Annotated in this window: 47 protein-coding genes, 1 tRNA gene and 6 pseudogenes; 29 read left to right on the top strand and 25 right to left on the bottom strand. The window is 67.8% G+C overall.

Annotated elements, in window-relative coordinates:
- On the top strand, positions 1 to 207 hold a 207-nt coding region (locus tag ABZ876_RS37465; RefSeq protein ID WP_361790337.1), incomplete at its 5' end, for a hypothetical protein.
- A 321-nt stretch (positions 208 to 528) separates the two neighbouring features.
- Here ABZ876_RS37465 and ABZ876_RS37460 read toward each other — a convergent pair.
- Entirely contained in the window at positions 529 to 906 is a 378-nt protein-coding gene (locus tag ABZ876_RS37460) for a hypothetical protein (RefSeq protein WP_361790334.1), read from the bottom strand.
- Between the two features lie 84 nt (positions 907 to 990).
- Here ABZ876_RS37460 and ABZ876_RS37455 point away from each other — a divergent pair, with 84 nt between their 5' ends.
- The 4 genes from ABZ876_RS37455 to ABZ876_RS37440 all read left to right on the top strand — a co-directional run bounded on the left by ABZ876_RS37455 (position 991) and on the right by ABZ876_RS37440 (position 3,169).
- Positions 991 to 1,878, top strand: coding sequence for an SAM-dependent methyltransferase (locus ABZ876_RS37455; protein ID WP_361790331.1), 888 nt, complete (start codon positions 991 to 993; stop codon positions 1,876 to 1,878).
- A 5-nt stretch (positions 1,879 to 1,883) separates the two neighbouring features.
- Complete coding sequence (locus ABZ876_RS37450; RefSeq protein ID WP_361790328.1) at positions 1,884 to 2,126, top strand: hypothetical protein; 243 nt, start codon at positions 1,884 to 1,886, stop codon at positions 2,124 to 2,126.
- Positions 2,127 to 2,183: 57 nt separating this feature from the next.
- Positions 2,184 to 2,426, top strand: a complete 243-nt coding sequence (locus tag ABZ876_RS37445) for a hypothetical protein (protein WP_361790325.1) — start codon at positions 2,184 to 2,186, stop codon at positions 2,424 to 2,426.
- Positions 2,427 to 2,635: 209 nt separating this feature from the next.
- Positions 2,636 to 3,169 (top strand): GNAT family N-acetyltransferase, encoded by a 534-nt coding sequence (locus tag ABZ876_RS37440; protein ID WP_361790322.1) that lies wholly within the window; start codon positions 2,636 to 2,638, stop codon positions 3,167 to 3,169.
- 669 nt (positions 3,170 to 3,838) lie between these two features.
- On the opposite strand, the pseudogene ABZ876_RS37435 reads toward ABZ876_RS37440, so the two are convergent.
- From ABZ876_RS37435 to ABZ876_RS37405, 7 genes and pseudogenes are all read right to left on the bottom strand, one after another.
- Positions 3,839 to 3,937, bottom strand: a pseudogene (locus ABZ876_RS37435) (endonuclease domain-containing protein); the annotation flags it as partial.
- Positions 3,938 to 4,166: 229 nt separating this feature from the next.
- Entirely contained in the window at positions 4,167 to 5,228 is a 1,062-nt protein-coding gene (locus ABZ876_RS37430; RefSeq protein WP_361790319.1) for a carbohydrate kinase, read from the bottom strand.
- The gene (locus ABZ876_RS37425) at positions 5,225 to 6,214 is read right to left on the bottom strand and encodes a zinc-dependent alcohol dehydrogenase family protein (protein WP_361790316.1); all 990 of its coding nucleotides are present in this window, start codon (positions 6,212 to 6,214) and stop codon (positions 5,225 to 5,227) included. Before ABZ876_RS37425 ends, ABZ876_RS37430 begins: the two co-directional genes overlap by 4 nt.
- Positions 6,211 to 7,068, bottom strand: coding sequence for a carbohydrate ABC transporter permease (locus tag ABZ876_RS37420; protein ID WP_361790313.1), 858 nt, complete (start codon positions 7,066 to 7,068; stop codon positions 6,211 to 6,213). Before ABZ876_RS37420 ends, ABZ876_RS37425 begins: the two co-directional genes overlap by 4 nt.
- Positions 7,068 to 8,030: a sugar ABC transporter permease gene (locus ABZ876_RS37415; protein WP_361790310.1), complete on the bottom strand. Its 963-nt coding sequence runs from the start codon at positions 8,028 to 8,030 to the stop codon at positions 7,068 to 7,070. The genes ABZ876_RS37420 and ABZ876_RS37415 overlap by 1 nt, the downstream gene beginning before the upstream one ends.
- Before the next feature lie 85 nt (positions 8,031 to 8,115).
- Entirely contained in the window at positions 8,116 to 9,447 is a 1,332-nt protein-coding gene (locus ABZ876_RS37410) for a sugar ABC transporter substrate-binding protein (protein WP_361790346.1), read from the bottom strand.
- A 190-nt stretch (positions 9,448 to 9,637) separates the two neighbouring features.
- Positions 9,638 to 10,399 carry a DeoR/GlpR family DNA-binding transcription regulator gene (locus ABZ876_RS37405; RefSeq protein WP_361790307.1) on the bottom strand — a complete coding sequence of 254 codons (762 nt, stop codon included), beginning with the start codon at positions 10,397 to 10,399 and terminating at the stop codon, positions 9,638 to 9,640.
- 824 nt (positions 10,400 to 11,223) lie between these two features.
- On the opposite strand from ABZ876_RS37405, the gene ABZ876_RS37400 reads away from it, so the two are divergent.
- The 4 genes and pseudogenes from ABZ876_RS37400 to ABZ876_RS37385 all read left to right on the top strand — a co-directional run bounded on the left by ABZ876_RS37400 (position 11,224) and on the right by ABZ876_RS37385 (position 15,228).
- A complete protein-coding gene (locus ABZ876_RS37400; RefSeq protein WP_361790304.1) occupies positions 11,224 to 11,538 on the top strand; it encodes a hypothetical protein in 315 nt (104 codons plus the stop codon).
- A gap of 83 nt (positions 11,539 to 11,621) precedes the next feature.
- A pseudogene (locus tag ABZ876_RS37395) lies at positions 11,622 to 12,745 on the top strand (IS630 family transposase).
- A gap of 92 nt (positions 12,746 to 12,837) precedes the next feature.
- On the top strand, positions 12,838 to 13,800 hold the full coding sequence (locus ABZ876_RS37390; protein WP_361790301.1) for a WGR domain-containing protein: 963 nt from the start codon (positions 12,838 to 12,840) through the stop codon (positions 13,798 to 13,800).
- 141 nt (positions 13,801 to 13,941) lie between these two features.
- Positions 13,942 to 15,228, top strand: a pseudogene (locus tag ABZ876_RS37385) (IS701 family transposase).
- A gap of 432 nt (positions 15,229 to 15,660) precedes the next feature.
- Here the strand turns inward: ABZ876_RS37385 and ABZ876_RS37380 are convergent.
- Positions 15,661 to 16,671 carry an L-dopachrome tautomerase-related protein gene (locus tag ABZ876_RS37380; protein ID WP_361790298.1) on the bottom strand — a complete coding sequence of 337 codons (1,011 nt, stop codon included), beginning with the start codon at positions 16,669 to 16,671 and terminating at the stop codon, positions 15,661 to 15,663.
- Positions 16,672 to 17,410: 739 nt separating this feature from the next.
- Here ABZ876_RS37380 and ABZ876_RS37375 point away from each other — a divergent pair.
- The 4 genes from ABZ876_RS37375 to ABZ876_RS37360 all read left to right on the top strand — a co-directional run bounded on the left by ABZ876_RS37375 (position 17,411) and on the right by ABZ876_RS37360 (position 20,479).
- Positions 17,411 to 17,692, top strand: a complete 282-nt coding sequence (locus ABZ876_RS37375) for a hypothetical protein (RefSeq protein WP_361790295.1) — start codon at positions 17,411 to 17,413, stop codon at positions 17,690 to 17,692.
- Positions 17,693 to 17,723: 31 nt separating this feature from the next.
- Complete coding sequence (locus tag ABZ876_RS37370) at positions 17,724 to 17,960, top strand: hypothetical protein (RefSeq protein WP_361790292.1); 237 nt, start codon at positions 17,724 to 17,726, stop codon at positions 17,958 to 17,960.
- Positions 17,961 to 19,608: 1,648 nt separating this feature from the next.
- Positions 19,609 to 19,995 carry a peptidase inhibitor family I36 protein gene (locus tag ABZ876_RS37365; RefSeq protein WP_361790289.1) on the top strand — a complete coding sequence of 129 codons (387 nt, stop codon included), beginning with the start codon at positions 19,609 to 19,611 and terminating at the stop codon, positions 19,993 to 19,995.
- A 127-nt stretch (positions 19,996 to 20,122) separates the two neighbouring features.
- Complete coding sequence (locus tag ABZ876_RS37360; RefSeq protein ID WP_361790286.1) at positions 20,123 to 20,479, top strand: hypothetical protein; 357 nt, start codon at positions 20,123 to 20,125, stop codon at positions 20,477 to 20,479.
- Between the two features lie 479 nt (positions 20,480 to 20,958).
- Here ABZ876_RS37360 and ABZ876_RS37355 read toward each other — a convergent pair whose 3' ends face one another.
- From ABZ876_RS37355 to ABZ876_RS37345, 3 genes are all read right to left on the bottom strand, one after another.
- Positions 20,959 to 22,497 (bottom strand): sulfatase, encoded by a 1,539-nt coding sequence (locus ABZ876_RS37355; protein WP_361790283.1) that lies wholly within the window; start codon positions 22,495 to 22,497, stop codon positions 20,959 to 20,961.
- Between the two features lie 746 nt (positions 22,498 to 23,243).
- The gene (locus ABZ876_RS37350; protein ID WP_361790280.1) at positions 23,244 to 23,618 is read right to left on the bottom strand and encodes a PIN domain-containing protein; all 375 of its coding nucleotides are present in this window, start codon (positions 23,616 to 23,618) and stop codon (positions 23,244 to 23,246) included.
- Complete coding sequence (locus tag ABZ876_RS37345) at positions 23,615 to 23,866, bottom strand: hypothetical protein (RefSeq protein WP_361790277.1); 252 nt, start codon at positions 23,864 to 23,866, stop codon at positions 23,615 to 23,617. Before ABZ876_RS37345 ends, ABZ876_RS37350 begins: the two co-directional genes overlap by 4 nt.
- Before the next feature lie 153 nt (positions 23,867 to 24,019).
- On the opposite strand from ABZ876_RS37345, the pseudogene ABZ876_RS37340 reads away from it, so the two are divergent.
- Positions 24,020 to 24,267, top strand: a pseudogene (locus ABZ876_RS37340) (phosphotyrosine protein phosphatase); the annotation flags it as partial.
- Positions 24,268 to 24,436: 169 nt separating this feature from the next.
- Here the strand turns inward: ABZ876_RS37340 and ABZ876_RS37335 are convergent.
- Entirely contained in the window at positions 24,437 to 25,729 is a 1,293-nt protein-coding gene (locus ABZ876_RS37335; protein ID WP_361790274.1) for a hypothetical protein, read from the bottom strand.
- 54 nt (positions 25,730 to 25,783) lie between these two features.
- Positions 25,784 to 26,440, bottom strand: a complete 657-nt coding sequence (locus ABZ876_RS37330; RefSeq protein ID WP_361790271.1) for a TetR family transcriptional regulator — start codon at positions 26,438 to 26,440, stop codon at positions 25,784 to 25,786.
- Positions 26,441 to 26,580: 140 nt separating this feature from the next.
- Here ABZ876_RS37330 and ABZ876_RS37325 point away from each other — a divergent pair, with 140 nt between their 5' ends.
- Complete coding sequence (locus ABZ876_RS37325; RefSeq protein WP_361790268.1) at positions 26,581 to 27,420, top strand: patatin-like phospholipase family protein; 840 nt, start codon at positions 26,581 to 26,583, stop codon at positions 27,418 to 27,420.
- A gap of 588 nt (positions 27,421 to 28,008) precedes the next feature.
- Here ABZ876_RS37325 and ABZ876_RS37320 read toward each other — a convergent pair.
- Positions 28,009 to 28,263: pseudogene (locus tag ABZ876_RS37320) on the bottom strand (TniQ family protein); the annotation flags it as partial.
- Between the two features lie 365 nt (positions 28,264 to 28,628).
- Between ABZ876_RS37320 and ABZ876_RS37315 the strand changes: the two are divergent.
- From ABZ876_RS37315 to ABZ876_RS37285, 7 genes and pseudogenes are all read left to right on the top strand, one after another.
- Positions 28,629 to 29,741, top strand: a complete 1,113-nt coding sequence (locus ABZ876_RS37315) for a catalase family protein (protein WP_361790265.1) — start codon at positions 28,629 to 28,631, stop codon at positions 29,739 to 29,741.
- Between the two features lie 503 nt (positions 29,742 to 30,244).
- Positions 30,245 to 30,598, top strand: coding sequence for a hypothetical protein (locus ABZ876_RS37310; RefSeq protein ID WP_361790263.1), 354 nt, complete (start codon positions 30,245 to 30,247; stop codon positions 30,596 to 30,598).
- A 14-nt stretch (positions 30,599 to 30,612) separates the two neighbouring features.
- On the top strand, positions 30,613 to 33,195 hold the full coding sequence (locus ABZ876_RS37305) for an SCO5717 family growth-regulating ATPase (protein WP_361790260.1): 2,583 nt from the start codon (positions 30,613 to 30,615) through the stop codon (positions 33,193 to 33,195).
- Positions 33,196 to 33,207: 12 nt separating this feature from the next.
- Positions 33,208 to 34,404 (top strand): hypothetical protein, encoded by a 1,197-nt coding sequence (locus ABZ876_RS37300; protein WP_361790257.1) that lies wholly within the window; start codon positions 33,208 to 33,210, stop codon positions 34,402 to 34,404.
- Between the two features lie 134 nt (positions 34,405 to 34,538).
- Positions 34,539 to 34,637 (top strand): annotated as a pseudogene (locus ABZ876_RS37295) (IS5/IS1182 family transposase); the annotation flags it as partial.
- Positions 34,638 to 35,538: 901 nt separating this feature from the next.
- Positions 35,539 to 35,691 (top strand): hypothetical protein, encoded by a 153-nt coding sequence (locus ABZ876_RS37290; protein WP_361790254.1) that lies wholly within the window; start codon positions 35,539 to 35,541, stop codon positions 35,689 to 35,691.
- A gap of 145 nt (positions 35,692 to 35,836) precedes the next feature.
- Positions 35,837 to 36,232, top strand: coding sequence for a nuclear transport factor 2 family protein (locus ABZ876_RS37285; protein WP_361790251.1), 396 nt, complete (start codon positions 35,837 to 35,839; stop codon positions 36,230 to 36,232).
- A gap of 1,207 nt (positions 36,233 to 37,439) precedes the next feature.
- Here ABZ876_RS37285 and ABZ876_RS37280 read toward each other — a convergent pair.
- The 6 genes from ABZ876_RS37280 to ABZ876_RS37255 form a co-directional block, all read right to left on the bottom strand.
- Positions 37,440 to 38,138, bottom strand: coding sequence for a Clp protease N-terminal domain-containing protein (locus tag ABZ876_RS37280; protein ID WP_361790248.1), 699 nt, complete (start codon positions 38,136 to 38,138; stop codon positions 37,440 to 37,442).
- A 60-nt stretch (positions 38,139 to 38,198) separates the two neighbouring features.
- The gene (locus ABZ876_RS37275; RefSeq protein WP_361790245.1) at positions 38,199 to 39,110 is read right to left on the bottom strand and encodes a hypothetical protein; all 912 of its coding nucleotides are present in this window, start codon (positions 39,108 to 39,110) and stop codon (positions 38,199 to 38,201) included.
- Complete coding sequence (locus tag ABZ876_RS37270) at positions 39,107 to 39,616, bottom strand: hypothetical protein (protein ID WP_361790242.1); 510 nt, start codon at positions 39,614 to 39,616, stop codon at positions 39,107 to 39,109. The genes ABZ876_RS37275 and ABZ876_RS37270 overlap by 4 nt, the downstream gene beginning before the upstream one ends.
- Positions 39,617 to 39,861: 245 nt before the next feature.
- Positions 39,862 to 40,404, bottom strand: coding sequence for a DUF5709 domain-containing protein (locus ABZ876_RS37265; protein WP_361790239.1), 543 nt, complete (start codon positions 40,402 to 40,404; stop codon positions 39,862 to 39,864).
- A gap of 796 nt (positions 40,405 to 41,200) precedes the next feature.
- The gene (locus tag ABZ876_RS37260) at positions 41,201 to 41,398 is read right to left on the bottom strand and encodes a helicase associated domain-containing protein (protein WP_361790343.1); all 198 of its coding nucleotides are present in this window, start codon (positions 41,396 to 41,398) and stop codon (positions 41,201 to 41,203) included.
- Between the two features lie 120 nt (positions 41,399 to 41,518).
- A complete protein-coding gene (locus ABZ876_RS37255; RefSeq protein ID WP_361790236.1) occupies positions 41,519 to 42,727 on the bottom strand; it encodes an Ig-like domain-containing protein in 1,209 nt (402 codons plus the stop codon).
- A gap of 186 nt (positions 42,728 to 42,913) precedes the next feature.
- On the opposite strand from ABZ876_RS37255, the gene ABZ876_RS37250 reads away from it, so the two are divergent.
- The 4 genes from ABZ876_RS37250 to ABZ876_RS37235 all read left to right on the top strand — a co-directional run bounded on the left by ABZ876_RS37250 (position 42,914) and on the right by ABZ876_RS37235 (position 45,876).
- Entirely contained in the window at positions 42,914 to 43,318 is a 405-nt protein-coding gene (locus ABZ876_RS37250; protein ID WP_361790233.1) for a DUF4259 domain-containing protein, read from the top strand.
- A 119-nt stretch (positions 43,319 to 43,437) separates the two neighbouring features.
- On the top strand, positions 43,438 to 44,028 hold the full coding sequence (locus ABZ876_RS37245; protein WP_361790230.1) for a hypothetical protein: 591 nt from the start codon (positions 43,438 to 43,440) through the stop codon (positions 44,026 to 44,028).
- Positions 44,029 to 44,443: 415 nt separating this feature from the next.
- Positions 44,444 to 45,160 (top strand): hypothetical protein, encoded by a 717-nt coding sequence (locus ABZ876_RS37240; RefSeq protein ID WP_361790227.1) that lies wholly within the window; start codon positions 44,444 to 44,446, stop codon positions 45,158 to 45,160.
- 281 nt (positions 45,161 to 45,441) lie between these two features.
- On the top strand, positions 45,442 to 45,876 hold the full coding sequence (locus ABZ876_RS37235) for a GNAT family N-acetyltransferase (protein WP_361790224.1): 435 nt from the start codon (positions 45,442 to 45,444) through the stop codon (positions 45,874 to 45,876).
- On the opposite strand, the gene ABZ876_RS37230 is transcribed toward ABZ876_RS37235, so the two are convergent.
- The 3 genes from ABZ876_RS37230 to ABZ876_RS37220 all read right to left on the bottom strand — a co-directional run bounded on the left by ABZ876_RS37230 (position 45,851) and on the right by ABZ876_RS37220 (position 47,947).
- A protein-coding gene (locus ABZ876_RS37230; protein WP_361790340.1) for an IS5 family transposase occupies positions 45,851 to 46,650 on the bottom strand; the annotation gives its coding sequence in 2 pieces (ribosomal slippage) (positions 45,851 to 46,338 and positions 46,338 to 46,650; 801 coding nt in all). The genes ABZ876_RS37235 and ABZ876_RS37230 overlap by 26 nt on opposite strands.
- Before the next feature lie 70 nt (positions 46,651 to 46,720).
- Complete coding sequence (locus ABZ876_RS37225; protein ID WP_310771220.1) at positions 46,721 to 47,035, bottom strand: hypothetical protein; 315 nt, start codon at positions 47,033 to 47,035, stop codon at positions 46,721 to 46,723.
- A 351-nt stretch (positions 47,036 to 47,386) separates the two neighbouring features.
- On the bottom strand, positions 47,387 to 47,947 hold the full coding sequence (locus tag ABZ876_RS37220; protein WP_361790221.1) for an SMI1/KNR4 family protein: 561 nt from the start codon (positions 47,945 to 47,947) through the stop codon (positions 47,387 to 47,389).
- 35 nt (positions 47,948 to 47,982) lie between these two features.
- Here ABZ876_RS37220 and ABZ876_RS37215 point away from each other — a divergent pair, with 35 nt between their 5' ends.
- The 3 genes from ABZ876_RS37215 (at position 47,983) to ABZ876_RS37205 (ending at position 49,242) form a co-directional block, all read left to right on the top strand.
- On the top strand, positions 47,983 to 48,246 hold the full coding sequence (locus tag ABZ876_RS37215; protein WP_361790218.1) for a hypothetical protein: 264 nt from the start codon (positions 47,983 to 47,985) through the stop codon (positions 48,244 to 48,246).
- Positions 48,247 to 48,300: 54 nt separating this feature from the next.
- Positions 48,301 to 48,375, top strand: a tRNA-Trp gene (locus ABZ876_RS37210).
- Between the two features lie 219 nt (positions 48,376 to 48,594).
- Positions 48,595 to 49,242 (top strand): hypothetical protein, encoded by a 648-nt coding sequence (locus ABZ876_RS37205; RefSeq protein WP_361790215.1) that lies wholly within the window; start codon positions 48,595 to 48,597, stop codon positions 49,240 to 49,242.
- A 290-nt stretch (positions 49,243 to 49,532) separates the two neighbouring features.
- Here the strand turns inward: ABZ876_RS37205 and ABZ876_RS37200 are convergent, their stop codons facing one another.
- Positions 49,533 to 49,679, bottom strand: a complete 147-nt coding sequence (locus tag ABZ876_RS37200) for a hypothetical protein (protein WP_361790212.1) — start codon at positions 49,677 to 49,679, stop codon at positions 49,533 to 49,535.
- Between the last annotated feature and the right edge of the window lie 266 nt (positions 49,680 to 49,945).

The following is a 49,945-nucleotide window of genomic DNA, read 5'->3' as shown; positions in this document are numbered from 1 at the left end:
GCCCTGACGGCGATTGGTCTTTCCTTGCCCTGCTCCGCAGGGGTCCGATTCCTCCCCGGCCTGAAGGCCGGGGCATCCTCGGAGGTATCAGGTGAGGCCCTGCGACAGCGGGGCGTGTTGGGGGCGCTGTCGTTTCTCATGAACATCGAACACGACGCGCCGCCGGCGCCTTCCAAACTCGTGTACAGGTGCTGTCGGTACTCGTGAACGAAGCCACGGGTCCGTGGACGACTTCAGCCAGCCGTTGTCGAAGTAACCTGCAGGTGGTGTCGTTGCGGACCGTCTCACCGTCCGACGGCGGCAGGGAGGTCTGTCTTGGTGACCCGGCCCACCTTGTCGTACGTCGTCTCCGTGTAGACGTTCGGGTCGTTGTAGCGGGAGTCCGCCGGGTCGTACGGCTGGAACCGCTTGACCGGACGGTTCAGCTCATCTACGGCGTGCGGACCGTGAAGGCGTCGGCGGAGCCGGCCGCCGTCGCCCGCGGAGTGAGCAGTTTGCTGGTATTGCCGACCTGGTCGTACTCGAACTTCATCGACCGCGTCGTGGTGCCTCGTGAGGGACCTTGACCTTGGTCCGCTCGCCTCTCTCGTCATACGTGATGAGAGTGGTGTTGTTCTCGGCATCCGTGGACGACATGACCAGCGGGTCCTTGTCGTAGCCCTTCCTAGTGGTCTTGCCGGCCGCGTCGGTGACGGCCGTGACCCGGTGGTCCAGGTCGTAGTCGGTCTTGGAGGTGTAGTCGGTCGTGTCGGCCGTTGCGTTCTTCTTCGGATCGATGACCTGGCTGACGTTGTCGTACTCGTACGAGAGCTTGTGGCCCTGCGCGTTGACCACTGAGGTGAGCTGGTAGACCTTGTCGTAGTAGTTGCCAACGCCGTGGGACGGGCGAGCGCACCAGGATGCCAAGAAGCAACGTGCGGATCGGATACGGCCGCATACCCTACGCATGACCGCACCAGTCGCCATCACCTGTCTGTGAGGAGGACACCGATGCCCACCGATGGCCCAGACCCGCAGACGCCCGGCTGCGCGGCCGAGCAGGTCGACACCGGCCGGCCGCATCCCGCCCGCATGTACGACTACTACCTCGGCGGCACCCACTACTGTGCGATCGACGCCGAGACCGCCGAGGAGGTCCTGCGACGTGCCCCGCACGTGCTGGACAGCACCCGCGGCGCCCGGGCGTGGATGCACCGGGCGGTGCGCCACCTGGCGGCAGCCTACGGCGTGCGGCAGTTTCTCGACCTGGGCGCGGGCCTGCCCGTCGCACCGAATCTGCACCAGGTCGCGCAGGAGGTGCATCCGGCCTGCCGGGTGCTGTACGTGGACAACGATCCCTTGGTGGGGGCCAGCGCCAGTGCCCTGCTCGGCTCCGGCCCGGCCGGGCAGGTTGTCTACCGGCACGGGGATCTGCGCCGGCCCGCCACGGTGATCAGCGAGGCCCGGGCGGCGGGCCTGTTCGACTGGGGCCGGCCCATCGCACTGGTGCTCTCCGGTGTCCTGCATTTCGTCCCCGACGAGGACGACCCCGCCGGTCTGCTGCGCGCGTACTGCGACGCGCTGCCCGACGACAGTTATTTGGCGCTGTCGCACGGCACCGGTGACTTTTCCCCCACCACGGCCGACGGCGCCGCTGTCTATGCCGAGCGCAAGGTTGCCGCCCCCATGGTGCTGCGCAGCCACGCCGAGGTCGTCCGGCTGTTCGACGGCACGGCCCTGCTGGAGCCGGGAGTGGTGCGGCTGCCCGAGTGGCATCCGGAGCTGGGTTCCACACCGCACCCCGAGGAGACGCTGGGCTACGATCCGGACCAGGTCCACAGCTACGGCGGCGTCGCCCGGATCCGGCCCCCGCACACCACCGAGTCCGGTGGTTCATGACATCCATGCCCATCGTCATGCGACGCAGACTGGCCCGCGCCAACGCGCGCACGGCCGGTATGGTGGGCGGCGCTGCCAAGCGCGAGCAGCGGCCGGTGGCTGACGCAGTGCCGAGGAGGCCGGTCATGAGCCTCATCACCGAGACGCTGCCGCACATTGTCGGCGGTCTGGTCGTCACCGCCTGCTCGCCCTGGTTTCCTGCGTGGCTGTCAGTTACCTCCATAGTTGCCACAGTGCTGGATCTCTGACCTTGGGCGCGGTAGTTGTATCGGCAGGAACGAACCCCCTGTGTGACCTGCCGTTGTGTGGGCATCTCTGACTTGATCATGCTGCTGACCTGGGATGCAGCAGTTCAAGCGGGAAGTGTTGCAACCCCACTGGTAAATCCTTTGGAATCAGGTGATGTGATCGAGCTGATCAAACATGTCATGGCCATGCCATTACCGAAAGGCTCCCCTGGCCTGTCGTCCCGCCCACCTGCTGACTCGCAGCTCCGTTCGGGAACTGCGGCCAGAGCCCTGAATCCGGCGCTGACCGCGATTCCGTGAATGATCTTGGTGCTGCGGCAGGCTGCGCAGAATCGGTTTCACCTCTCGACCGCGCTGCCGAAGTGGCACGTCGTACGCCTGGCCGTCGGCCCAATGTTTGCCTCGCCACGGTGTGGGGTGCAGGCGCTTGACGCCTTGGGGTTGCGCGGCGGCAGCGTGGGGGAGCGCCGGATTACCGTTGAGGCGCTTGCCTTGGGCAGGATGGGCGCATGACCGAGATCCGCACACCCCGTCTCCTCCTCCGTAGCTGGCACGACGACGACCTCGCGCCGATGGCGGACATCAATGCAGACCCACGGGTTATGCACTGGATCGACGACGGCTCGGTGCGCGACCTGGACCACACGGCCGAGGACATCGAGCGGTGGGAGGAGGAGTGGGACGAGGAGGGCTTCGGGCTCTTCGCCGTCGAGCTGCTGGCCTCGGGCGAACTGATCGGCTTCACCGGACTGTCCGTGCCCGAGTTCCTGCCGGAGGTGATGCCCGCCGTGGCGATCAGCTGGCGGATCGGCTCACAGTTCTGGGACCAGGGCTATGCGTCCGAAGCCGCCCACGCCGCGCTCGAGTTCGCGCTCCAGGACCGCGGCCTGGACCGCGTCATCGGCATCAACCGGGTGGGGGACGACGCCTCCGAGAACGTCATCCGTAAGCTCGGCATGGTGCCCGAGCGGGAGACGGCACACCCGGTGTACGGCTACCCACTGCGCGTTCACGCCATCGATCTCACCGAGTTCCAGGCGTGAACCGACCGAGCCGTCGATCATCACAAGACAGCCGACCACTGTCCCTACGTCCCTGAGCGCATTGATCGCGACGGTACGGACACCAAGGGACGGATTGGTGTCTTCGAGTCGCTGACCTGCGCTTTCGCGGAGCTGCGGCCAGAGCCAGATTCAGATAGCGCCATCACCATCTCGCGCCTTCGGGCCCGACTGCGGTTGCTGGTCGATCAGCTTCCAGGTCACCTCGTTGATGTCCCGGTCGTGATGCCAGTAGGCCAGTGTGCGTGTGGCGACCAGCCGGTCGAGCAGTTCGGCGGTCTGGTGGGGTGAGTGAACCGTTCCGGGTTCGATAGGGACTCGATCATTTGAGAGGATCGAGTCATGGCACGTCCTTCCCCCTACCCCGTTGAGCTGCGTAAACGAGCGGTCCGCATGGTCGCCGAGGTACGTCCGGAGTAGGACACAGAGTGGGCCGCGATGAAAGCGGTCGCGGCCAAGCTGGGCATCGGGACGACCGCAGGCTATGTGGGCGGTCCATGCGGCGAGGTGCGGCAGGGGCAGGGTGGTGCGTGCGCGGCAGCCGGGGCAGCGGAGCCAGTCGTCGGTGTCGGTGTGGAAGAGGCGTGTGTAGCGGTTCGCCACGCGGATGTCGTTGCTGTACAGGTGGTCGGGGCGTTCCTGTGTGTTGCAGGACTGGCAGACGGGGGCGCGGACGTAGCCGTGTTCGTGGCAGTGGTCGAGCAAGGTGGCGGGCGCAGTGCGGCAGACGGCGCACGCCCATCCAGCCACCTTGCGGGAGGTACCGGGCTTCCTGCTGAGCACCGAGTACAGCCGGCCTTCCAGCTGAAACCGCCACCCCCTGGAACTGATCCCGCAGCCGCTCCGGGTACGGCCCGTACTCGCCTATCGGCAGGAACGGCTCGATCAACTTCCACTGCGCGTCGGAGAGTTGCCTGCGTGTCACGATCGTCTTCCTACCGGATCCCCCTTCCCGAAAGACCCGGATCGGCAAGATTGATCACGACATCACACAGGCCCTTAGTTCTGCTGCTGTGGGTGGGCCCGCTCCCTGACGGGCGCACGTGAGCGCGGCCGTTCGGGCGGCGACCGTCAGCGCGTCGCCGAGAACCGCGGGCAGTCGGTCGGTGCCCGTAGCCGTGCGCAGTGCCGCGCGTGCCGTTGCTGCCTCGGCTCCGGGGCCGCCTGCCAGTAGGCCGGCATGCAGCAGTCGGCTGGTCAGGCCTGCCATGAACGCGTCGCCCGCCCCCACGGTGTCCATGACCTGGACGGATACCGGCGCTATGTCCTGGCAGCCGTGTCGCCACCAGGCCCGGGCGCCGTTCGCTCCCAGGGTGAGGACGACCAGCGACGGGCCGTTTCGTGCCCAGCGGGCTGCCGTCTTGTCGGGGTTCTCGCCCGGGTGGAGCCAGGCCAGGTCCTCTTCGCTTGCCTTCACCACGTCGCTGATGACGACGAGTTGTTCCACCCGTTCACGCTCTTGCTCCGCGGGGCGGAGCAGTGCGGGTCTGAGGTTGGGGTCGTAGGAGAGGGTGGCTGAGGTCCGCAGGGCGTGCAGGGTGCTGTAGACCTGGTCGGCTCCCGGGCTCAGGGCGGTGGCGATGGATCCGGTGTGGACATGTGCCGGGGGGCCGTCGCGCAGTGCTTCCTCGACGGCCGCCGAGAGCGCCCAGGTGATGTCGAAGGTGTAGTTCGCGGCGCCCTTGGCATCGAGTACGGCGGTCGCCGTGGAGGTGGGGGAGTTGACCACGGATCCCGGTGCCAAGTCGACCCCACTGCCCTCCAGGTGCTTTCGCACCAGCCTGCCGAGGTGGTCGTGTCCCACGCGGGTGGCGAGTCGGACGGGGTGGCCGAGTCTGCCCAGGCTTAGGGCGACGTTGGCGGGGCTGCCGCCGGGGTGGCTCCGGCGCGAGCCGTCGGGGGCAGCGATGACGTCCACCAGTGCTTCGCCGATGACGAGCGCCGGGAGCCCGGGGCCTGCTGTGTCCCCGCTGCCGACCAGGACTCCCGGCGCCAGCTCGGAGCGGGCCTGGCCGTGTCCGTGTTCGGTACTTCTGGTCACGGCAGCACCTGGATCTTGCGGCCCTTCCCGGCCTGGAACTGCCGCAGGGCTTCGGCGTAGTCCGTCAGCGGCAGCCGGTCGCTGATGAAGATGTCCGGGTCGAGGACGCCGCCGGCGAACAGCTCGGCGGCGCGCTCGTAGCTGTGCAGGACCGCCATCGAGCCGGTGATCGTGATCTCCTGGTTGTAGATCCGGTACGGGTCGATGGTGGCCCGGGTCGCGTAGTCGGCGACGCCGAACTGCAGGTAGGTGCCTCCCTTGCCGACCCGGCCGAGGGCGTCTTGGATGGCGTGGGCGTTGCCGGTGGCATCGATGACCACGTCCCAGCCGCGCGGGCGCTCGATTTCGTCGGCGGTGGTCACCGCGTTGCTGCAGCCGAGGGTGCGGGCGGTGGCGAGCCGGTCCTCGTTGATGTCCACCATGTCGACGGTGGCTGCTCCGGTGCGCTTGGCGAGTTCCAGCATCATCAGGCCCATGGTGCCCGAGCCGTAGATCAGCACATTGCTGGCGAGGGAGGAGCGCAGGATGTCGTACCCGCGTACCGCGCAGGACAGCGGTTCGATGAGGGCGGCGTCCTCAGTGCGGACGTGGTCGGGGAGCCTGACGCAGTTGGCGGCGGGGGCGAGCGTGTACTGTGCCGCGCCGCCGGGGACGGAGACGCCGATGGCGTTGAAGCGTTCGCACAGGTTGCCGCGCCCAATGCGGCAGTAGTGGCACTCGTGGCAGTGCAGCGAGGGGTCGACGGCGACCCGATCGCCGACCTTGAGGTCGCGTACTCCGGTTCCCAGGGCGATGATCTCGCCGGCGAACTCGTGCCCGGGAATGATGGGTAGGGTGGGGGCGAACTCGCCCTGCAGGATGTGGAGATCGGTGCCGCACAGGCCGCAGGCGGAGACCTCGATCACCACCTGCCCGGGGCCGGGTGTGGGGTCGTCGACGGTCTCGACGCTGACCTGGCCGGGCGAGTGGATGACGGCGGCTTTCACTTGACTGCTCCAAGGGACAGGCCCTGGACAAGTTTGTCCTGGGCGGCGAACCCGGCGATGAGTACCGGTAGGGAGATGCAGACGGCGGCGGCGCACACCTTGGCCAGGAAGAGGCCCTGGCTGGTGACGAAGCCGGTGAGGAATACGGGCGCGGTGCCGGCGACGACGCCGGTGAGCACACGTGCGAAGAGCAGTTCGTTCCAGCTGAAGATGAAGCAGATCAGCGAGGTGGCGGCGATGCCGGGGGCGACGACGGGTGCGACGATCCGGGCGAGGACGGTGGGCAGTCCGGCGCCGTCGATGGAGGCCGCCTCCAGGATCTCGACGGGGACCTCGGCGAGGAAGGAACGCATCATCCATACCGCGATCGGCAGGTTCATCGAGGTGTAGAGGATGACCAGCAGCGCGACGTTGTCGAGCAGGCCGCTGTCCTTGGCGATCAGGTAGATCGGCAGCAGCCCGGCCACCGAGGGCAGCATCTTGGTGGACAGGAAGAAGAACATCGCGTCCGACCACTTGCGCACCGGCTTGATGGACAGCGCGTAGGCGGCCGGGATCGACAGCACCAGTACCAGGAGCGTCGACATCAGACTCGCGGAGAATGAGTTGATCAGCGGCGGCCAGGGAGAGACGCCGGTACTCACGCCGAAGAACTCCCGGTAGCCCTGGAGAGTCAGCAGCGCCCCCACGCTCGGCGGGTTGGTCGCGGCGTCGGACTCGCTGTGCAGCGACGTGAGCACCATCCAGGCGACCGGGAGGAAGAAGACGGTTCCGCAGAGCCAGGCCAGCAGGCCGAGCGCACCGCGCTTGCGACGTGCCAGGAAGCCCCCGGGAGTGTCCATGGGCGTGGCCATCAGCGGGTCTCCTCTCGGAGCAGGGACGAGACGGTCCTGAGCGCGAAAGTGCCCACGAGGAGGGAGCAGATGACGACGATGACGCCCTCCGCGGAGGCCTGCCCGTAGTCGTGTGCCTGGTAGAAGGTCTCGTAGACGGTGTAGGGCAGGTTGGCGGTGCCCAGGCCGCCGGCGGTGAGGGTGAAGACGGCGTCGAAGTTCTGCACCACGTAGATGCTGCCGAGCAGGGCGGCCAACTCCAGGTAACGGCGCAGGTGGGGGAAGGTGAGGTAGCGGAAGACCTGCCAGGTGGTCGCACCGTCCACGCGGGCCGCCTCGACGGCGTCCACGGGGCGGCTCTGCAAACCGGCCAGCGTGATCAGCATCATGAAGGGTGTCCACTGCCAGATCAGCGATGCCTCCACGGACATCAGTGGCAGCGAGGACAGCCAGTCGGGCTGCGGCGCGCTGTCGCTGCCGAACAGACTCCACAGCCAGGTCAGCGATCCGTTGATCAGCCCGTAGGTGGCGTTGTACAGCGCGTGCTTCCAGAGCAACGCGGAGGCCACGGGCACGACGAGGAACGGTGTGATCAGCATGGTGCGGACGATGCCGCGGCCACGGAACTTGCGGTCCAGGAGCAGGGCCAGCCCCAAGCCCAGTGCCAGGCTGACCAGGACCACCGTGGCGGTCAGGGTGACGGTCGTCAGCAGGGAGGAACGCAGCTCCGGGTCGGTCACCGCATTCTTGTAGTTCTGCAGACCCGCGAAGGCCTTGTTGTTCGGGTCGAGGGCGTTCCAGCGCATGAACGAGATCGCCACGGTTCCGACGAACGGCAGCTGGGTGACCACGATCATGAAGATCAGGGCCGGGAGCAGTGGGGCCCGCCGGGCCCACGCCCCGCGGGATCGCCGTGGGGGTGCCGCCGGGTGGGCGGTCTGCGGCGCCCGGGCACGCTTGGTGAGCGGGTGAGTGATGGTCATCGGTACGTCTCCGCTGTGCTCCGGTGCCCCGGTCCCGCGGGGGCGGGACCGGGAGGCCGTGAGCGTCGGGTGGATCGGGAAGGGGTCACTTGGCCGCGTGCTTGGCGGCGACCTTCTCGGCGAGCGCCTGACTGGCCTTCAGCGCCTGATCGACACTGGTCTTGCCGGCGATGGCGGAGCTGATCTGCTGGGAGACCTGCGTGCCCAGGTCGGTGAACTCGGGGATGCCGACGAACTGGATACCGGGGGCGGGCCGCGGCTGCACACCGGGGTTACTCGGGTCGGCGGACTTCAGCGCGTTCGCGGTGGCGGTGGCGAAGGCCGAGGCCGCAGCGACGTACTTCGGGTTGCTGTAGGTGGAGGTCCGCTTGCCCGCCGGGACGTTTGACCAGCCGAGCTTGGCGCCCACCAGGTTCTCGTATTGCTTGCTGGACGCCCAGGAGATGAACTTCCAGGCGTCGTCCTTGTGGCTGCTCGCCTTCTGCAGACCCCAGGCCCAGGTGTAGAGCCATCCCGAACTCTTGGTCTGGTCGACCGGTGCGGGCGCGTAACCCATCTTGCCGGCCACCGGCGACCCACTGGCTTCGAGCGACCCGGCCGCGGAGGTCGCGTCGTACCACATGGCGACCTTGCCCTGCTCCATGTCGTTGAGGCACTCGGCGAACCCGGACTGCGGGGCGCCCGCCTCACCGTGGGCCCGCACCAGGTCGACATAGAACTTGGTCGCCTTGGTGAAGGCGGGGCTGTCGACCTGGGCCTTCCAGTCCTTGTCGAACCAGGTGCCGCCCATGGTGTTGACCATCGTGGTCAAAGGAGCCATCACCTCGCCCCATCCCGGGAGGCCGCGCAGGCAGATGCCCTTCATCCCGGACTTGGCGCCGTCGGCCTTGGCGGCCAGGGCGGCCACCTGCTCCCACGTGGGGTTGGCCGGCATGGTCAGCCCCTTCTCCTTGAAGATGTCCTTGCGGTACATCAGGAAGGACGACTCGCCGTAGAACGGCTCGGCGTATATCTGGCCGGACCCCGTCAGGGACTGCTGCATGGCGGGCAGGATGTCGCTCTGGTCGAAGGCGGTGTCCTTCTTCGCGTACGAGGTCAGCGGGGCGAGCCAGCCGTTCTTGGCGTAGATCGGCGTCTCGTAGTTGCTGATCGTGGCCACGTCGTACTGGCCGGCCTGGCTGGAGAAGTCCTGGGTGATCTTGTCACGGACGTCGTTCTCGGGCAGCACCGTGAAGTTGACCTTGATGCCGGTTTCCTTGGTGAAGTTGTCTGCCGTGAGCTTCTGCAGGTCCGCCATCTGCGGGTTGTTCACCATCAGCACGTTGATGGAGTGCGAGCCGGAGCCGCCCCCCGAGCCACCCGCGCCCGCACAGGCCGTGAGCAGAGCGCCGCACATGACGAGCGCGCCGAGCGGCATGGTGTGCCGCAGAACAGTTCTTCTGGAGTTCATGATCGTCCCTTTCATCAAATGTCGGGTGTGAGCAGCGAGGATGGGGGGGCGGGAATGTGGGATCGGGCAGACGGGGGTGTTCGGCTGACTGGACAGGGGGTGCCGTCGGAGCGGCTCCGGTGAAGCCGCCCGTGGCCGTAGGGGCGGGCTGAGCTGGTCAGACCCGGTGGACGCGGGGCCCCATCAGTGAGTAGCGGTGCGCTTCGGCGCTGGAGAGCCCGGTGTCGGTGACGATGGCCTCGAAGTCGTCCACCCCGGCGAAGCGGCAGAAGCTGCTCGCGCCGAACTTGCTGTGGTGCCCCATGAAGACGCGTCGGCGCGACACAGCCAGTGCCTTGGCCTTGACGTCGGCCACCACCGGGTCGGGGGTGGTCAAGCCGAGCTCGCGGGAGATGCCGTTCGACCCTAGGAAGGCCAGGTCGATCACGAATCGTTCGAGCATGGCGCAGGCCCATGAGCCCACCGTGGCCAGCGTCCGGGCCCGGACTCGGCCTCCGAGGAGCAACACGTTGAGCTGCGGGGAGTCCACGATCGCGGCTGCGGTGGACAGTGACGCGGTGACCACGGTCAGGGGCCGGTCACAGGGGAGGAGGCCGGCGAGGAGCTGGGGGGTGTAGCCCTCGTCCACGAATACCGTCTCCGCGTCACCGAGGAGCTTGACGGCCTCCGCGGCAATACGGCGCTTGTCCTTGACGTGCAGGGTCTCCCGTTCAGGGAGGCCCGTTTCGAAGCCTGCGCCCTCGACTGGATAGGCGCCGCCATAGGTGCGGCGGATCAGGCCCCTGCGTTCCAGGACGCTGAGATCGCGGCGGACGGTCTCCGGTGCGACGGCCAGGTCGACGGCCGTGGTGGTGACCTCGACCCGTCCCTGGTGGCGGGCGAGCGCGAGAATCCGGCTCTGACGCTCTTCGGCGTTCATCGCGCTCACCTCGCCTTCCGTTCCGGTCCGGGCACGGCGTGCCCGGTCTTGCCGGTCTTTTATACCAATCAGCTTTTGGCGCAAAGCGGCCCACAATGGGCCTGAAATCGCCCGATGATGCCTGATGGGGCTACGTGAAACCGCAGGTCACGGCATTGCCATACGTTTTGTACCATTCATCGTTGCCCGTATGGACCGCTTGCAGTGCCCGGTTCGGGCAGACAGCGGACTGTGACTGACCTCATCGCTGCTCATGCTCCTCCAGTCCGGGAAGGCCGGGCGGCACGATTCGGCAGGTCTGATCGGTCCGCCGAACGATGCCGGATGCGTCGTCGGCCGGGCCGTGTGGGTCGGTGCATGGATCACGCGTGCTGCGCACCGGGAGTGCGTCGTTCGTCTACACGGCGCAGGCGACGGCGGCCGCCGGCCGCTTGAGGGGGTGCCGACAGACGAATAGCTGGGTTGGACGTGTGCCTCCGCGTGCCGAGGAGGGTGGGCGGCCGGGGCAGCGGCGCCAGTCCCGGGGTTCCAGGGCCGGAAGTGTCGTGAGAGGAAGATGCCGAGCTTGCCCGGTAGTCACGTCGCAGGCTCCTGCCAGATACCGGATTTTGGTCGGCTAACAGCGGCTAACCTTCGGTCGATTCGACGAGTGTGCGCGCGGATCGGCATGCAGCTGGCGCTCGCCACGACCCAGCGCCCGCCCTGGCCACTCAGAAGGGGACGACGAAGTAGAACACCAGGCCGAACCTCCGTGGCAGAGCCTCGTCGCCTGGCTAGTGCTGTGACCGCATTGGTTCACCGGGTGAGACGGAAGGATCTCGCGCATGTTCGAAGAGAAGCTCGATGCGCTCTCGCAGATGATGGCCGAGCACATGGCCACGCCGTTCCCGCCAGGCTTCCGCAGTCTGGACATCGAGGACCAGGACATGGTGATGCTTGATGCGGACGCCTACGGCTACGCCCAGGGCGTGCTCAAGGGACCGCTCGACGAACAGCGCGGCAGAGGCTTGATCCGGCTGACGGCGGTTTTCGAAAGGGTGCTCCCGGCGATCGACGACGCGTACGCGGCCGGCTATTACACGCACGTGCGCAACATGGCGGTGCTGGCCGCCGAAATCGAGACTCTGCGCGAGAAGTAGCCCTCCGACCAGGAAGGTTCGCCCGGCCCGCGGTGACGGCGGTTGGATGTGCGGCGACGTCCGGTCCGACCGTTGGAGGTGTGGTGGCCGAGCCCGTCCGTGTGCGCAGACTGACCGACCAGGAGGGGCAGAAGCTGCAGCAGATCGTGCGCCGGGGCAGCACCAGTTCGGTGCGCTACCGGCGCGCGATGATGCTGTTGGCCTCGGCCGGCGGGAACCGCGTCCCGGTCATCGCCCAGCTGGTGCAGGCGGACGAGGACACGGTTCGCCACGCGATCCACTGCTTCAACGAGATCGGCCTGGCCTGCCTGGACCCTCGCTGGGCGGGAGGCCGTCCCCGCCTGCTCAGTCCTGACGACGAGGACTTCGTCATCGCGACGGCCACCACCCGCCCGACCAAGCTCGGCCAGCCCTTCACCCGCTGGTCGATCCGCAAGCTCGCCGCCTACCTGCGACGTGTTCACGGCCGTGTGATCCGGATCGGCCGCGAGGCGTTACGGTGCCTGCTCGCCCGGCGCGGCGTCACCTTCCAACGCACGAAGACCTGGAAGGAGTCGCCAGACCCTGACCGCGACGCCAAGCTCGACCGCATCGAGCACGTCCTGGAACGGTTCCCCGACCGGGTGTTCGCGTTCGACGAGTTCGGCCCGCTCGGCATCCGGGCCCACCGCCGGAGCTGGTTGGGCTCCCGCCGGTCATCCCGAGCGGCACCCCGCGACCTGCCACCGCACCCACGGCGTCCGCTACTTCCACGGCTGCTACTCGGTCGGCGACGACACCCTGTGGGGCGTCAACCGCCGCAAGAAGGGCGCCAACAACACCCTGGCCGCCCTCAGGTCGATCCGGGCGGCTCGACCGGACGGTGCCCCGATCTGCGTCATTCTCGACAACCTGTCCGCCCACAAGGGCGAGACGATCCGGCGCTGGGCCAGGGAGCATCATCTCGAGCCGTGCTTCACCCCGACCTACGTGTCGTGGGCGAATCCGATCGAGGCCCACTTCGGGCCGCTGCGGCAGTTCACGATCGCCAACTCCAACCACCGCAACCAACGCCGTCCAGACCCGGGCCCTGCACGCCTACCTGCGCCGGCGCAACGCCAACGCCCGCCACCCCGACGTCCTCGCCGCACAACGCCGCGAGCGCGCCCGCATCCGCAGCGAGAAGGGGATCCGCTGGGGCGGACGGATGCGCGTCCCCGCGTCCTGACCATCGCGGTGAAGGCAAGCTCGCAGGCGAGCGATAGGGTCACCCGCGTGCGGTCCTGACGCAGGCCCACCGCAGGCGGCACGGGAGGCCGGATGACCAGATGGCGGCGGTTCGAGCGGCAAGAGGCAACCCTCCAATACTGGGAGATCCGCCAGGAAGGCATCCGCTGCTTCCTCCGCTGGGGCTCCGACCGAACCCCCGGCAAGGCGAGCACAACAATCCTCGATGACGAGGAACAGGCGCGGCGCCACGCAGTACGCAAGATCAACGAACGTCTTCGCAAGGGCTTCACCGAGGTGGAACCTCCCTGCGATCCGGCAGAAGCCGAGACTGGTGCGCCAGTGCTGGACGTCCTCACCAGGGCCGCCAGCACCTACGCGCCGGTGCCGGAGTTCCTGCCAGTCGACGGTTTCGACCAAGTCTTTCGCTGCGCGCGCACGCCCGATCACCCGATGGGCTTCTTCGAGTACTACGTGCTGCGCGAGCAGGGTCACAGCGCGGTCCGCTTCGCAGTGCGAGCCGGCAGCCATCAGGACGCGGTGGTTGCCGGGTTCCTTGACTTCCTCTGCTCCAGGCGTGACCTCGCCTTCGAAGGCCGGTCCCACCACAAGGTGGCATTGCCGAGTCCGGTCGGGTCCTTCGACCACGCGCTGTTCTGCTCGCCGGCACTGGGCCGAGCCTGCGCCGCGTATCCGGCAGCGGCAGCGCGGGTCGCGACAGCCTTCCCCATTTTCAACTGCGAGATCGGGGACGAGGACCCGGAGGTGCTGATCGACGCCCGCATCCACGGTCACGCCTCGCTGCCCTACAGCGACTGGGGACGAGCGCCGTATCCCGCCGTTGACCTGCGCTTCGACATCCAGCCGTCATTCTATCGACCGTCACCGAAGTTCAAGATCTATCGGCCGAGCGACGTCCAGAAGCTCCTGGACGTACTGCCGACGGCATCGCCACAGAGCTGGCTGGAGGTGCGGTCCTTCCGAGGCGAAACCACGCGCCTGAAACCCGACACGACCATGTCCTTCGCTGACGTGATGTCCCTACTGATCAACTGAAGAAACGGCCTGGCTGTCGTCGGCCGCAGCCCCGGGCTTCCAAACGTCAACAAACTGCAGCCGGTGAACCTTCTCGGTCACGGCACTAGTAGGACTCCGTTAGGTCTGTCTGCCTGCCGTGGTCAGGGGCATGAGGACTGTGTGGACGCACATGAAGTAAATCGTGTTCGGGCGACGTTGGCATTATTCGTGGCGGATGTGTTCGCCTCGGTGCCGCGTAAGGACCAGCGGGCCAAGGGCGACTGCTATCTGCGGGGACTGATGATGGACGGTCGCCGCAAGTCGATCCACGCCATGGCCTCGCGGCTGCCGGACGGCAACGAGCAGAACCTGCAGCAGTTCGTGAACCAGTCCACGTGGGATCCGGTGCCGGTGCGCCGGCGGATCGCCGAGCGGCTGGTGCCGCGGATCGGAGCGGACGCCTGGGCGGTCGATGACGTGTCGTTCCCGAAGGACGGCAGGATGTCGGTCGGTGTCGCGCACCGGTACTGCGGTGCGCTGGGCAAGCAGGCCAACTGCCAGGTCGCGGTCAGCGTGCACGCGGTCTCCGATGCGGCCTCGTGCCCGCTGAACTGGCGGCTGTTCCTGCCCCGGGAGTGGGCCGATGACGCTGTCCGGCGCCGGCGGACCGGCGTGCCCGAGGACGTCGGGCACCGGGAGAAGTGGCGCCTGGCACTGGACGCCCTGGATGAACTGGCCGTATGGGGACTGGTGCCGCCGGTGGTGGTGGCCGATGCCGGCTACGGGCAGAACGCCGACTTCCGCGCCGGCCTGGCCGCGCGGGACATCGCGTACGTGGTCGGCATCCGCGGCGATGTCACCGTCCAGCCGCATGACGCGCACCCCGCCGCCCCGGCCTGGTCCGGCAACGGCCAGCCGCCGGTTCCCCGCTACCGGCAACCACCGGTGCCGGTGGCGGACCTGGCAGCGGCCGCCGGATGGGAAGCCTTCACCGAGGTGACCTGGCGGGAAGGCTCCCGCGGCCCGATGACCTCCCGCTTCCTTGCGGTGCGGGTCCGGCCGGCCGGGGTGCGCCCGCGTCGGCTGGCCCAGGCAGCCGCGGTGGCCCGGCACGGCCGGTGGGACGGTGTCCTGCCGGAGGTGCGGTTGCTGGCCGAATGGCCCGACGGCGAGGCCGAACCGACCCGGTTCTGACTGTCCGACCTGCCCGACGACACCCCGCTCACCGACCTGGTCCGCCTGGCGAAGATCCGCTGGCGCATCGAGCACGACTACCGCGAACTCAAGCACGGCCTGGGCCTGGACCACTTCGAAGGCCGCTCCTGGAACGGCTGGCACCACCACGCCACCCTGGTGAGCGCCGCCCACGCCTTCCTCACCGAGCAGCGGCTGGCCCCAAAAGCCGACACAGCGGACTCAGTGCGTTGTGGCAAACCGGATCTCGTTCGGAGCCTGCGGTGCGGGTGATCATTCGGACAGAGATGCCGGTGTGGTTGTGGGCATGAAGAAACGGGCCCCTTGGTAGTGACGTGGTTGTTGAAGCCGGTCACGAGCATGGAGACCCGTTGTCTGACGAGTTGGCCATCTCTGCTGTGCCTGCGTCCACTGCGGTCACCCCTGGGTGTGACTGCTACGTCCACAGGTTCGGTTCGATCGCTCCGGGTCGGCGGGTGCGGTGCTATCCGAGTGACATGACGGATGCGGAGTGGGCCGAGGTCCGCTCCGCGATGCCGGTGCCGGCATGGCTGCTCAAGCACTGCCGCCCGGCACCGTGACGCGGGGGGCGGCAGCGGGGTTCGCGTCAGGAAGGCGTGTGCTCAGGCGCCTGCGACGGCCAGTTCGTCGTTGATCACGGACTCGGCGCGCTCGCGGATGCCGGAGGAAGGGCCGCCCTGAGGTCTACCGACGGGCGGGGCCGCCGTCGACCGGGATCCGGTAGAGCACGTAGGGCTTGCGCCGAAGATCGACGCCGGCGTTGTATGCGGCCTGCCGGTTCAGCTGATTGGCCATCACGTACAGGTTCCGGTCGTAGCCGATCGACAAGGTGTCCGGCCAGATCAGCCGGTTGTCGTGGACCAGGGTGCGGAATCGCCCGTCGGTGTCGCGGAAGACGAGTGCGTTGTGCTCGATGTCGCCTCCGTACACGCGGCCCGCGTTGTCCGTCTCCAGCCCGTCGGACATCCCTTTCGTGCCGAGATTGCGAACGGTCTTCGCGATCTCGGAATCCGCTACCCGGCGGTCGGTCAGACCGCTCGTCGGCACGGAGTACAAGGTGCGGCTGGACAGGGGGCAGTAGTAGAGGGTCTTGCCATCCGGGCTCAGGGCGATGCCGTCCGACCCGATGTTGATGGGGCTGGTGGGACCGTGTGCCGGCCGGTTGAGCATTCGCTTCCCGTCGATGACGGGAACGAAGTCGGGCACCGGGCGTACCGAGGGCACGTTGTTCAGTCGGCGCCAGGATGTCCCGGACGCCAGATCCACGACGATCAGCCCGTTGGGGCCGTCCGAGGAGGCGTCCGTGAGGTAGGCGGTGCCCGCCTTGCCTCGGGTGAGGTCGAGTCGCACATCGTTCACGAAACTACGGGGGCCGGCGACCTGACGGGGCAGCAGGATGGTCCGGATGACCTTGTTGGTGCGCAGGTCTATGGCGACGAGTTTGGGCCCGCCCACTGGTGCGTTGCCGAACTGGATGCGCCCGGTGTCCACGACCCACAGCCGGTCGGCGGCGTCGACGACGACGCTCTGCACCCCCAGGAAGTGATGCGCGGGGTCGCGTGTGTCGGCGGTGTTGATCTCGCGGTTCGGGTAGGGGACGGTTTTCCCATTGCGCACTTCGGCGACCGAGTACTGCACCTTGTCGCCCCAGTGGGGGAAGTTCACGAACACCCGGTCGGTGCGTGAGACGCTCACTCCTGTGGGCATAGCCCCGTTGAATTCCGCGACAGGCTGCAGGCGTTGCTTGTTCTGCGCGGGTGCGCCGGGAGGTTCCCTCGAATCGACCTGCGAGCTCACCAGGGATGTCTGGGTAGCGCTGCCCCCGATACAGAGGGTCGCCAGCAGTGCGACGACGCCGCGGCTCGATATCTTTCTCCCAGTCACGTCCTGCTCCTGTTCCGAAATTAGGAACGAGAATTTCGGGGCAGTTGATCCGTCTGTTCTTTTGCGGTCATGAGAGCCCATACAAACCTATGACCGATGAACGGGGATCGCAACCAGGAGCATGTCTCCGCCGGCCGGCGGAGACATGCATGCAAACACGCTCTCCACAAGTTCCGGCACCCTCCGGAACTTGTGGAATCGAATGCTAACGCGCAGTCGTATCCGGGGCAAAAGCTTCACTCGTTCTGTTGATCGAGGAGGGTGCGATGCCGTCGGTGCTGGGGTTGATGGAACGGCGTGAGGCGCGGGCGAGGCAGGATCTGGAGTCCTGTACGGAGGTTTTGGAGCAGGCTCAGGCGGAGGTGGATGCCGCGCGGGAGCGGGTCGAGCGGGCCCGGGTGGGGCGTGAGGAGCTCGTGTCGGTGCTGGCGGAGGAGAGTCCGGTGAATACGCCGGTTTCCGTGCCGTCTGGTGGTGAGACGGCTGCCGCCGTGGGAGCGGGCGGCTTGGGGGCGGGCATGGCGAGCGGCCGCCGGTGTGGCGGTCGGGGATGGGCGAGGAGGCGCTCAGCGGCCTGTACCGGGAGGTGTTCGCCGCGGTGGTGACTGCGTCGGGGCCGGTGAGCGGGGTGGAGTTGACGCGGGCGGTGGGCCGGGAAGCGGAGATCAAGAACGAGGTGGAGAAGATCCGTCACCGTGCCTACGTGCTGGAGAAGCGGGGCTGGCTGGTGCGGGCGAAGGACGGACGGTTCACACCCGCGCCCGGGCCAGTCGGTCGGGGCGCTTTTCCGGCCAGCGCGGAGCGTCTGCGGCCAGGCGCCGGGACAGCCTGATCACGGCGGACCACCACACCATCGCCGCGCGGTGACCGATCCGACGTGGGGCGATGTCACGGTCACCGATGTCGAGGCCGACGGAACCCGTTGGCCGATCCAGGTCGCTTTTTGTGCGGCCGGCCGACGCTGGAAGACGGCGTTCGAGATCAGCGATGTCGCGGACGAGCGGGAGCCGCTGCCCGAGGAATTCGGTGAGGAGATGGCGCAGGAGCTGGCGTCGCTGGCGGTCACCTGGGTCCTGGAGTGTCTCGCAGCAGCGGTTTAGGGCCGGGGTACCGGAACCTGCGTCCTCTCCGGCAGGAGCGGCTCGATCCGCGCCCACCGCTCATCCGAAGACGATCCACGGTGATTCCCCTACGCATCGGACAACGCTCACTCACCGCCCGGACACGCCCCACGGGGCCGATCCGCCTCATTGTTTTAGCCATTGTATGGGCTTGCCGGGAAACAAGTCGTGGCTTCCGGCTGCTGGGATCGTTGTTCTGGTATGGGGAGAGTGGAGGGGATCGAGGCGGTCCTGGCTGCGAAGTTCCAGGCCTTGTTACCGCATCTGGACGAGCGCCAGCGCCGGCTGGCCATAGGGCAGGAAGCGCGGTCGTTGGGGCATGGCGGGATCAGGCTCGTCGCCGCTGCAGCCGGGGTCCGGGAAGTGAAGTTTCCCCATGATCTTGGACACGTGATGCTTACGCCGCGAGGGCGTGTCCTTGCTCGTGACGCTGCCGGATCTCCAGTGGGGTGAGGTAGCCCCAGAGTGGATGCTTCCGCAATCGCCGTCGGTTGTAGAAGGTCTCGGCGCGACCTGCTCGAACGCCTCCTGTCACCCAGACGCCTGCGCAGCCAGCCCCGCGTCGTCAAACGCAAGATGTCCAACTATCGGCTCAAACGCCAGGATCCGTCCCGCAGCATCCGCTCCACGGGCAGGACCCGGTTGGCGGGCACCCGCCACAACAGACCGGCGGTGAAGGCCCGCCACAGCGGCACGCCCAAAAACTGCCGGACCGCAGCGCGGTTGCCGCGCGCCGGTCGACGGCCGCCCCCTCCTCCCGCGCCTGGCGGCGCACCATGGCCACCGCGTCTGCCGTATCCCACGCCCCCACGCTGCCCTGACCTTCGCACGGGCCCCAGCACCGGCCGCCGTCCACGTGCTCATAACCGATGATGTGACCCGACCCGTTGCACTTGTAGCAGGGCTCGGCCCAGTACCCGGTGCCGCGCCGCTCCTCCCACTGGAGGGGCCGCCCCTCCCGCTCGCAGGTGATCTCCAGCATCCTGACCGGCCAACCGGCCAACCGGCCAACCGGCCAACCGGCCAACCGGCCCGCCGCCCCTCCCGCTCCCTCAGTTGGGGCTCGGGGACGTCCCATGCGCCGCGGGGCGCCTCATGCGCCGCCGCCACGGCTGCCGCCTTGGAGGAGCCTTCGTCCAGCTTCGGACCGCCTTCCCGCGGGGTGACGACCCACAGCCCACGCCCGGCGCGCTTGACCTCGCATCTCGAACGGTTGTCATATTTGCCACAATTGCGGATTGATTGGGCGTCAGGTTCACCCACAGCCTGTTGGAACTGCCTCGCAGAACGCCGGACGTGCGGCTTGCTCCAGGAATGGAGTCAACGATCGGTTTTAAGCCGCAGCAGTGGCTCGACTGGTGCAACAATCGGTGACTTCATAGTGAGGTAGGCCACATCTCGCCCGTCGAGTTACGAAGCCAACCGCTATCGAGTAGCCACATAAACACAGCTCGTAGCACCTGACTGAGAAGTCCCCGGGCCCGTGATGGTCCACACGTAAAGTACCGGGGCATGTGGCACCCTACCAACGCTCATATTCCTTGCGGTAAATTGAAATACCGTCACCACGAACCGACATCTGTGGTCGGTAGCGTGGGGAATCAGCCGAACGAGGGGAAAACCAAGGATGTTACGCAGGCAACCAAGAAATATTCGCCTCGCCACGGCCACAGCAGTGTTCGCCGCTGCTGCGGGCATGGGAATCGTCAACGCTCCATCAGCCGCGGCATCACCCGAGCAGTGTCAGGTTGGATACTTCTGTGTCTGGCAGAACAGCAGCTACACCGGCCGGTTCTACGCAGCGCCGGGCAGTGTGCCCAACATCGGTGCTTTCATGAACGATAGGACGACGTCGTACTGGAATCGCACCACGTCCTGGGTCACTTTGTATAGCGACTCGAACTACCGGGACTGCATGACTGCGGTGCCGGCCGGGGGGTCAGCCGCGGCCATCGCGCCGAATCTGAACGACAGGATGACCTCCTTCACGATCTCCCCTCGCCCCACCTGCTAGCCCGAACCGGAACGCCGGTCAAGGGCTTTCGGGCGCGAGTGACCGGAACTGCTCATAGTTCGTGAAGTGACGGACGGAGATTGCAATTTACTCCGCCGATATCGCCCTGGCATCGCGATGTCCACAAATGGACGCGGTTGCCTGCGTACTCGCCGCGGCTTTTCTGGGCGCCCGCGCCGAGTTAAGTGTCGTGGCCGCCGACCTGGGTCTGGGAGCCGTGGCCGCCGACGGGGAGGCAAGGACGCGGGCCGCACTGCCGTGCGCGGCCATCGCCTGGCTGGGAGCCGGAGGCGTCGCGGGCACCCTGAGCTGGGGCCTGGGGGAGGACTATCCGTTCGGCTACGCGCTGACGGCCTTCCAACTCCTCGTCGGCACCGTGTTGCTGCCCAGGCACCTGCGGCGCTCGGCCCACCGGGCCGCCGCGGGCGCCCGGGCGGGCCGCAGCGGACGCCAGTGCCGTGACTGGGATGGTTCGCCGGGTTGACGTCCGCGTCAACCCCAGGCCATCCGTCTTCACAGGGTGTGTGATCACATAAGTTGTGGCTCCTCGAAGATGTATGAGAAGGAGCGACAGTGGGCGAAGATTCTCAGGTGGCAGTGCTCGCAAAGGTTCTGTCAACGACACACGGCGTGGATGAGCGGATCGACTGGAGTGCGGTCGAGGAGATCTGGGGGACCCGGTTTCCGGCCGACTATGTCGCCTTCATGGAGGTGTACGGGGCGGGCAGCGTCAGCAGGGAAGTTGGAATACTGTTGCCGATTCCGCGGTCCGATGCTTATTCCAGGTCAGCGCGCCCGACATCCCTCGCACTCACCTGGGCTCCGGAGCCGTGTGCGCAGGCTCAAATCGTGCCGGGGGGCAGTTCGCATGAAGTGCGGAAGACCCCGCCACCCCTCAGGGCGCTGGATGCGGGGTCTTCGTGTATCTGCAGCCGGATGCCGCCGAGCGCAGTCCGATGACGGCTACTGGTGCAGCCGCGACGCGTCCCGGCAGGACTCGGAGCCCGAACAACGGGCGAGCGCGGTCAAGGTCTCGTGCAGGGCTTTCTCTTTCCCGTCGCTCAGACTGCCTGCGAGATTCTTAAGCTCAGCGGGATCGGCCTGCGTGTCGTAGTATTCGCGTTCCCCGTCCGCGTACTCGACCCAGAGACTGTCCGCGGTCCGAAGCGCCTCGTACGTCGGCGGATTGCCGCTGTCCTTCGGAGCCGCGTCGGGATCGCCCTTGGACGTTCCGGGATGGTGATGCTCGACCAGAACGGACTCACGCCAGTCCTTCGGCGACGATCCGTGGAAGAGGTCGACAAGGCTGAGACCGTCCACGGCCGAGGGCGGCTTCAGCCCCGCGAGCTGCTGGAACGTCGGATTGAGATCGGTGTTCTGCACCAGCTGGGAGGCGGTCCGCCCCGCTGGCACATCCGGTCCTGTCACCATCATGGGGACGCGGATATCGGTGTCGAAGGCGGTCTGCTTGCCCGGCCGCAGCCGGTGCTCACCCATGTGGAAGCCGTTGTCCGAGCCGAAGACCAGATACGTGTCGTCCGCGAGCCCCTTCTCCTTCAGCACGTCCTCCAGGCGGCCGATCATCCGGTCGACGGCCTGAACCGAGCGGACCCGCTTGGCGAACTTGCGGTCGATCTGCGTCTTCTCCTTGTCGCTCAGGGGCTTGAGATCGGCCTGCCACTTCGGCGCCTGCGCGGGCAGCCGATCGTAGGCGGCGCTCTTGGGTGCCTTGAGCCCCGGGTAGCTGTTGGCGTCGCGGGGCGCGGGCGTGGAGGGCTCGTGCGGCGCGAAGGTGGCGAGTTCCAGCATGAACGGCTTGCTGTCCGCCGCCGAGGAACCGATGAAGGAGACCGCCTTGGCGGACACCACGTCGGTCAGGTAGTCCTGCGGGTCATGGCCGTAGTGGACGACCTTGCCGTTCTCGTTGAGGTCGTAGTTGAACTCTGGATACCCGTTGCCGGCCACGTCCCATTCGTTCCAGCCCGGAGGCACATACGGGTGATCGGTGCCGCTGGTGTCCTTCGGCTGGTAGCCGTTGAGGTACTTGCCCATGAAGCCGGTGCGGTAGCCGGCCTTCTGAAGAGCCGGCGCGTAGCACTTCTTCTCGTCGCCGTTCTTCATGAAGGCGCCATAGCCTCCGTCGTCCCCGTTGTTGGTGAAGACCCCGGTGTTGTGGGGGTACTGCCCCGTGAGTATCGAGGAACGCGAGGGGCAGCAGAGCGAGTCGGTGACGAAGTAGTTCGAGAACGTCGTCCCCTGCTTGCTCATCTGCTGAACGTGCGGCATATACCGCACGAGATTCCAGGAGAGATCGTCGGTGAGTACATAAATGATGTTGGGCTTGCGGCTCTGTTCAGAACTCCCCGCCAACGAGGATGCGGACGCCCCGACCGCGGCGCTCTTGCCGGGCGCTGCCGAGCACCCGACGAGCAGCGCGGCGGCCATGGCAACCCACAGCAGCACCTGCCCTGCCGCACTCCTGCCTGGTGACGATCCGTGCATGCACTCTCAACTCCCTCTAGTCCGCCGGTCGGTGGCCAGCGAGAGTAAGAGCGCTTCTTGTGGATTCCTTGTGCCGAAGGGCCCAGCTCATCAGCCGAGGTGCGCGTCCCACAGGCCCGGTGCCGAGGCCGAGGTCTGGTTCGGCTTCTTTCAGTGCTTGGTGTTCTTGCCATGTCTGTTTGGCCCGGTCGGGGCGAAGGGGGCCGGGCAGGTGGCGGAGCCGGGTCCGCCGATCCTGCATGCCGGTGTCGTTGTCAGTGGCGAGGTCTGGGGCTGTCGCCGGACGCGGTCGAGCGGGTCTCGCGGCTGTGGGGCAAGTACCGGCGGGGGTTGCTCGGTGATCGTCCTGCACAGCGTCGGCGGGATCGGGGCATCCCCGCACTCGGGGGTTGCGCCCCGGCAACGGTGGTGTGCTGTTCGAGGACGCCGCTGTCCCCGCACCCGCGGGGGTTGCCCCGGCAGGAGCCGAGAAGAGCCACCGCTCAGGGGTCGTCCCCGCACCCAGAGGGGGGCTCGCCCTGCTGCACGTCAATGACCACAGCGCTGTGCCGTCCCCGCACCCGCGGAGGTTGCCCGCGGTCGCCCTCCACGTGAGTGTCCCGGCAGTGGTCGTCCCCGCGTCAGGGGAATGGTCTCTCCAGCGACGTGAACCCGCCCGTCGTCGTGGTCTGCTTCCCGCGTGCGAGGGGATGGACCCAAAATAGTGATGCGTGCGGCATGGCGCCGCAGCCTCGCCCGGTCGAAGGTCAGGCCGGGTTCAGTGGAGTGATCCCGGTGCCCGCGTACAGCTCGGGTTCCAGCGACAGGACAGTGAGTGGGTCCCCCGCCTTCACCGCCTTCCAGGCGATCGCTGCCGCGTGCGCCACCGGCCAGTCGACGTTTCTCCATTCCATCGCATCCACCGCGTGCGCCGCGGTGAACGGCACGTTCTCCGCGAACCGCAGGGACGCCGCGTGCTTGCCCGCACCGGCGACCTGCCGTTCGGCGGCCAGCATGGACAGCGACGGGACGATGACCCGACCAGTACCACGCGAGGCCTCGATATAGAGGCCGGTGAAGAAGGGATCCGCACGGAACAGGGCGGCCAAAGCCGTGTGGTCCAGGACGGCCGTCAGATTCATGCGGCGCCGCCCTGATGGGCGCGGATCTTCGCCCAGGCGTCCCGGCCGGCCTGCTGAACCTGATCGGTGTACTCGATTCCGAGCTCCCGGGCGGCCTCCCGGGCGCGCTGCTCCCGTTCGGCAGCCGTGAGCTCCCGGGTGGCGAGGTCCTCCAGCAGCTCCGTGATCGTGGTGCCGCGCTCTTCCGCGAGAATGCGCAGCCGATCACGCACTTCCTCGCTGGTTTTGATGCTCGTCGGCTTGCTCATAGAGCCGATTCTACCGCCGGTAGACATGGTGGGGATCAGGTCTGCGAGCGCATGTGGCAAGGAGGTCCTGGACGAAGCCCTCCCCGACGAGATCGTCATCGGCCGCGACGACCTCACGCACCCCCGGACAGCGAGATCGCTGCCCCGCCGGCCATCGACATCTCCCGGGAGACGCCGAAGATCCTCACCATCAACGCGGTCCGCGAGTCGGACGTCTGCATCACCATGGGCTGCGGCGACACCTGTCCCGTCTTCCCCGGCAAGCGCTACCTCGACTGGAAGCTCGACGACCCGGCCGGCCAGGGCGTCGAGGCCGTGCGCCCGATCCGCGACGAGATCAAGACCCTGGTCCGGGCCTGATCGCTAAGATCGCCCCGGTGAAGCCGGAGGCGACGGCGTAAGCGACGCGACGTCGTCATCATCGGCTCCGGCTCCGCCGGATACGCCGCCGCCCTCTGCACGGCCCGCGCCCAGCTGGGCCCGTGCATGAACATTGGATCCCATCCAGTTCTGGGTCGCACAGTGAACAACCCGTGCGGCACAGGTAAGGCTGGCCAGGGCTCATGGCGGTCAGGGCGGGGTCTCCCCGTACTGAGCCAGCAGCGCCCGTAGCCGGAGAGCCTTGTCGTCTCCGCGGCCCCGGAGACGGTTCTTGTTGTTGCGCTTCCACCTGGCGAGCGCCTTCTCCTGCTCGTCGCCGAGGGTCAGGCTCGGCTGTATGTGGCCCCGTGTCGCCCCGAAGTCCGCACGTTGCTGAAGCATCGAGGTCCACTGGTCTCCTCGCTGGTCCCAGGCCCATCCCGGCAGCGCCTCGAGCTCGGCCTCCTGCGAGGCCGACAGCACATCGCGGCGGGTGCGCCAGGAGCTGAGCCACACTCCCACGGGGTGGCTGTTCCACTCCTCGCGCTGCTTGATCGACGAGCCGGGCCGGCCGGTGACGGCGCAGAACTGCTGCATCACCTCGACCTTCGCGTCGTGGACGTCCTGATAGGGGTCCCAGGACCAACCGGGTACCTTCTCGTTCAGCAGCGTCAGCTCGATGGCCATCTGTCCGCGCAGCTCGTCGACGAAGTCGGCCGCGTCCAGCGGCTTGCGCAGCTCGCGGTAGTTCTCCTCGCGCCGCTCGGCGAAGTCCTGGGGCAGGTCCTCGTCCGGGTTGCGCCACTTGTCGGCACCGGCGACCCAGATCTCCTTGCATTTGAGCTGGTCACGCAGGGCCTGGAAGGCAACGACCTCGTAGACCATGCGCGCCACCCGGCGCCGGCCTCGCTTGTCGGTGCGGTATACGACCTCGGCCCAGTCGCCGCCCATCGCCTTGTGCACCGGCACCGTCTCGCCCAACGGGTAGTACGTGGTGTTCCCGGCTGCCGCGTACCGGGCCACTAACGCCAGCGCCTCGATCACCGGCCGGTGGGTGTGGTTGGACGAACGGAACTCCAGCACGTCCAGCAGCCGGACCAGCCCGCGCCGGTAGTGGTTGGTGTACGACGCCTTCAACGTCGTCTGCACCGTACGCCGGTAGACCGGGCCGCGGGTCTTGAATTCGTGCACCAGCTCCCGCAGCGCCTGCTCGCCGCCGGACACCGCCGGGTAGACGACCTCGCAGACGGTGCCCTCCGGCTCGCCGAGCGACGCTTCGGCGAGCTTGAAGAGGATGTTCTCCTTGCCCGACACCTTCTTGAACGCGTTGACCAGTTGCTCGGTGACCTTCTTCTCCGCCCGCGCCCCGATCCGGTGCGCCGTGGAGATCAGCAGCTCCACCAGCGTGTCCGTGATCTCCCGCTCCCGCTCGTGCAGCAGCGCGGCCAGCAACGTGACCCGCAGCGGCAGCGGGTGCGTCCGCAGGTGCGAGGGGGACTCCACCGTTTCCTGGTGAGGGGCTGGTTTACCAGGGCAACCGTGTGAGTCAGGGGCCTCTCAACGCCGCCGGTGTAGCCCAAGATTGAGCAGCACCTTGCCGAGCTGGGCGGAAGTGAGGGCCGGCGTGGGCAGCGGTGGCGCGGCCGGCCGGGCGCGAAGGCCGTCGAGGAGCAGGGCGAGCGGGCGGAGCCAGGCATCCGGGGCGACCGTGGTGAGCGCGGGAACAGCCCGGCCTAGTGCTGCCAGGGTGAAGAGCAGGTCCTCGGTGGTGAGGTCCGGGCGAATAGTGCCCTGCTCCTGACCGCGCCGGAGCAGCACGTCGATGGTTGTGCGGTTGTGGCCGTGGATTGCCTCCAGGGAGGTGACGCCTTCCAGGTTCGTGGTCATGAGGTCGTTGGTGCCGCGGTCTGCGGCCAGGCCTGCGAACACTGTTCGTAGGTACTGCGTCAGTCCGGTCCATGCGTCTTTGGCGGTTCGCGCCCGCTCGCCCGCCGCTGTGGTCTCAGTGAGCGCGTCCCGGAAGACCTCATCGACGAGCGCGGCACGGGTCGGGAAATGGCGATAGAGGGTCGCGTTGCCCAGGCCCGCCCGCCGAGCAATTTCATCAAGCGGGGCCTCCAAGCCCTGTTCGGCGAAGACCTCGCGGGCCTTGTCCGCCAGCAGCTTCCGGTTGCGCAGCGCATCGCGGCGCCCTACCGGCGAACGGTCGCCCATCGTGTTGCCCCTCATCTCACTCCCATACCGGGGAGCGCTCCCCGGTATGGATGCTATCGTCAGCCGGGCAAACGGGGACGGCTCCCCGTTTTGTCTTCCGTGGACGGGACGTCCGCGGTCGTTCATGGGGAGGGGGAAGCGTGTCTGACATCGCACTCGTACTCGGCGGCGGCGGACCGGTGGGCGGGGCCTGGTTGACCGGGGTGCTCGCCGGGCTCACCGAGGCTGGGATCGATCTCAGCAACGCCGACATCGTGATCGGCACCTCTGCGGGTGCCGTCTTCGGATCCCGGCTCCTGTCCGGAGTCCCGGCCGCAGAACTGTACGAACGCCAGCTCTCCGGCGCAGACGCGGTCCGGCTGCCGGTGACAGCGCGCCAGACAGCACGCTTCCTCTGGGCAGCACTCGGCTCCCGCGATCCCCAGCGGTCCATCGAACGCCTCGCCCGGGCAGCGCTACACACCCGGACCGGCCCGGAGTCGGACGTCTTCGATACGGTCGACGCACTCCTGGGCGACGTCCACGACTGGCCCGAGCGAGAGCTGCGGATCACCGCGATCGACGCGCAGACCGGACAACTTGAGGTGTTCGACTCACACTCCGGAGTGCCACTCCTCGAAGCGGTCGCGGCGAGCTGCGCCGTACCGGTCGTATGGCCGCCGGTTACCGTAGCGGGCCGACGATGGATAGATGGCGGCAGTCGCTCGACCGCCAACCTCCAGCTCGCACGCGGGTATCGCCGGGTGCTGGCGGTAGTGCCGACCCCCCAGGCGGTTGGGCCGCATCCGAGCGCCTCGCAGCAAGCCGCAGAACTGTCCGACGACGGCGCGCACGTCGTCCTGCTGTCCCCGGACCCGGCTGCGCGCCGCATGATGGGCCGCAACATGGCGGATGACACACGCCGGTCGGCTGCCGCCCGCGCGGGCCACGCACAGGCCGGCGCACTGGCTCCTTCGGTGGCCGATGTCTGGCAGGGGTGACGGCGGCGGTTGAGGTGCGCGTTGTCAAGCGTTTCCTGACAAACGCTCACTTAAGGGGTGGCAGCCGCCGCTTTGGGGCGGCCGCGTGGACGTGCACGGTGACCCTGGAGGCCGCGAGGTTCTGGACGCCGACGAGGCTGACGACCGGCGCGCCCAGGACGTTGATGGTCGTCGCCGTCGTGCTGTTCGCGGTGATCGTGTATGACCGGAACCCCGCGGCCTCTGGAGCGCGACCGTCACGATCGGCGACACAGAGAACGTCCCGGCAGGCCAGTTGACGGTGACGTTGCCGTTCGCTTCGGTCACGCCGGACGCGCGCTCTTCGCGGCCGGCCGTGGGCGTGTAGCCGCCTCTGGCCGCCATCAGCTACCGGTTCCCTCGGATCCGATCTCGCAGGTGGACATAGCGGGAATGTCGGTCAGCACTTGGCGGCACAGGCCCGCACGGCCCCTCGGTCCGTGCGGGGGCCGGTTGGCGCATTCCCCCACCGCTGGAAGCGGCTCACGGGTCAGCAGTCCGCGCGGGACCCGCTCGCTCCCGCGCAGCAGCCGCACACCACAACGCGGACACACATCGACCAGCAGGCACCTATGCAGTGGACAGACCGCGGCGATACCCAGCCAGCCACCACCACAGCGGCCACACTCCGTCCCGCCTGAGACAAGGCGGACAGGCCCTGCTCCAGGTCGGCATCATCCGTTCCGGCGCGGCTACCGCCGTCAGCGACGCCTCCCGGCCCAACTCCACACCGGACAGGTCCAGTACGGTGCCCGCGTAGGGGTCCAGCTGCATCTGCTGCAGCTCCGCGGCCCGCAACCCTGTCGCATCCCGCATCCCGCATCCCGCAACCCGCCGAGGCCGGCGGGGGTGAGCGTGACCACGACAAGGGACGCCACCCGGCCCGGCCCGTGTCCAGCGCGAGCGTTCCCGTGGTGGCGATGGCGAGGGCCACGGTCGTCACCACCGCTGAAGCTCGGTCAAGTTCGGCGATAGTCAGGCAGGGTGGGCGTCCGTCAGCGCCCGCTCGGGGTGCAAGGTCGGCCGCCCGGTCCGCCTTCGAGCACCGTAGGCATCGACCCTGGGGTGTGGTGTGCCCCCGACGTGGTTGCGCTCGCCAACGTGTGATTCACCACAGTCAGTTATGTTGTGCACAATTTAATTGCTGGCTAGCGTGTGGAGTCGACACCACAGCACAGGGAGGCAACACCATGGATCCCGTCCGCTACGAGGATTACCGCCCCGCCGAACGCCGGACTTACCAGCAGGAGTTGGATGCGGTGGTGGCGCAGGTGGCGCAGCGCACCCGCACCTCGGTCGAGCGCGAGGCCGTCGGCCGCGCCGTCCGCACGGCCCACGGAAAGACCTACGGCCTTCTCAAGGCAACGGTCACGGTCGGTGACAACCGCGGCTTCTACGGTCAGGGCATCTTCGCCCGGCCCACCGTGTACGACGCCGTCGTCCGCTACTCCAACGGCCTTGGTCACCAGCGCCCCGACCATCAGCTGGGCGCGGCGTGTGGGATGGGCATCAAGCTGTTCGGGGTCCCCGGCCCCTCACTGCTGGACGACGAACCGGACAGCGGTACTTTTGACCTCAACCTGATCAACAACGATGTCTTCTTCGCGAACACCGCCTACGACTACATGGTCATCGAGGACCTGTTCGCGGAGCTGCCGGAGGCCCTGGTGAACCCAGCCCGCCGCAAGACCTGGATGGCGGAGTTCCTGACCCGCCGGGGCACGCTCATCGACCCCGACAGCTGGCTGTGGGACGAACTGTTCGCCATGCTGTCGTTCACCACCGTCCCGCGCAGGAACCTGCTGTCGTACACCTACAACAGCATGGGCGCCTTCCGGTACGGCGACCACATCGCCAAGATCCGGACCGTGCCCACGACCGAGTCCCTGGCCTCCCTGACGCACGAGATCGTGGACGTGCGCGCGGACAACGAGGCGTTCCGCCACACACTCGTCGCCGAGACCGCGGAACGGGACCACTCCTTCGAACTCCAGGTGCAGCTCAACACCGATCTGGCCCACATGCCGGTGGACAACACCTCCGTGAAGTGGCCCCAGGAACTGTCCCCGTGGGTGACCGTCGCCCGTGTGGCCCTCCCGCGCCAGGACATCGGCGGGGACGAGAACGTGGCGGCCGCCGATGCCACGTCGATCACACCGTGGCGCTCACGCGAGGAGCACCGGCCTATCGGCGAGATCCAGCGGGTGCGGCAGGAGGTGTACCGGCGTTCGTCCATCGAACGGCACCGCATCAATGGACAGCAGCGGCGCGAACCGGTCAGCAGCGCGCAACTACTCGGATGAGCCGGCTCAGCCGCGTCCCGCCGCCTGCGCCGACCGCACTGGGACTGCGGCAGGGCGACAAGCGACCCGGCAACGGATTCTCGACGCCGCTCACGTGCTCTTCCCGGAGCGTGACGACGTGTAGCGGCGGGCCCTCCCAAGGGGCGTGAACCGCCCGCACGGTGGGGCCCTGGGAGCGGCTGTGGGCGGCGTCGGCTCCGCTCGGTCGACGGCCTGCCTCCTTCAGGAACGCGGCGGAGGTTCCGTATGAGCCAGCAGAGCTGGAAAGACACGGCCCGGTCACCCCACCGCCCTGTCTGCGCTGCGGCTCAAACCGCCTCTACTACGCGACAGGGCTGTGCGAGCGCTGCCCCCCGTCCGCGATCCCGCCGCCGGACTCGTGCACCAACTGCGTGGCCTGGGGCGCCACCCGGAACCTGGGCTGGCTGTGCAAGGGCTGTGCGTTCTGGTGCCGCAAGTACACCCGGACCGCCGCCTGCACCCTGTGCGGGCACGACGCGGTCGTGGATGTGGAGGGGGTCTGCCGGCTGTGCCGCAAGCAGACCCCCTTGATCCGTGGCGCCCACGGATCGATCGTGTGGCGGGAGCTCGGCCGGCGCGGGCAGCAGCTGTTCCTCGCTGATCTGTTCTCCAGCCGTCACCGCGGTGCTGCGATCGGCGAGCCCGTGTCGCTGCGCCCTGACACCGCGGCCCGCCGCCTCGTGCACCTCCGGCGTGTTCGGATCGCGCAGGCACGAGGCAACAGCGCCGTTATGGAACGCCCAGTCACGGCGCGCCCGTCGATCATCAGTTCAGAGATGGGCTCCGGCGTGAAGGGCGGAACGAATACTTCCGCGGCGTACGATGACGTGCCGTAAACGAGGGGTGGGCTGTGGACCGAGCAGATGTCGGCGCGCTGGTTCAGTCCGCCGTAGACGGCGACACGGCGGCGTGGAAGACGTTGGTGGAAGGGCTGAGCCCGCTGGTGTGGTCCGTGGTGCGCGCGCACCGGCTCCCCGACGCCGACGCGCACGAGGTCTATCAGACCGTGTGGTTCCGCTTCGCCCAGCACCTGGGGAGGATCCCGGAACCGGAGAAGGCGGGGGTGTGGCTGGCGAGCACCACGCGGCACGAGTGCCTGAAGCTACTCAAGAACTTAAGGCGGCTGTCCCCGACGGACGATCCACAGCTTCCGGACTCGGGAAGTGTGGACCGCACGGCTGAGCAGTCCTTCCTCGACTCCGAGGAGGCGGCAGCCGAGGCCGAGCGGAGCCGGCTCATGTGGCAGGAGTTCGAGGAGCTCGGAGAGCGCTGCAAGCAGTTGCTGCGCGTGTTGATGGCCTCACCGCCGCCCAGCTACGCGGAGGTCTCCGCCGCACTGGGCATCCCCGTCGGAAGTATCGGGCCCATGCGCCAGCGCTGCCTGCGCCACCTTCGAGCCCGCATCCAGGCCAGGGCCGGCAGTCGGAGGGACAGTGCTGAGGACGCTGCCGCTCCCGAGCAGTCCACGCCACACTGCAACTTCTCGTCCCCTAGCCCCGCTGCCGGTCCCCAAAAAGTATTCATTGCCAGTCATGGGAGCCATTCGGTTCCTCTTCATGGCACGCGCGTAGCCACGCTGCCAGCACCCTTCGAACTTCAGCAACTCAACGCCGACCTCGCCGAAGTCCGGGAAGCCGAAGCCACCGACGAGTCGGATGCCCCGGCTTCGCCAGACGACGAGTCTCATGCCTCGACTGGCCGGTCGAGGTCAGACCGGGACGGAGTCCGCGGTGGGTGGACAACCTCTGACGATGAAGCCAGGGACGTCGAGAACGCCACGGAGATGACGGGCGAGTTCACAATCGACTACGTCCCACCTGCCTGGTACATGCAGGATGCCTCGAGCGCCGCGGGGCCGGTCTCGGAGCCGCCGGTGCCGGCGGTTGGTCCCACCACCCCGCCCGGGCAGTCGCAGCTGGACGCGACTTCGGCGAGTCCTCCGCAGCCTCCTGTCACTCCGCCTTCGGACATCGACTCCCGCGAGGTCGGTTCGACGGAGCCCCGGTCACTGGTTGCGGAGTTGGTCGAGCAGACCTCACCCGGCCGGGTGGTACCGCTGCATGTGCAGATTGTCCAGGGCAGTGAAAGGGGTGTGCAGTTGCGCTCCTTCATGCTCCCGCCGGGCGGGACCCAGGTGATCGTCACCGTTCACGCTCCTGGCCTTGAGGCCATCGATGACCTCTACCAGGAGTTGCACCTGTGGCCCGGCCGGGACTCGGACGTGCTGCTGTTCCGGTTGAGGGCATCGAAGCCGGGGCTGCATGAGGTGACGGTGCGGGCGTTCCGGGGCGGCACCTTCCTGGGTGAAGTCACCTGTCAGACGTCGGTTGGGCACGGAAGTGTCACAAGGGACGGCCCGCAACGCCATGCATCGCTGGCCTCCATGGCGTTCGACCCCGGGGAAGTCACTCTCCAGGTCCTGAAGGAGGACGGAGATGGCGCCTTCAGCTTCCAACTGATCAGCGAGACGTTCTACGCACGGGAGATCGTCGACTTCCGGGCTGGCGACCCCCGCAAAGCCACCGAGGCCATTTACGCCGAGCTGAGGAAAGCCGCGAAGGCCGCCGCGACGGGCGGCGGAGCATCGTGGCTGCCCGACCGTTTGGAGAGTCAAGGCGTAGAGCTGTGGAAATCCGTGGTCCCCCAGCGCATCCAGAGCCAATTCTGGGAAGAGGCCGACCATGTCTCGGCCTTCACCGTCCTGGGGGAGCACGACATCGTCCCCTGGGAACTGCTGTATCCGTTGAACGAGGGATGCGATAACAGAGGCTTCCTGGCGGAGTGGCTTCCCGTGGTGCGGCGGGTGCACGGGCAGGACCGAGTCCGCAGCCTGCGTCTGCCGGGTGTGGCGTTCGTGGTTCCTCCCGGCTCTCCAGACAACGCGGGCGAGGAAGTGAGATCCCTTCGTGCTCGCTTGGGAACAGCCGTATCCGACGCCGGGGTGTTAACCGAGCGGGCGGCGCTTACCGCGCTGATCAAGGGCGGCCACGCTGGCCTGCTCCACTTCGCCTGCCACAACGCTTTCACGGGCACCGGCTCGTGCGTGACCATGGCCGACGGACCGTTCGACCCCATCGACCTCGCGTCGGCCGCACAACTGCGCACCCTGCGCACCCATCGCCCTCTCGTCTTCTTCAATGCTTGTAGGAGCGCCGGGGAGATCGACTGGTTCGGCGAGAGCCTGGGATGGGCCCCCCAGTTCCTGACCGCGGGGGCGGGCGCGTTCGTCGGCACTCTCTGGCCCGTACGGTCACGATCTGCGCTGCAGTTCGCCGAAACCTTCTACGACCAGTTGCTCACCCACCGGCAGCCACTCGGCAAGGCTTCACTCACAGCTCGGCGGACCACCCACGACCTGCACGGAGGCGATCCGACATGGCTGGCGTACGCCGTGTACGGCAGTCCTGCAGCGACCGTGCACATCACCGCATAGAGGGAGTAGTACGTGAAGGATCCGGTCTTCGTCATCCACGGCGTCGCCAATCGTGACCGGGACGAGTTCACCGCGGCCGTGTCGGCACTTGCTGCGGCGGCAGGAGTTGACATGGTCCCGGTGCACTGGGGTGACCTGGGTGCGCGGGACCGGTTCATCGACGCCGCGTTGCCCGTCTATCGCACTGATACGGACACCTTGCGTGACGGCGAGGCACCGGGGCCCGTCATGGCCAAGCCCTTTGCCGCTGCCCTGTTGACCGAGACGGTCGACGAAGTGGGGCAGCTGTCGCTGGTCGATGCCGCCGTCCGCGAACAGCTGAGCGCAGGGAACGACGCGGAGGACGAGGGGCTGCGAGACAGCGGCCGCGATCAGCTCGATCCCGATGAGATCCTTGAGTACGTGAGGGAGGCGTGGGCCGACACCGAGTGGCTCTGCCGGACCGACGACGCGCAGTTGCTGCGTGAGACCGGGCGCTCTCTGGCACGGTCACTCTTGGATGAAGCCGATTCCGACTACGACGACTTGTATGACGGACTGCGCGGCGGAGGAGCCGACGCTCACAGCCGCGTCCGTTCCCTGGTGCGGCGTCGGCTGCAGGATCTGGACCGTGTCGCGGGCGCGGCCGTTCAGGCGGTGGGGGCACGGTTGAACCACGCCGTACGGAGCCGGTTCGGGCCCGGCACCACACGCTTCCTGGGCGACGTGCTCGTCTACCAACGCCATCGAGACGCCGTTCACGCCCGCGTGCGCCAGGTCATCGACGAAGTACACCCCGACCTCGGGCGTAGCTCCAGCCGTCCGGTGCGCATAGTGGCCCACAGCCTGGGCGGTGTCATCGCCGTTGACATGGCGACCGCCACCGTGCCCTTGTGGACCGAGTCCCTGATCACGTTCGGCTCCCAGGCTGCCTTCTTCCATGTGTGCGATCCCAGAGGAGGGCAACTGACCCCCTACGGAGGCAGCACGCCCGTGCATCTGCCGGCTTCCCTGAACCGCTGGACCAATCTCTGGGAGCCGCTGGACATTCTGGCCTTCGTCGCTTCCAAGGTGTTCCAGCTGCACGACGGAACCGCTCCGGTGGACCTTCCCGTCAGCCATCAGGCCAGCACCGGTATGTGGACCCACTCGGCGTACTGGAATCTTCCCTACGTTGCTTCGGTGATTGGCGACGTCATGCGCCAGGGCCAGCCGATGGGGACCCAGTGAGCATGTGGTTGTGACGGAACGAAGCCCTGTCGACCGGGGTAGGGCCGACAGCATTCACCGACGCCACCGGCAACCCGCCCGCCACCAGCCTGATCGGCGGCAACCACAACGACGTCACGCAGTTCATCCCAGGGCTCGAGGCGGTCTCGCCGGTGCGGGGCAGGCGCGGCCGACCTCGGCGCCGCCCGGACATCGCGCCCGGTGACCGCGGCTACAACCACGACAAGTACCGCCGGCTGTGGGCCCTGGGGTGCAACCGGTCGTCGCCTGCCGTGGCACCGAACACGGCTCCGGCCCCGGTCTCTAACGCTGGGTCAAGGAGCGGCGTTCGCTCACCTGCACTACCCGCGAGGAAGACGGCCAGTTCCGTGAAGGATCTTGAGTTTGATGTAGTGCCAGGGTGATGCTGAGCGCCCTGCGTCTGTGCTGCCGATAGGGCGAACGAGTGACGATCTTGCTCGGTACCGGGTCCTGATGCGCAGCGAAGGCATCGCGGTCCGCGTCTATTGCGAATTGCCGGTTGCCTGCCCTGTGCCGCTGCCCATTCGTGTTCGAGGTGGGCGAGTTGCTGGAGTTTGTCGGGGGTGAGCTTCCCGCGTCTGGTCTGGGTGTTGCTCAGGAACACCCCAAGGCGGACATCGGTCCCGTCTTCCAGCCGCTCTACGTGGCCTCTGGGAACTGTCACGGAGCCCGTGCGTGCCCTTGCACTACTGGGCCGGGGCCGCGGCGTCCCGTTCGAAGGCTTCTGCGGGCGTCGTGGTCGGTTGTGCGGGCTTCGCAGGTTTCGGGGTCGGCGGCGTGGTGCCGAGTCGTTCCAGGCGGTCGCCGACGTCTGGGGAGGCACTGAGGGACGGGTAGGCCGATCGGGCAGTGGCTGTCCAGCCTCCGCCGCCCCGGCGCTCTCCACGACCACCCCGAATGGAAGACCGCGCTGGAGGCCGGGGACCAGGATGGGAACCCCTTCATGGCCGACGGACCGGCAACGCCACTACGCCGTACTACGCGAACTCGTACGCGAGGAAAGCGATCCCACGATCGTCACACCCGGCATTCCCGTCCGCGGCATGGACGTCGGAAAGTGGCTGGCCCGGCAGCGGATTTTCTTGTAGGTCAGGACCGTGTGGCGTGGTCTGCATGACGATGGATGTCGAGCTGGTCACTGCCGGGCAGGTGTACTGCTCCTACCTGCGCCACGTCGTCGTCGGCGACGGCAGCCGCCCGGCCCGCATGCGAATCCCCGGTCAGAGACGAGGCGCCGGACAGTCGGGGTGCCATCCGTCGTCGTGATGGGCATGTGGTGGTGGGCCGTCCTGTCCCTTGACCGCATAAACAGTGCGGGTAGTGAGAGCACCAGGCTGCCGGCGCGTGCCGCGGTGTCGAACCATTTAGGGTCGATGGGGGATTGAGGACGGCCGCTGAAGAAGGGGAGATCATGTCCGAGAACAGTGCCGACCTGACGGTCGCCGATCGCTTCCTCGCCGGGTTCCAGGCCCGGGACTGGGAGATGCTGAGCGGCCTGCTGGCCGACGACGTCACCTGGACCATGCCGGGGACCGGCACCATCTCAGGCACTATCCGTGGCAAGGATGCGGTCGTGGGCAGAGCCCGGCACATCGCTGGGCAGGGACTGCACACCGAGTTGTTGCACGTGCTCGTCGGCGCACATGGCGCGGCCCTCTCCCTCCGCAACACGGCAACTGCCCCCGACGGACGCAGGCTCGACGAACACCTCGCGACCGTGCTGACCACCCGATACGGCCGCATCACCGCCATCGACAGCTACCTGTCGGACGTCGAAGGCATGAGCGCCTTCTTCAGCGAGCCCTGAACTCGTCGACGCCGTCGGCCGCAGCGTGACCGACGGCGATATTCCATAGCTGTACGCGCTGTCCGCCGCGTTCTCGCGGTCGAGGGCTTCCGCGCCACGGTCAGTCCCCTCGACCTGCAGACTCCCTGGCACGGCTGCGCTGGATGCTCTGCGAGGCGTTCAGCCCCTACGGCCACCACTACCCGGCAGCGGACGCCGAGCAACTGGTGCAGCCGGGACGGGTACAGAGGGCGCCTGCCCTGGGGCCTCAGAGCCGCCGGAAATAGACCATCGCTGGAAGTGGTGTGCACCCGAGTTTCTCGTAGAGGGCCCGAGCCGGCGCGTGGAAGGGATCTCCTCCGGTGCCGATCTCGACTACCTCGGCTCCGAGGGCCCGGGCGTGGACCCGGGGCACCGGGGCCGCTGCGGCAGCCGCTTTCCCTGTGCCGCAGCGACGCCTTTCAGAGGGTCAGGGTTCGGCCGTCGCTGAGACCAGGTGTCGGCTGGGGAGGAGAGCTGCACCTGGAAAGGGTATTTGTACGCAAGTCGTACGTTCTACGTACGCTAAATGTACGCTTCGGTTCGGCGCGGCAGCTGCGCCTGGGCTGGCGGTCGATCCGTTCGCCTCAGCTCCACCTCATGCCGATGGCGGCCAGCTGCTCCACCCGCTCCAGCGACAGGGACGCGGCTCTGGAGCGCTGGTTCCCGATAAATGCCCCAAGCCGGTCCTCCCCGTCCTCGCCGGTGATCGTTTCGGCGCGCTGCGTCCAGCGGTGCCAGGAGATGCCCGTGTTCCGCAGCCCACCCGCGGGCGGTGGCCAGGCCTTCTTCCCAGGCGACGTCGTAGTGTGACCAGACCATGCCCAGCCTCTCCAGCTGTGCGATGCGGTCGGCGTCCATGTCCCCGCGGGCGTAGAACCGGCGAGCGTCGGCGATCCATTGCCCCCAGCGGGAAGGCGGCGAGCGGGGCCGGCCACCGCTGGGCCCGCCGCCGGCCCGCCCAGGGGCGCTGTGGGTGGCGGCGCGCACTCGCGCGCGTGGCGCCGTGCGAGCCGCTGACCAGCGGAGATTTGTCCTGTCTCGGATAAGTCCGGGCGTCGTGTTGCGCTGGCCTGCGGTGCCCGGACTTGAGTGAGACGGGACTCGGCGATGTGTCTCACTCAAGTCCGGGCAGGGGGCTGTGCTCTCGCAGTCCGTCGGGTAGTGGTCGCCTGGGGCCGTGATGGGCTCAGGCGTCGGCAGGTGTGGCGTCGATGGCGGCCGGGTCGAAGCCCGCCGCGGCCAGGACGTCGGCGGCGACTCCGCGGCCGACCTGGGCGAGGCCGATCAGCAGGTCGTCACAGTCGATGCGGTCGGATCCGTTCTGCTCGGATCTGGCCTCCGCGATGGCGATCGCCTTGCGGGAGTAGGGCGTCCAGGCGATCCGTTCGGCTGCCTGGGAGGCGCCCATGCTCAGCCGGGTTCCGACGGACCGGTGGACGGCCTCCGGCGGGACGTCGGCGGTCTGCAGGAGCCGGGTGGCGCTGTTGTCCTCCGCGGTCAGTCCCCACAGCAGGTGCTCGGTGCCGATGTAGTTGTTGCGATGGTGCACCGCTGCCTGCTTGACGTGGACCATCGCCTGGCGGAGATCGTCCGTCATTGTCTCGGGGCTGTAGCGCTTGTGTGGAGCGTGGAAGCGCTGCTGGACCGCCTGTCGGGTCACGCCCAGGGCGGCGCCGATGTCGGTCCATGAGGAGCCGTGCATCCGGCAGTGCTCGACGTAGTCCTCGACCAAGTCGTCCGCCAGCGCCTGCATCTGGCCTGCGAGTTGGGCGGCAACGGTCAGCAGAGCTAGCCAGTCGGGCTGTTCCTGTCCGCCGGGGCGGTGCGCGGTGTCGCATCTCCGGTCGACTTCCGCGATGAGATCGTCCAGATCCGGAAGAGTCATGAGGCAAATACGCCTTGACAGTTTGGAATTGTCAAGGCGGGCTTGCGTAACTGGCGGCTTTCAGGCGACCTTGGTCTCGTGCAGGATCTGGTTGACGCGGCGGATCATGGCGCCGGTCTTGCCGGGGAGGGCGGGCAGGTTGGTGACATAGGCGGGGTGGTTCGGCGGGTGCCGTCGCGTGAACTCCTTCATGAAGCGGTCGACATCGCTGGGGAACATGCTCTGGGTGAGGAGGGATCGCCAGGCAGGTGAGGCGGCCAATGACATCATCGTGACGGCCGCTGGATAGGCCGCCGCGTAGAGCTGCGGCCGCCAGGACAGGTAAGGGCCGCGGGGCTTGGCGAGTCCCTGGCCGAGGGCGTCCGGGACGAGCGTGTAGTGATGCGCCGCGAACAGTTTCCAAAGGGCGCCGCCGGTCCGAAAGCACTCAGCGGTGACTCTCTCTCCATGACGTCGGACGAGGCGGTGGTGGCGGCGCTGAGCCCAGAGGGTTTCCGGCATCTGCGCGAGGTCGACCTGTTCGCGCGTGGCAGCGACGGCTTCGCCGATCCAGAGCCTGTGCTGGAGGCAAGTGTGGGTGTAGAGGGGGACCCAGGTCATGACGTGCTGGCCTGGCGTTCGGGTGGCCGTGCAGCGTCGGCAGGCCAAACGCCGCCGGAGGCGCATGGCCACGACCGGAGGCAGGGAGCGGCCCAGGGCGCTCATGCCGTGCTCGTGGCTCCAGCGCAGTTCCGGCAGCGCGTGCCAGAACGTCTCCCGGGACAGGCCGGTGAGGATCGTCAGACGCCGCAGAAGCGCGGTGACGGAGTCGTCGTCGTGCGCCAGCCAGCGCGAGGGGGTGTGGAGCCGCTCTGCGGGAATGCGGTTGGCGCGGGCCAGCCGCTGGCAGTACGACTCCAGGGTCTCGTTCGGGAACGGGGGGAGTGGCCGGGGCAGCGGCCGGAAGATCCCAGGCCGGAAGGGTGTGCTCATCCAGCGGATCTCCGCGGAGTGGGCTGGCCGGACTGAGTGGATTCGCTGCTGTGGTCGATACGGATCGTGGTCAGGGCGGAGCGGGTGATGCGCTCGCTGCCGTCCAGGATGGCGGTGACGGCGGCGGCACGGATCAGGTGGGAGAGGCTTCCGATTATGCCGCCGGTGCGCTGGTGGAGATACTTCGACAGCCGCACCAGGGTTCCGGGTTCGTGCTGGTGCAGCCGTAACGTGCCCTCCAGGCTGGCCACCAGCGACCGCCATTCGGCGTTGAGCGGGAAGGGGCCGGTGCGGATGAGCACGCAGCGGCCGGCGAGCTGGCTGCCGCGGATACCGGCGAACAGCGCGGAGTGTTCGACGTTGATCCCGGCATATACGAACGTGGCGGGCAGGTGCTCGGTGAAGTACTTGAGATGGTCCGACAGCTCCTCGCCTGCGATCGTCGCGTGGTTCATCAGGTGGATTTCGTCGACCAGCAGCAGGTCCGTCCGGGCCTCGATCAGCACTTGGCAGACCGCGCTGGTGACGTCGGTGGTGTTGTGCGTGCCGCGGCGTGATGAGCGGCAGACCGAGGAACCGGGCGAACTCCATCGCCAGCTTGCGGGGTGCGCCGCGGGGAGGAGCGGTGATGTAGACGACCGGGATGCGGTCGCTGCCCGGATAGCGTTGCCGGACGCGCAGCTCATAGAGGCGAGCGAGCTGGACGCGGCGAACAGGCTGCGGCAGATCGACCGTCTGCGGGACTGGCTCCTCAGCCCTGCCGGTGCCGACGCCCCGGGCGCGGGTACAGCAGGGGATCGGCAGGGGGGATGGGGTCGTCGTCGGGCGGCGAGAAGTCGTCGTCGGTGACGTGGGCCGCGGCCTCCTCGGCGCTGGCCGCTCCGCCGTCGATTCCCACGTCGTAGGCGACCTCGTCCTTCTCGGTGTCGGGATGTGCGCCCTCGTCCGGGGCTACCAGGCGGCCGGCGCGCGCCTCACCCGCCTCGGGGTCGATGAGCTCGCCGTCGCCGCCGGGCAGGTCGCCCACCCCGTCGCCCTCCGGCTCCCGTACATCCGGCTCCTCCTGGGCCAACCGCTGGTCCAGGCTCTCGCCCGCCCGCTGCTCGGCCGCGGTCGTGCCGTACTTGGTGACGCCGAGCGGCTTCTCGGGCGGGGAGTACCCCTCGTCGAGGACTTCGTCGTAGGTGGGTTCCTCGACCGCGTCCTCCAGGTCGTCCAGCCGTGCGGCGTCCACTTCGCGTACGTCGTTCTCGGTCGGCTGATAGACGTCGTCGGCCATCGGATCGGTGTTCACGGGTGGCCTCCGTCCATCAGTGGCGCTCAGGAGCGTCGACATCCGCGTTTCCCGGTACTGCCGTCCCAATCATCAATCAGCTGGGCTATCGCCCCACCCGCACACGCTGTGACCGCCCGCCGACGCAGCGGCTGCACGGTGCACCACCCGCGTTTTCCGGCCCGCCGCCCGAGGCCATCTACTCTGGCGGCTTTGTGCCGGCTCGGGCTCCCACCCGCCCTGGTCCACGCCCGCTCGCCCTGCCCGGCCCCGGGGCTCCTTGCCCAGGACCCGCAGCTGGCCGACCATGGTTGCGGCCTGGTGTTCCTGCCGCAGCCACCACCGGTCGTTGTCCTACCCGGTCGGCCCGCCCGCGCCGCGGCGAAGACGGATGACGCTGCCCATCCACGCCACAAGCGGCCCGCCGTGGCCCGCTTGTGGCCAGCGGCCCCCGGCCACGCACGACCCAGCCGCTCACCGAGCCTGCCGCAGAACATCCCGTCGGCGGGCAGCACCCGCGGCCGCCCGGCACCGCTGTCCACCCACACCACCTCCGCCCGCCGGATCCAGCAGCGCGCCAGCCACCGCCACCACTTCCGGGAAGACGACCGCATCCCGCCCCACGGTCCGCCACCGCTCCAGATCACTACCCCGCATCCCCGCCCGCGACCTGGTGCGCTCGGCTGGACGAGAGGAGAGCTGCACCTCGAAGGCTATTTGTACGCGACTCGTACGTGCCACGTACCCTAAATGTGCGCTTCACGGTCGGCTCGGCGGCACACTAGCTGCGCCTGGGCGGGCGGTCGATCCGTTCGCCTCAGGTCCACCTCATGCCGATGGCGGCCAGCTGCTCCACTCGCTCCGGTGACAGGGACGCGGCTTTGGAGCGCTGGTTGCCGATCCATGCTCCTAGTCCCAGATGGTGTTCCTCCGGCTCCGCCTTCACACCGTCGCGGCCGCCGTCCTCGCCGCCGCCGATGACGATGGTCTCGATGTGGCTCCTCGGTACTCGCAGGTGGCCCTCGCGCGGGTAAGGCCACTGCGCAAGCCGTCCGGTCCATCGTGGTCGTCGGCGCTGTGCTCCTCGGCTGGGTGCCGGCCGGTGCGTCGGGTTGTCTGGAGGCAGTGGGTCGTGTCAGCTGGTCGCGCTGCCCGAGACCCACTGGGTCCACGGCATGTTCCAGTCGCTGGGGCCGTTGTCCGGGGCCAGTGCGGTCTTGTGCTCGGAGTTGTTGACGATCACGACGTCACCGATCATCGAGTTGTCGAAGAACCACGCGGCGGGCTGCTTGCCGTCGCCGCCGCCGTTGACGTCCTTCAGGCCCACGCAGCCGTGGCTGGTGTTGGCCTTGCCGAAGACCGAGTCGGTACCCCAGTAGTTGCCGTGGATGAACGTGCCCGAGTCGGTCAGGCGCATGGCGTGCGGTACCGCCTGGATGTCGTACGAGGGCTTGCCGTCCTTCTCCGTGAGGCCGACGCTCGCACCGTTCATGTGGATCTGCCGGTACTTCTCGGAGATCACCATCTGACCGTTGTACGTCGGGTGCTCGGGGCTGCCGGACGAGATCGGGATGGTCTTGATCGTCTTGCCGTCCCGTACGACGGTCATCTGCTTCGTCTTGGCGTCGACGGTGCTGATCTGGCTCCGGCCGATCTTGAACGTGACCGTCTTCCGGACGCCGTGGAGGGTGAGCCTGACGGTGACGGTGGAGCCGGGCTTCCAGTAGTTCTCGGGGCGGAAGTCCAGGCGGTGGTCGTTGAGCCAGCGGCCGACGACCCGCTGGCCGCTGCTGGAGCCGACCTGGATCTCCGACTGCACGGCGGCCTTGTCGCTGATCGCCTTGTCGAAGCCGACCGTCACGGGCATGCCCACGCCGACGGTCGAGCCGTCCTCGGGGGAGAGGTGCCCGATGAAGTCGTTGGCCGGGGAGACCGTGGTGATCGTCGCGTTCCCGGTGACGGGACGGCCCTTGGCGTCCTCCGCCTCTGCGGCGACCTGATAGCGGGTGGCCCGCTCCAGCCGGCCGTTCGGCTTCCAGGACGTGCCGTCCGCGGACAGGGTGCCCCGAACCTCGGCACCGGTCGCGACGGCGGTCATCGTCACCTTGGTGAGTCTGCCGTCGCTGACGGTGACTTTCACGGGGCCGTTGATCGCGACACCGTGGGCGCTTTGACCAGGCGTGATCGCTATTCGGGCGTCGGAAGCGTCCTGGGCGCCCGCCAGATCCACCCGGGCCTGCGGTTTCGGGTGACTCTCCGTGTCGCTGCCGCCGGTGGCCGCGCTACTGGTGCCGCCGAGGGATGTGATTGCGAGTACGCCGCCGAATACGCCGGCCGTAGCCATCAGTCCGATGTGTCGCTTACGTACCGTGATCAAACGCTTCTCCCGTGCCACTGATCGTTGATCGATGGATCTGGTTACTGGATGAGTGCAACCGGCCTAAAGAACCACATTTACGGCGCGCATTCGCCTTGAAGGGATTGATTGTGGTGAATTGCACGCTTCGTAGGACGCGGGTCGAGGCGGCCGGTGAGATCCACGCCATCGCCGACGCCGCAGCCCGGGTGGGCAGCGCAGGGGCTGCCCACCCGGGCTGGAGGAGGGCCGTGGGGATCAGTCGCCCTCCTCGGCGAGGGCCGCCAGTTCGCGATCCACGGCGCGCTGGTGCTCCACCGCCTCGTCGCGGGCCCTGCGCGGGCTCTAGCGGCCCGCCATGACGACAGCCCCATCGTGATTGACCCCGATGACGGCCCCAGGGAACCGCTGTCCAAACTGCCAGCGTCCCTTCGCGCGTCGGCGAGACTCGCACTGGACCGGGTTCTCCAGGGCGGATCAGAGATGGCAATCGGCTGGGTGGACAGCGCCGACGCCGACCAGTGGCGCCAGGAAGTGCGGCAGATCCTCCAAGCACTCGAAACACCCACTGATCACTAACCGTGACCGCTTCACGGAAGTCGTGCCAGAACCAGGACTCACCGATAAAGCCAAAAGGGCCTGGTCGTGCCGCAGATACCGAAGGGCGAGCTGGACGGGGCTGACTCGGGTGGCCTCTGTTGTACGACGACACCCCGGTGACGGAGCAGGTCTGGCGCTACAGCACGGCGAGCTTCCTGGAACTGAGCCTGCCCGGCTCTACCGTCGCCGCGCTGCTGCGGGGCGACGAACAGGACATCCACGGTCTCCACGTCGTCGTCCCCGGCCAGCCGCCCTCCAGCGCCTCCACCTCTCGCCTGCGCGGCCAGCAAGAGTGGGACCGGGTGACCACGCCGTGGCCGCGCACCGAGTGGACCATCAACCGTGACGCCAACGCGCTCCAGCCCGGCCACGACCTGCTAATTGGCCGCTGCGCCAGGACGCGGGAAAACGCGGGGGATCTCTTCTCGTACCGATTGCGTACCCCGACGCGGCCGGGACCAGGTTCCTCTAGCAAGACCTTTCAGGAGCGGGCGGGGAAAGATGCCAGGGATCGACCGCAGAAAGTGGTAGGCCCTGGCGCCCCTGGGATGAGCACGTTGTGGGTGGTCGTCTCGTCGGCGCTCCCGGCTGCAGCGTTGCCCGCAGGATTCCAACGCGGAAACAGCCGCAGATTCTGTGATGCGCCTGCCCGGCGACCGGACGCCATCACAACTAGACACCCCCGCTGAGCAGCCAGTTTGGGTGTTTTACCGGGGCCTTTTCGGCGTGCCATGGTGATGGTCGGGCGCAACTCGGCGCCCTCGAGCAAGGGGGAGTTGTGGACTTCATCATTGCGGCCGTCATCACTGCCGTCGGCACCATCCCTGCCGCGATCATCAACAAGCGGCGCGGCGGGCCGGGGGAGGATGCGCAGTGAGGTGACGTGACGCGAAACTTCGGGCTGTGACGGGTCCTAACCTCCCAGTCGGGACACTCCGGCCGGCATCACCGGGCCCCCACTTCCTCACCTCCCGGGCCCCCGCAGTCCCACGGCACGCGCCGTCTGTTCGGGGGTACCTGCTGGGGGTGCGCGGCGCCCGGCACCGAGGAATGCTCAGGCGCCGTGGCACGGTCCGTGCGGGAACGACCGGAAGGCCACGAGGTATGGCACGTACGCGGGCACAGGCGAGCAGCCGGCATCCCAGGCATGAGCGCAGGGGAGAGGCACGGCTCCCGGCGGTGGTCGCGACCCTCGCCGCGATCGCCCTGTACCTGCTGCTGCCGCAACGGCTGCTGATCGCTCCCCGGTACGTCCTGCCCGCCCTGGAGGGCCTGCTGCTCATCCCGCTTATCGCGATCAACCCCAAACGGCTGACCCGGCAGACGAAGACGTTCCGCGTGCTGTCGCTGACGCTCGTGGGCGTCATCGTGGTCAGCAATCTCGTGGCGCTGGTCATCCTGATCCACGAACTGCTCTACGCCGGGGTGAAGGACGGCCGGTCCCTGCTGGTGGCCGCGCTGCAGATCTGGCTCACCAACATCATCGTCTTCGGGCTGGCCTACTGGGAGCTGGACCGGGGCGGCCCGGTCAGCCGCACCCAGGCACCTCGCTCGGCCCTACCGTTGGCCGACTTCCGTTTCTCCCAGGACGAGAACGACGACGCCGTCCAGGAAGTCGCCGACGGAGCCAGCGCCACCTCGGACTGGGTCCCCACACTGATGGACTACCTGTACGTGTCCGCCACCAACTCCACCGCCTTCAGCCCGACCGACACCATGCCGCTGTCGACCCGCGCCAAAGCCCTGATGAGCGTGCAAAGCATCTCCGCTCTGCTGACCTCGCTCCTGGTGATCGCGCGGGCCGTCAGCATCCTGCACTGACCCCGCCGGCCGGCTGGCCGCCGCGCAACCGCCCGCGCGGCGCACATCCACCGCACACTCCACGGCCCGCGCCCGGTCTCGACGCGCCCCGCCCCATCCGGCCGGTCCGGGGCCGTTCCGTGCTTGCCCCCCGAGGCCCGGCGAGGACACTGAAGACAATGGTGAGGGTCAGGAGGTGCTGGGAGGTCGCACTCCGAGCCCTTCGTGCGTGATTAGAGGTCATCTCATTTGGCGCGAGAGTTACTTGGAAAAACCAAGCGCTACGGATACGCTGCCATTCCATGATCACTAGCGATGGAGTCAACGGGTACGAGATCTCTACAGCCCCGGATCGCCTCGACGTGGAACTAGTCCACCGGTGGCTCTCGACGGACGCGTTCTGGGCCCTGGGGCGTACCCGGGAAACTGTTGAAGAGTCGGTGCGCGGCTCGCTGAACTTCGCCATCTACGACGCCAGCGGCGACCAGGCTGCCTACGCTCGCGTGGTCACCGACCGCGCCACTTTTGCTTGGCTTTGTGACGTTTACGTTGCTCCTGCCCACCGCGGCAGAGGACTTGGGACGTGGCTTGCGGCAGCTGTTCGCGACCACCTTGCCCCCTATCGGCTCAAGCGTGTCCTCCTCTCGACCCTCGACGCGCACGGGGTCTACGCGAAGGCTGGCTTCGTCCCGGTGCCGAACCCCGAGAACTTCATGATTTTGAGCGCCGAAAGGTGAGGGGAGTGGAGAGTCTGCGGTAGCAGATGAGGCTGCATGCGATGGCGGTGAAGGCGAGGAAGTGTTCGGCCTTGCGTTCGTAGCGGCGGTGCAAACGGCGGCAGCCGCCCAGCCAGGACATCGTGCGCTCGATCGTCCAGCGATGCCGACCGAGCCGGGTGGAGGACTCGATGCCCTTGCGGGCGATGCGGTGCCGGATGCCTTGCTTGCGTAGCCAGCGGCGCAGGTGGTCGTAGTCGCAGTCCTTGTCGCCGTGCAGCTTGCCCGGCCTGCGGCGTCGCGGGCCGCGGCGGGAGCGGATCGGCGGTATGCCCTTGACAAGCGGGATCAGGGCCTGGCTGTCGTGCAGGTTCGCCCCCGAGATTGCGACGGACGGGGGCAGACCGGTCCGCTCGGTGATCAAGTGGATCTTCGAGCCGTACTTACTTCGGTCCACAGGATTCGGGCCTGTCAGTCCCCCCTTTTCATCGCCCGCATGTTCACCGAGTCGGTCGCGCACCGTGACCAGTCCAGCTTTCCATGAGAGCCGAGTTCATCGAGGATCAAGCGGTGCAGCTTCGCCCACACCCGGGCCTTGCTCCACTCGGAGAAACGGCGGTGGGCCGTTGCGCCTGACGGCCCGAACGATGCGGCAGGCAGCTGCTGCCACGTGCAGCCCGAGGTCGCGACGAACACGATCGCGGCCAGCACCTCGCGGTCACCGTGCCGACGGCGTCCACCACCTTGCGGTCGGGTCGGCGCCTTGGGCACCACCCGCTGGAACAACTCCCACATCTCGTCGGGCACCAGACGCTCCACGATCCCCACAGCCGCAGACTATCGAACACGCCAAATGAGATGACCTCTAAGGCGTGCCGTTGCCTTCTCGATTACCGCCCGCGAGCTGGCCCACCGTCATTACGATGATGCCGACCAACAGAATCATGCTGCCGGTCAGGGTGCCCCACAGCCGGGTATCCGAGTCGCTGATCACCAGCCCGCAGACCGCCTGCCAGCACAGCGCGAAGGCCACCACCAGCTGGCCCCAGCCATAGAGGCGAGGGCCGCGAACGTGGCGACGGTTTATGGGGAGCACCCAGCCGCGGGCAACCGCCGCCACGCCGGAGGCGGCGATGAGCAAAGCCAGCAGAACAAGAGGTATGGCGAGGTAGAGCTTCATGATCCCTCCCCTGCGCGCCAGGCCCACGCCGGACGCCAGCGTGATCATGGCACCCGCCGCGCCGCCCGTCCAGAGGCTTCCCCGCGTCCCTCATGATCGACCGGACAAGTCCCAGTCCGCTGTGTTGGATTTGTCAAGAGCGCCCCTCTTCACTGACACCAGTACACACCAACAGGGCCGGACGGCGGCGGACACCGCCGAACGTCGACGGACAGCCAGTCGAGGCGCGAGACGAGTTGACCGACGTTCCAAGGGCCCCGTGATCGACCTGATAAAGATGAGGCCGTACGGCAAAGTCCACGAGGTTATTCCGCGCCAGGGCTGGGCCAGGGTGCATAGGGCACGCCCCGTCTACTGTTCCTCGACGTACTGTCCGTCGATCACTGCGAAGTCGCCCAGCCGGGTGGCCGTTGCCGTCAGGTATCCGACGAAGTCGCTCGCTATGGGCCCGCTCGGCCCCGCTTCGTGGTCCATGTCGATGACCTGGCCGACCTTTCCCCCAGGACCCGGCGACAGGTCCAGCACCGCGCCGTTTCCCCCGCCGTCTGCATCGAGCGAGACCCAACCGAACTGCCACCAGCCGGCCTTGAGTGCCTCGCCGTCCGCAACGAAGTCCTTGAGGTCGTCAAAGTCGCCGCTGGTCAGGAGGTCGCGCCACATACTCACTTCTTGCAGGATGCCGTCACAGGACAACAGCGTGCCCGTGGGCCAGCCCCCGTCCGTCGATCCGTTGTGTCGCCGCAGCGAGGCCGTGACCGCCTCAGGCAGCTCGATGCCGAGCGTCTCCTCAAGGGCGGCGATCTGCTCACCGGAGGCAGGAGGCAGGATCAGATGCGCGGCACCCTGGGCCTCGTACCACCGTTCGATCTCATCCCACGCGTCCACAACAGCCGCCGCGATGTCTCTTGCCATGAAGTTCCCCCTGGTGGTTCTCTACTCAGCTGTCAGTGACGGCGACCTTAGCGACACGCACTGACAGTGCCGCCGAGGGGCGCACCAGCACGAGCGTGCTCCCCGAACCGGAGATGCCGGAACAAGCCGTTATTGCCCACTACCGTCTGAGTGATGGCCAGTACGGCTCATCGGCTGAGCGCGAAGCCGTCTACGACGCCGAGCGGGCCATGGCCTCCGTAGTCGAGGAAGCGGGAGTCGGCGAAGTCGACGGGAACGAGTCCGGCGGAGGCGAGGCAGTGCTGCGTGTTGGGGCCTGACGGAGAGCCCGTATCCCTCGCGCGTGGCCGGCGCGACTAGGATCCCAGCCGGGCGAAGTCGTAGCGCAGAGGTAGTCGCGCGCGGTCTCCAAAATCGCGAGGACGCCGGTTCGAATCCGGCCGGCTTCATCCGCCTCAGCTACGCGAGGTGCAGTCCCAGGGTCACCGAATGGCCCCGTCAGCGGGACTTTGACGCGGCTGCGGCGGCTGGCCGCCCGATTGCGTCACCGCAGGTGGCATGAGGCAGAAACCGAGGAGAGGGCCACAAGGGCCATGGCGAAAGAACGAGTGACCGTGTGCGTCCCCCGGTGCGAGCCGGGGGACGTGCCCCGAGCGATCGGTGCGGCCATGGCACCGTACGACTACAACCGCGAGTTCGCCCCTGGTGAGCCGATCGTCGAAACCTGGTGGGACTACTGGCGCATCAACGGCGGGGGCTGCGAATTCCCGGTCGTCCCGGGGCACGAGGACGACCCGCGCTTGATCCGGGGGACCGAGACCCTCTCCGGGGACCCGCGCGATGTCCCGCCCTCCCTGTGCGACGGCGGACCGCGCGGCCTGCTGGACCTCGAAACACCGCGCGCCCGAGCGGCCTCGAAGGCCCGGCGGGCCTTCGAGGCATGGCAGGAGTTCGCCTGTGGGTACCCGCCCGTGCGTCCCATGAGCCACTTCTGGGCCCGGTACGTCGCCGACCCCGAGGCATACCCGCAGGCGCGCGCCCGGGAGGACTTCAGCACGCAGTCGGCCATGGCCGCACTCAAGGAACGTCCGGAACTGGAGGACCTGGTGGGCGGCGACCCGGCCGCCTACCAGGGTGGCGACCTTGACGCCTACGTCCGTAAGACCGCAGACGAGGCCCTTCCCACGCACGCCCTGCTGACCCTTGACGGGCGCTGGCTCGCCATCGCCGGCACCGAGCTGCGCCGCCACTTCAACGAGTACCTCGACGCCCTTACGCCAGACACGATGGTCGTACGAGTGCTCTACCACGGGTGAGACTGGCCTGGCCGACCTGCCGGGCATCATCCGTGGCACCCAGTCGCGCCTCCCGGCGAGGCCGAGTTTTCGGCCGGTGTTTCGGCCGGCGTCCCGGGCGGCGGGCGAGGCGACGTCAGGATGCCAGCCGGACCCAGCCGCGCACCTCCAGCGGCTGTCCCACGCCGTCCGCGGGACGACGGACAGCGTCCAGTCCACCGTGCTAGAGCTCCACGACCGCTGACGCCTACTTGGGGATGCCAGTGCTCTGCGCCTCCTGACGCTGAGGTTGAAAGGGTGGGGTGACAGCGTCAGGGAGGCTCCAGTGCCAGTCCGGTCTGGGCGATGAAGCCGTCGAGTACTTCGGGTCGGCGTTGGATGCCGCGTAAGCGGTTCTTCACGAGTGGGGTGAGGTCTTCGATCGCGCGGGGTGCGAGGTTGGCCGGGGACTTCTTCACGTGGGCCCAGACGCCTTCGACGGGGTTGAGGTCGGGCGCGTAGGGCGGGAGCTTGACGATGGTCAGCCAGTCACTGTTGCGACTGGTTCAACAACCAGCGCCTCCCCAGCGCGATCGGGGACATCCCACCCCACGAACACGAGACCAACCACTACGCTCAACACCAGCCCCAACCGGTAGCTGGAGTCAACGCATAGAGTGGTATGCCCCGGGTTCAATAGGGCCGGGATGCTGGAGAATTGACTACCCGTCGGCCTCCGGAGGCC

The sequence above is a fragment of the Streptomyces sp. NPDC046931 genome (assembly GCF_040644655.1).
Classification (GTDB): Bacteria; Actinomycetota; Actinomycetes; order Streptomycetales; family Streptomycetaceae; genus Streptomyces.
This window is presented reverse-complemented; position numbering and strand designations above follow the sequence as displayed.

Coding starts and splice junctions, on each gene's coding strand:
- ABZ876_RS37455 (WP_361790331.1), top strand. CDS start 991: ATGCCCACCGATGGCCCAGACCCGCAGACGCCCGGCTGCGCGGCCGAG.
- ABZ876_RS37450 (WP_361790328.1), top strand. CDS start 1,884: ATGCCCATCGTCATGCGACGCAGACTGGCCCGCGCCAACGCGCGCACG.
- ABZ876_RS37440 (WP_361790322.1), top strand. CDS start 2,636: ATGACCGAGATCCGCACACCCCGTCTCCTCCTCCGTAGCTGGCACGAC.
- ABZ876_RS37420 (WP_361790313.1), bottom strand. CDS start 7,068: ATGGCCACGCCCATGGACACTCCCGGGGGCTTCCTGGCACGTCGCAAG.
- ABZ876_RS37415 (WP_361790310.1), bottom strand. CDS start 8,030: ATGACCATCACTCACCCGCTCACCAAGCGTGCCCGGGCGCCGCAGACC.
- ABZ876_RS37410 (WP_361790346.1), bottom strand. CDS start 9,447: ATGCCGCTCGGCGCGCTCGTCATGTGCGGCGCTCTGCTCACGGCCTGT.
- ABZ876_RS37405 (WP_361790307.1), bottom strand. CDS start 10,399: ATGAACGCCGAAGAGCGTCAGAGCCGGATTCTCGCGCTCGCCCGCCAC.
- ABZ876_RS37400 (WP_361790304.1), top strand. CDS start 11,224: ATGTTCGAAGAGAAGCTCGATGCGCTCTCGCAGATGATGGCCGAGCAC.
- ABZ876_RS37390 (WP_361790301.1), top strand. CDS start 12,838: ATGACCAGATGGCGGCGGTTCGAGCGGCAAGAGGCAACCCTCCAATAC.
- ABZ876_RS37375 (WP_361790295.1), top strand. CDS start 17,411: ATGGGCGAGGAGGCGCTCAGCGGCCTGTACCGGGAGGTGTTCGCCGCG.
- ABZ876_RS37365 (WP_361790289.1), top strand. CDS start 19,609: ATGTTACGCAGGCAACCAAGAAATATTCGCCTCGCCACGGCCACAGCA.
- ABZ876_RS37360 (WP_361790286.1), top strand. CDS start 20,123: ATGGACGCGGTTGCCTGCGTACTCGCCGCGGCTTTTCTGGGCGCCCGC.
- ABZ876_RS37355 (WP_361790283.1), bottom strand. CDS start 22,497: ATGCACGGATCGTCACCAGGCAGGAGTGCGGCAGGGCAGGTGCTGCTG.
- ABZ876_RS37350 (WP_361790280.1), bottom strand. CDS start 23,618: ATGAATCTGACGGCCGTCCTGGACCACACGGCTTTGGCCGCCCTGTTC.
- ABZ876_RS37345 (WP_361790277.1), bottom strand. CDS start 23,866: ATGAGCAAGCCGACGAGCATCAAAACCAGCGAGGAAGTGCGTGATCGG.
- ABZ876_RS37330 (WP_361790271.1), bottom strand. CDS start 26,440: ATGGGCGACCGTTCGCCGGTAGGGCGCCGCGATGCGCTGCGCAACCGG.
- ABZ876_RS37315 (WP_361790265.1), top strand. CDS start 28,629: ATGGATCCCGTCCGCTACGAGGATTACCGCCCCGCCGAACGCCGGACT.
- ABZ876_RS37290 (WP_361790254.1), top strand. CDS start 35,539: ATGACGATGGATGTCGAGCTGGTCACTGCCGGGCAGGTGTACTGCTCC.
- ABZ876_RS37285 (WP_361790251.1), top strand. CDS start 35,837: ATGTCCGAGAACAGTGCCGACCTGACGGTCGCCGATCGCTTCCTCGCC.
- ABZ876_RS37280 (WP_361790248.1), bottom strand. CDS start 38,138: ATGACTCTTCCGGATCTGGACGATCTCATCGCGGAAGTCGACCGGAGA.
- ABZ876_RS37275 (WP_361790245.1), bottom strand. CDS start 39,110: ATGAGCACACCCTTCCGGCCTGGGATCTTCCGGCCGCTGCCCCGGCCA.
- ABZ876_RS37255 (WP_361790236.1), bottom strand. CDS start 42,727: ATGGCTACGGCCGGCGTATTCGGCGGCGTACTCGCAATCACATCCCTC.
- ABZ876_RS37240 (WP_361790227.1), top strand. CDS start 44,444: ATGGCACGTACGCGGGCACAGGCGAGCAGCCGGCATCCCAGGCATGAG.
- ABZ876_RS37235 (WP_361790224.1), top strand. CDS start 45,442: ATGATCACTAGCGATGGAGTCAACGGGTACGAGATCTCTACAGCCCCG.
- ABZ876_RS37225 (WP_310771220.1), bottom strand. CDS start 47,035: ATGAAGCTCTACCTCGCCATACCTCTTGTTCTGCTGGCTTTGCTCATC.
- ABZ876_RS37220 (WP_361790221.1), bottom strand. CDS start 47,947: ATGGCAAGAGACATCGCGGCGGCTGTTGTGGACGCGTGGGATGAGATC.
- ABZ876_RS37205 (WP_361790215.1), top strand. CDS start 48,595: ATGGCACCGTACGACTACAACCGCGAGTTCGCCCCTGGTGAGCCGATC.